52 protein-coding genes and 4 tRNA genes (2 of these 56 only partly in view) are annotated in these 56543 nt (G+C 59.6%); 19 read left to right on the top strand and 37 right to left on the bottom strand.

Annotated elements, in window-relative coordinates:
• Positions 1–381, top strand: partial view of an MFS transporter gene (locus tag ACZZ0B_RS07610; RefSeq protein ID WP_008082075.1) — the 3' end only. 822 nt of this gene lie to the left of the window's left edge; only the last 381 of its 1203 coding nucleotides appear in the window; its start codon lies off the left edge, out of view; its stop codon occupies positions 379–381.
• Positions 382–432: 51 nt separating this feature from the next.
• Here the strand turns inward: ACZZ0B_RS07610 and ACZZ0B_RS07605 are convergent, their stop codons facing one another.
• The 5 genes from ACZZ0B_RS07605 to ACZZ0B_RS07585 form a co-directional block, all read right to left on the bottom strand.
• Positions 433–978 carry a cytochrome b gene (locus tag ACZZ0B_RS07605; protein ID WP_008082072.1) on the bottom strand — a complete coding sequence of 182 codons (546 nt, stop codon included), beginning with the start codon at positions 976–978 and terminating at the stop codon, positions 433–435.
• Positions 975–2081 carry a catalase family peroxidase gene (locus tag ACZZ0B_RS07600; RefSeq protein WP_158835106.1) on the bottom strand — a complete coding sequence of 369 codons (1107 nt, stop codon included), beginning with the start codon at positions 2079–2081 and terminating at the stop codon, positions 975–977. The genes ACZZ0B_RS07605 and ACZZ0B_RS07600 overlap by 4 nt, the downstream gene beginning before the upstream one ends.
• Positions 2082–2202: 121 nt before the next feature.
• The gene (locus ACZZ0B_RS07595) at positions 2203–2967 is read right to left on the bottom strand and encodes an enoyl-CoA hydratase-related protein (protein ID WP_463544762.1); all 765 of its coding nucleotides are present in this window, start codon (positions 2965–2967) and stop codon (positions 2203–2205) included.
• Between the two features lie 52 nt (positions 2968–3019).
• A complete protein-coding gene (locus ACZZ0B_RS07590; protein ID WP_463544761.1) occupies positions 3020–4354 on the bottom strand; it encodes a hypothetical protein in 1335 nt (444 codons plus the stop codon).
• The gene (locus ACZZ0B_RS07585; RefSeq protein WP_463546916.1) at positions 4351–5931 is read right to left on the bottom strand and encodes an amino acid adenylation domain-containing protein; all 1581 of its coding nucleotides are present in this window, start codon (positions 5929–5931) and stop codon (positions 4351–4353) included. Before ACZZ0B_RS07585 ends, ACZZ0B_RS07590 begins: the two co-directional genes overlap by 4 nt.
• Positions 5932–6212: 281 nt before the next feature.
• On the opposite strand from ACZZ0B_RS07585, the gene ACZZ0B_RS07580 reads away from it, so the two are divergent.
• Together ACZZ0B_RS07580 and ACZZ0B_RS07575 are read left to right on the top strand one after the other, a co-directional pair.
• Positions 6213–6719: a sigma-70 family RNA polymerase sigma factor gene (locus ACZZ0B_RS07580; RefSeq protein ID WP_463544760.1), complete on the top strand. Its 507-nt coding sequence runs from the start codon at positions 6213–6215 to the stop codon at positions 6717–6719.
• Positions 6716–7459 carry an anti-sigma factor family protein gene (locus ACZZ0B_RS07575; RefSeq protein ID WP_463544759.1) on the top strand — a complete coding sequence of 248 codons (744 nt, stop codon included), beginning with the start codon at positions 6716–6718 and terminating at the stop codon, positions 7457–7459. The genes ACZZ0B_RS07580 and ACZZ0B_RS07575 overlap by 4 nt, the downstream gene beginning before the upstream one ends.
• A 138-nt stretch (positions 7460–7597) precedes the next feature.
• Here the strand turns inward: ACZZ0B_RS07575 and ACZZ0B_RS07570 are convergent, their stop codons facing one another.
• The 7 genes from ACZZ0B_RS07570 to ACZZ0B_RS07540 all read right to left on the bottom strand — a co-directional run bounded on the left by ACZZ0B_RS07570 (position 7598) and on the right by ACZZ0B_RS07540 (position 14185).
• A complete protein-coding gene (locus ACZZ0B_RS07570) occupies positions 7598–8569 on the bottom strand; it encodes a Csu type fimbrial protein (protein WP_008082057.1) in 972 nt (323 codons plus the stop codon).
• Entirely contained in the window at positions 8566–10923 is a 2358-nt protein-coding gene (locus tag ACZZ0B_RS07565) for a fimbria/pilus outer membrane usher protein (protein ID WP_463544758.1), read from the bottom strand. Before ACZZ0B_RS07565 ends, ACZZ0B_RS07570 begins: the two co-directional genes overlap by 4 nt.
• A gap of 233 nt (positions 10924–11156) precedes the next feature.
• Complete coding sequence (locus ACZZ0B_RS07560; protein WP_440095393.1) at positions 11157–11930, bottom strand: fimbrial biogenesis chaperone; 774 nt, start codon at positions 11928–11930, stop codon at positions 11157–11159.
• Between the two features lie 33 nt (positions 11931–11963).
• On the bottom strand, positions 11964–12464 hold the full coding sequence (locus ACZZ0B_RS07555; RefSeq protein ID WP_158835071.1) for a Csu type fimbrial protein: 501 nt from the start codon (positions 12462–12464) through the stop codon (positions 11964–11966).
• 4 nt (positions 12465–12468) lie between these two features.
• Positions 12469–13005, bottom strand: a complete 537-nt coding sequence (locus tag ACZZ0B_RS07550) for a Csu type fimbrial protein (RefSeq protein WP_158835057.1) — start codon at positions 13003–13005, stop codon at positions 12469–12471.
• A 20-nt stretch (positions 13006–13025) separates the two neighbouring features.
• Positions 13026–13559, bottom strand: a complete 534-nt coding sequence (locus tag ACZZ0B_RS07545) for a Csu type fimbrial protein (protein WP_463544757.1) — start codon at positions 13557–13559, stop codon at positions 13026–13028.
• Between the two features lie 104 nt (positions 13560–13663).
• Positions 13664–14185, bottom strand: coding sequence for a Csu type fimbrial protein (locus ACZZ0B_RS07540; protein WP_463544756.1), 522 nt, complete (start codon positions 14183–14185; stop codon positions 13664–13666).
• A gap of 286 nt (positions 14186–14471) precedes the next feature.
• On the opposite strand from ACZZ0B_RS07540, the gene zapE reads away from it, so the two are divergent.
• Both zapE and ACZZ0B_RS07530 read left to right on the top strand, forming a co-directional pair.
• Entirely contained in the window at positions 14472–15602 is a 1131-nt protein-coding gene (zapE, locus tag ACZZ0B_RS07535; protein ID WP_463544755.1) for a cell division protein ZapE, read from the top strand.
• Between the two features lie 222 nt (positions 15603–15824).
• Positions 15825–17138, top strand: a complete 1314-nt coding sequence (locus ACZZ0B_RS07530) for a leucine-rich repeat-containing protein kinase family protein (RefSeq protein ID WP_463544754.1) — start codon at positions 15825–15827, stop codon at positions 17136–17138.
• 127 nt (positions 17139–17265) lie between these two features.
• On the opposite strand, the gene ACZZ0B_RS07525 is transcribed toward ACZZ0B_RS07530, so the two are convergent.
• Positions 17266–17970 (bottom strand): YebC/PmpR family DNA-binding transcriptional regulator, encoded by a 705-nt coding sequence (locus ACZZ0B_RS07525; RefSeq protein WP_008077979.1) that lies wholly within the window; start codon positions 17968–17970, stop codon positions 17266–17268.
• Between the two features lie 221 nt (positions 17971–18191).
• Here ACZZ0B_RS07525 and ACZZ0B_RS07520 point away from each other — a divergent pair, with 221 nt between their 5' ends.
• Positions 18192–19574 carry a type VI secretion system Vgr family protein gene (locus ACZZ0B_RS07520; protein WP_463544753.1) on the top strand — a complete coding sequence of 461 codons (1383 nt, stop codon included), beginning with the start codon at positions 18192–18194 and terminating at the stop codon, positions 19572–19574.
• Between the two features lie 107 nt (positions 19575–19681).
• On the opposite strand, the gene ACZZ0B_RS07515 is transcribed toward ACZZ0B_RS07520, so the two are convergent.
• Entirely contained in the window at positions 19682–21073 is a 1392-nt protein-coding gene (locus tag ACZZ0B_RS07515) for an FAD-dependent oxidoreductase (RefSeq protein ID WP_463544752.1), read from the bottom strand.
• 73 nt (positions 21074–21146) lie between these two features.
• Positions 21147–22472 (bottom strand): MFS transporter, encoded by a 1326-nt coding sequence (locus ACZZ0B_RS07510; RefSeq protein WP_463544751.1) that lies wholly within the window; start codon positions 22470–22472, stop codon positions 21147–21149.
• A 286-nt stretch (positions 22473–22758) separates the two neighbouring features.
• On the opposite strand from ACZZ0B_RS07510, the gene ACZZ0B_RS07505 reads away from it, so the two are divergent.
• Both ACZZ0B_RS07505 and ACZZ0B_RS07500 read left to right on the top strand, forming a co-directional pair.
• Positions 22759–23631, top strand: a complete 873-nt coding sequence (locus ACZZ0B_RS07505; protein WP_008087873.1) for a LysR family transcriptional regulator — start codon at positions 22759–22761, stop codon at positions 23629–23631.
• Between the two features lie 120 nt (positions 23632–23751).
• Positions 23752–24480 (top strand): CatB-related O-acetyltransferase, encoded by a 729-nt coding sequence (locus tag ACZZ0B_RS07500; RefSeq protein ID WP_045123333.1) that lies wholly within the window; start codon positions 23752–23754, stop codon positions 24478–24480.
• A 1-nt stretch (position 24481) separates the two neighbouring features.
• On the opposite strand, the gene ACZZ0B_RS07495 is transcribed toward ACZZ0B_RS07500, so the two are convergent.
• Positions 24482–25342 (bottom strand): LysR substrate-binding domain-containing protein, encoded by an 861-nt coding sequence (locus ACZZ0B_RS07495; protein ID WP_463544750.1) that lies wholly within the window; start codon positions 25340–25342, stop codon positions 24482–24484.
• A 112-nt stretch (positions 25343–25454) separates the two neighbouring features.
• Here ACZZ0B_RS07495 and ACZZ0B_RS07490 point away from each other — a divergent pair, with 112 nt between their 5' ends.
• Both ACZZ0B_RS07490 and phnX read left to right on the top strand, forming a co-directional pair.
• Positions 25455–26564, top strand: coding sequence for a 2-aminoethylphosphonate--pyruvate transaminase (locus ACZZ0B_RS07490; protein WP_463544749.1), 1110 nt, complete (start codon positions 25455–25457; stop codon positions 26562–26564).
• A gap of 144 nt (positions 26565–26708) precedes the next feature.
• The gene (gene phnX, locus ACZZ0B_RS07485; RefSeq protein WP_463544748.1) at positions 26709–27536 is read left to right on the top strand and encodes a phosphonoacetaldehyde hydrolase; all 828 of its coding nucleotides are present in this window, start codon (positions 26709–26711) and stop codon (positions 27534–27536) included.
• Positions 27537–27658: 122 nt separating this feature from the next.
• Here the strand turns inward: phnX and ACZZ0B_RS07480 are convergent, their stop codons facing one another.
• Positions 27659–28312 (bottom strand): hypothetical protein, encoded by a 654-nt coding sequence (locus tag ACZZ0B_RS07480; protein ID WP_463544747.1) that lies wholly within the window; start codon positions 28310–28312, stop codon positions 27659–27661.
• Between the two features lie 307 nt (positions 28313–28619).
• On the opposite strand from ACZZ0B_RS07480, the gene ACZZ0B_RS07475 reads away from it, so the two are divergent.
• On the top strand, positions 28620–29168 hold the full coding sequence (locus tag ACZZ0B_RS07475) for a cytochrome b (RefSeq protein WP_463544746.1): 549 nt from the start codon (positions 28620–28622) through the stop codon (positions 29166–29168).
• A gap of 282 nt (positions 29169–29450) precedes the next feature.
• Here ACZZ0B_RS07475 and ACZZ0B_RS07470 read toward each other — a convergent pair whose 3' ends face one another.
• Together ACZZ0B_RS07470 and ACZZ0B_RS07465 are read right to left on the bottom strand one after the other, a co-directional pair.
• Positions 29451–30356 carry a 1-aminocyclopropane-1-carboxylate deaminase/D-cysteine desulfhydrase gene (locus ACZZ0B_RS07470; RefSeq protein ID WP_463544745.1) on the bottom strand — a complete coding sequence of 302 codons (906 nt, stop codon included), beginning with the start codon at positions 30354–30356 and terminating at the stop codon, positions 29451–29453.
• A gap of 124 nt (positions 30357–30480) precedes the next feature.
• Positions 30481–32520 (bottom strand): 2,4-dienoyl-CoA reductase FMN-binding domain-containing protein, encoded by a 2040-nt coding sequence (locus tag ACZZ0B_RS07465; RefSeq protein ID WP_463544744.1) that lies wholly within the window; start codon positions 32518–32520, stop codon positions 30481–30483.
• 208 nt (positions 32521–32728) lie between these two features.
• On the opposite strand from ACZZ0B_RS07465, the gene ACZZ0B_RS07460 reads away from it, so the two are divergent.
• Entirely contained in the window at positions 32729–33859 is a 1131-nt protein-coding gene (locus tag ACZZ0B_RS07460; RefSeq protein ID WP_463544743.1) for a nitrilase-related carbon-nitrogen hydrolase, read from the top strand.
• 3 nt (positions 33860–33862) lie between these two features.
• Positions 33863–34903, top strand: coding sequence for an AraC family transcriptional regulator (locus ACZZ0B_RS07455; RefSeq protein ID WP_008077698.1), 1041 nt, complete (start codon positions 33863–33865; stop codon positions 34901–34903).
• Between the two features lie 392 nt (positions 34904–35295).
• On the opposite strand, the gene ACZZ0B_RS07450 is transcribed toward ACZZ0B_RS07455, so the two are convergent.
• Entirely contained in the window at positions 35296–36168 is an 873-nt protein-coding gene (locus ACZZ0B_RS07450; protein WP_158830108.1) for a DUF2242 domain-containing protein, read from the bottom strand.
• 92 nt (positions 36169–36260) lie between these two features.
• A complete protein-coding gene (locus tag ACZZ0B_RS07445) occupies positions 36261–37160 on the bottom strand; it encodes a LysR family transcriptional regulator (RefSeq protein WP_463544742.1) in 900 nt (299 codons plus the stop codon).
• A 119-nt stretch (positions 37161–37279) separates the two neighbouring features.
• Here ACZZ0B_RS07445 and ACZZ0B_RS07440 point away from each other — a divergent pair, with 119 nt between their 5' ends.
• Positions 37280–38485, top strand: coding sequence for an MFS transporter (locus ACZZ0B_RS07440; RefSeq protein ID WP_463544741.1), 1206 nt, complete (start codon positions 37280–37282; stop codon positions 38483–38485).
• A 558-nt stretch (positions 38486–39043) separates the two neighbouring features.
• Here the strand turns inward: ACZZ0B_RS07440 and ACZZ0B_RS07435 are convergent.
• The 10 genes from ACZZ0B_RS07435 to ACZZ0B_RS07390 all read right to left on the bottom strand — a co-directional run bounded on the left by ACZZ0B_RS07435 (position 39044) and on the right by ACZZ0B_RS07390 (position 48445).
• Positions 39044–40915: a SurA N-terminal domain-containing protein gene (locus tag ACZZ0B_RS07435; protein ID WP_008077712.1), complete on the bottom strand. Its 1872-nt coding sequence runs from the start codon at positions 40913–40915 to the stop codon at positions 39044–39046.
• A 231-nt stretch (positions 40916–41146) separates the two neighbouring features.
• Positions 41147–41419, bottom strand: a complete 273-nt coding sequence (locus ACZZ0B_RS07430; protein WP_008077714.1) for an HU family DNA-binding protein — start codon at positions 41417–41419, stop codon at positions 41147–41149.
• A gap of 148 nt (positions 41420–41567) precedes the next feature.
• Positions 41568–43964, bottom strand: coding sequence for an endopeptidase La (gene lon, locus ACZZ0B_RS07425; RefSeq protein ID WP_008077715.1), 2397 nt, complete (start codon positions 43962–43964; stop codon positions 41568–41570).
• A gap of 162 nt (positions 43965–44126) precedes the next feature.
• Positions 44127–45410: an ATP-dependent Clp protease ATP-binding subunit ClpX gene (gene clpX / locus ACZZ0B_RS07420; protein ID WP_003223632.1), complete on the bottom strand. Its 1284-nt coding sequence runs from the start codon at positions 45408–45410 to the stop codon at positions 44127–44129.
• Between the two features lie 112 nt (positions 45411–45522).
• Positions 45523–46158 carry an ATP-dependent Clp endopeptidase proteolytic subunit ClpP gene (gene clpP / locus ACZZ0B_RS07415; protein ID WP_007951559.1) on the bottom strand — a complete coding sequence of 212 codons (636 nt, stop codon included), beginning with the start codon at positions 46156–46158 and terminating at the stop codon, positions 45523–45525.
• Between the two features lie 92 nt (positions 46159–46250).
• A complete protein-coding gene (tig, locus tag ACZZ0B_RS07410) occupies positions 46251–47561 on the bottom strand; it encodes a trigger factor (RefSeq protein ID WP_463544740.1) in 1311 nt (436 codons plus the stop codon).
• A 403-nt stretch (positions 47562–47964) separates the two neighbouring features.
• A tRNA-His gene (locus ACZZ0B_RS07405) sits at positions 47965–48040 on the bottom strand.
• Positions 48041–48117: 77 nt separating this feature from the next.
• Positions 48118–48202 (bottom strand) — tRNA-Leu (locus tag ACZZ0B_RS07400).
• Between the two features lie 58 nt (positions 48203–48260).
• Positions 48261–48336, bottom strand: a tRNA-His gene (locus ACZZ0B_RS07395).
• Between the two features lie 32 nt (positions 48337–48368).
• A tRNA-Arg gene (locus ACZZ0B_RS07390) sits at positions 48369–48445 on the bottom strand.
• A gap of 275 nt (positions 48446–48720) precedes the next feature.
• On the opposite strand from ACZZ0B_RS07390, the gene folD reads away from it, so the two are divergent.
• Both folD and pbpG read left to right on the top strand, forming a co-directional pair.
• A complete protein-coding gene (gene folD / locus ACZZ0B_RS07385) occupies positions 48721–49575 on the top strand; it encodes a bifunctional methylenetetrahydrofolate dehydrogenase/methenyltetrahydrofolate cyclohydrolase FolD (protein ID WP_008077717.1) in 855 nt (284 codons plus the stop codon).
• 230 nt (positions 49576–49805) lie between these two features.
• A complete protein-coding gene (pbpG, locus tag ACZZ0B_RS07380; protein WP_463544739.1) occupies positions 49806–50744 on the top strand; it encodes a D-alanyl-D-alanine endopeptidase in 939 nt (312 codons plus the stop codon).
• A 157-nt stretch (positions 50745–50901) separates the two neighbouring features.
• Here the strand turns inward: pbpG and ACZZ0B_RS07375 are convergent, their stop codons facing one another.
• The 3 genes from ACZZ0B_RS07375 to ACZZ0B_RS07365 all read right to left on the bottom strand — a co-directional run bounded on the left by ACZZ0B_RS07375 (position 50902) and on the right by ACZZ0B_RS07365 (position 52089).
• Positions 50902–51108 carry a hypothetical protein gene (locus ACZZ0B_RS07375; protein ID WP_463544738.1) on the bottom strand — a complete coding sequence of 69 codons (207 nt, stop codon included), beginning with the start codon at positions 51106–51108 and terminating at the stop codon, positions 50902–50904.
• A gap of 12 nt (positions 51109–51120) precedes the next feature.
• Positions 51121–51327, bottom strand: coding sequence for a DUF6021 family protein (locus ACZZ0B_RS07370; protein WP_463544737.1), 207 nt, complete (start codon positions 51325–51327; stop codon positions 51121–51123).
• Between the two features lie 90 nt (positions 51328–51417).
• Entirely contained in the window at positions 51418–52089 is a 672-nt protein-coding gene (locus ACZZ0B_RS07365) for a peptidase C39 family protein (protein WP_463544736.1), read from the bottom strand.
• Between the two features lie 176 nt (positions 52090–52265).
• Between ACZZ0B_RS07365 and ACZZ0B_RS07360 the strand changes: the two genes are divergently transcribed.
• Entirely contained in the window at positions 52266–52493 is a 228-nt protein-coding gene (locus ACZZ0B_RS07360; protein ID WP_463546980.1) for a hypothetical protein, read from the top strand.
• A gap of 201 nt (positions 52494–52694) precedes the next feature.
• On the opposite strand, the gene ACZZ0B_RS07355 is transcribed toward ACZZ0B_RS07360, so the two are convergent.
• Complete coding sequence (locus tag ACZZ0B_RS07355) at positions 52695–53444, bottom strand: TerC family protein (RefSeq protein ID WP_008077731.1); 750 nt, start codon at positions 53442–53444, stop codon at positions 52695–52697.
• Between the two features lie 28 nt (positions 53445–53472).
• Complete coding sequence (locus tag ACZZ0B_RS07350; RefSeq protein ID WP_008077733.1) at positions 53473–53718, bottom strand: hypothetical protein; 246 nt, start codon at positions 53716–53718, stop codon at positions 53473–53475.
• Positions 53719–53949: 231 nt separating this feature from the next.
• On the opposite strand from ACZZ0B_RS07350, the gene nhaR reads away from it, so the two are divergent.
• Positions 53950–54849, top strand: coding sequence for a transcriptional activator NhaR (nhaR, locus tag ACZZ0B_RS07345; protein WP_463544735.1), 900 nt, complete (start codon positions 53950–53952; stop codon positions 54847–54849).
• Here the strand turns inward: nhaR and ACZZ0B_RS07340 are convergent.
• A complete protein-coding gene (locus ACZZ0B_RS07340) occupies positions 54844–56007 on the bottom strand; it encodes an MFS transporter (RefSeq protein WP_158835233.1) in 1164 nt (387 codons plus the stop codon). The genes nhaR and ACZZ0B_RS07340 overlap by 6 nt on opposite strands.
• Positions 56008–56342: 335 nt before the next feature.
• Between ACZZ0B_RS07340 and sstT the strand changes: the two genes are divergently transcribed.
• Positions 56343–56543: the 5' portion of a serine/threonine transporter SstT gene (gene sstT, locus ACZZ0B_RS07335; protein WP_440095367.1), read on the top strand. It continues 1032 nt past the right edge of the window; the window shows 201 of its 1233 coding nt (coding positions 1–201); it begins with the start codon at positions 56343–56345; its stop codon lies beyond the right edge, outside the window.

Raw genomic sequence — 56543 nt, 5'->3', positions numbered from 1 at the left:
TGGGTCAGTGGCCTTTCATTGTTATTGATGCTGGCTTCGTGGCTGCCCATCGCCCTCACGCAATCCTCGCTGTGGGCGCTGCTGCTCGGCGTGATCACCCTCGACCTGGGCTTGCAAGCCATCCACGTCACCAGCCAAAGCATGATCTACAGCGTGCGCCCGGAAGCGCAAAGCCGCCTCACCGCCGGTTACATGTTGTTTTACTCGATCGGCAGCGCGTTGGGTTCGATCGGCTCAACCGCGATGTATGCGTGGGCCGGGTGGCTGGGCGTGTGTCTGCTCGGCGCCGGCATCAATGCCATTGCCCTCTTTTATTGGTGGCTAACACTGTCACACCGTGGCGAGGGAGCTGGCTCCCGCTCGGTGGCGCAGCAGTCGTAAGATCCTGAGGACTGCTTCGCACTCCAGCGCAAGCAAGCTCCCTCGCCACCGTTAATTGCGATTGCGGCCGCGCAACATGCTGTCGAGCACTTCGTCGCGGCGCACCCAACCATGAAACAGCGCCGCCGCCAAGTGCAGCAGCACGGTGAGAAACAGCAGATACGCCAGATAACCATGGGCCTTGCGCAGCAACGCAAACAGCTGCGCATCGGCCGGCACAATCGACGGCAACTGCAACGTGGCGCTGAGCATGACCGGTTCACCCGAAGCGCTGATCATCGCCCAACCGAGCAACGGCAGCACCAGCATCAACGCGTACAGCAACAGGTGCGAAGCCTTGGCCGCCAGTACCTGCCAATCCGGCAGATCCGCCGGCAATGGTGGCTGGCGGGTGCACAAACGCACCAGGAGACGCACGATCACCAGCGCCAGAATCGCGATCCCCAACGGTTTGTGCAGATGAATCAGCCACTCATGCCGCGCGGAAACGGAGGTCACCATCCCTGCGCCAATAAACAGCATGGCGATGATCATCACGGCCATCAGCCAATGCAGCAGCCGCGCCAGCAAAGCGAAATGCGTCGGTTGAGTGCTCATGGGCGAGCCTCCTGTTTGGCGGCGGGCAACTGGCTGACTTCGCTGGTGCGACGCAGGTAGGAATCGGCGTAACCGGCGGAACGTGCCGCGAGCAACGGATCGTCGGTGCCTTGAATCCCGGCCGGCAACACCAGCGGGTCGTAGTTGATGTCGCGGCATTCACCGCTCAGTTGCGGCTGGGTTTTCTCCAGCACCAAGGTGCCAGCGTTGACGACCTTGCGCCCGGCAGGCCAGGTTTTACTGGCGTCATTGACGGGGTCATCGGGGTTGGCCAAGGTGATGTTCAACTGAAAGCGCAGCGGTGCGGCGGCCAGGCGCTGCACCAGATCCTTCTCCAGAAAATCACCGCCCTCAGGTGCAGTGGCACCCGCTGCGTCTTGCGCCAACGGCGCCATGCTCCAGCGCACCGCCTGCTTTTTGCCGCTGGCGTCCACCAGATAAAAGGCATTGATGCTGTTATAGGTTTCCGTGGCGTAACTGGCGGACGGTTTGGCGGTCTTCACCCACGTCAGAAACGGCACCGCTTCCGGGTGCGAAGCAAAGAATGCCGGCACCTTGCTCGGGTCAGGCTTGCCCGTGGTCGGATCCGGCGACTGCGCCTGCTGCAACTGATAAAACGCCTCAGGTGTCCCGACCGGGAACACCGGCATGCTGTTCATCCCGGTACGCCACTGCTGCCCGTTGGCCTGAGTAAAACGCAACGCCAGACTGCGAATCGGCACGCTGCTGTCCGGTGCATAAGGATTGCCCGCCGGCAACGCAAAGCGCCCGACCACCGCTGTGCGCGGATCATTGAACACCTGCGCGGTGGAGAACACCCGCGCCTCGCCACTGCTCTCGAAATGGCCAATCACGCAGACACCTTTGGCGTGATTGCGACGAAACCCAGGATGCACGCCGTTGTTTTTCTCCAGCACATCGACCAGCGCTTTTGGCGTCAGACGTTGTGGGTCGAAGTTGCCATGCACGTAGGCAAACGCCCCGGCCACAGCAGCGATGACCACGGCGATGCCGCTCAGACGCAACATCAGGCTGGCGGCGCTCAATGGCGGGCGCTGTGGCCCGCCCGGCGGTGAAGTGGGCGGTGAGCTGCGATCAACCATGAAAAGACTCCAGGGCCATCGGCCGTAGGGAAAGGTGCTATGAGACGCACGCCTCGTAGGATTATTCCCTTTGAACTGTAGTTTCTTTCACCTCGATGCGTACGACGCCCCGCTGAAGAGATTAAATCTGCTGAAACCGTGGCGGACGTTTCTGTAAAAAAGCCTGCATGCCTTCCTTTTGGTCCGGTGTCGCGAACAAGCCATGAAACACCCGTCGCTCGAACAGAATGCCTTCACGCATTCCGGGTTCCTCCGCGCGATTCACCGCTTCGCGGGCCGCCAATGTCGCCGTTCGCGCAAATCCTGCGATCTGCTGTGCGACGGCCAATGCTTGCTCAAGCAATTCACCGGTGGCGGTCACCCGCGAGACCAGTCCGGCCTGTTCGGCTTCGCGGGCACCGATCGAACGCCCGGTCAAAATCATGTCCATGGCTTTGGCTCGGCCTACCAGCCGGGTCAGGCGTTGGGTTCCGCCCATCCCCGGCATAACGCCCAAGGTGATTTCCGGCAAGGCAAACTGCGCCGACTCGGCAGCGATGATCACGTCACACATCATTGCCAACTCACAGCCACCGCCAAAAGCATACCCCGCCACTGCAGCGACTTTTGGCGTGCGGAAGGCGGTGAAAGCATCCCACCCGGCGAAATAGTCCTCCTCGATCATCTCCTGGTACGACTTTGCGTACATTTCCTTGATATCGGCGCCAGCCGCGAAGTACTCCTTCGTACCGGTAATAAGGAAACAACCGACTCCCGGATCGTTATCGAGCCCGCGCAGCGTTTCCAGCAACTGCGTCATCAACTGCGTACTCAGCGCATTGCGCGCCTGCGGGCGATCAAGCCGGATCAGCACCACGCGTCCCAGTCGTTCAATCAACAGGTTCATGTTCATCTCATTCCTTGAATAATGTATGTGTAGGGAAAATTTCAGCGTGGCGTCAGGAATCCCAAATGGCGCCGTAGGCCGGAATCCCTCGGGCCTCCATTTCCTCGACCACTCGCTGCGTCAGCGTCTGATTGGATATGCAGATCACCGCTTCGGCGCCGAATGACTGCACGGCGGCATAGGCCAGCTTCACCAGATCGGGTTTGCCCGACACATCGGTGTCCCAGATCAGGGCGTCGGGCTGGGCTTCGAGGATTTCATCCACCAGCGAATCGCCATAAGTGGCTCGCGGACTGCGGGTCGACCAGATCAGGCGAATAGGCACCTGTCTGGCCAACAGGTGTGGCAACACCGGGCCGATGCCGCTACCGGTGGCGACATACACCACCGATTTGAACAGCGTTTCAATGTGCGCCACGCCCGCCGTGGTGATGCCTTTTACCCAGACATGCGTGGGCGCCTGCTCGATGAACGCGCCCGTCCAGTCGCCCGCCCGGGAAATGATCAGGCGGAAACCATCCTCTCCGGGTGTAGGAATATTGGCGAAGGAATGCCACTCCCACAGCGGGTGGCGACTGATCGCCGTGGCTGAACCGGCAAACGGTGTGTGATGATCGAAGCGCGCGATCACCGCATGTGCAGACGGCTTGAGCAGACTGATCGGGACTTTGCGTAAACGCAGCCATGGCAAGGCAATGCTCAGCGTCAGCAACAGCAGCATCCAGAACGAGACCGAGCGCAGCAGGACGTCCATCAACGCCAGCGTGGGATTCTGCTCTTGAGCAGACACCAGCGTCATCGCCCAGAACAGCGCCAGCGCCGCCCACCCACCGAAACGATGCGTGCGTTCGAACGCGTTGTGAAAGCGTCCGCGTATGCCCGGCAACGCCATGATTGCAATCAGCAACAACAACCCGAACAGCCCGCCGCTGAGGCCGATCAGCGTCAACGAAACCCCGCCAGGCCCTGCAAACCGCTGCCAGATCATCGAACCCGACAACGCCGCGAACCAGGCAATGGCGGCTGTCGCCCCACCACTGTGCAATCCGCCAAAGTGATAGACCTTGGCCAGCGAGCGACGAATGGCCAGCGGCCAGGTCGTTGGTGCTCGCGTTGCCAGCCAGAACAGCGCATTGATCAGGTACTGCTGACGAATCAATATCGCCATGGACAGGTTCGCCACCACCAAGCCCGAGAGCGCAGGCAAATCCACGCCTGCGGCCGACCACCACTGGCCGCCGCTCAGGCCAAACACCAGCGCGGCGACATTGCAGGCGAATACCAGCGCGACCAGACGATTGTAGTGCGAAAACATCGGCAGCGTTCCGAGGCGCCGCCAACGTGCCGGTTTGGCGGGTAAATCGACGTTTGCATCCACTGCGTTCATGCCGGCACCTGCTGTTCGGTGCAGGTATTTTCCGCTTGATGTGCGAGTGCTCTCGCCAGCAACAGACGCTTGTCGACCTTGCCCCGGGAGGTCAGCGGAATGTCATCGACCGCGAGAATCAAAGAAGGCACGCAGTAATAAGCGAGTCGTTCTTCGCAATACAAACGCGCCACATCGACGTTCGTGGAAGCCGGATAAACGAACGCCACCAGTTGACGACTGTCGAGCTTCAGCGTGACCGCGCGCTCGCAATTCGGTGCAGCCTCCAGCGCCGCTGACACCGAGTCGAGTTCCACCCGAAAACCTCTGACCTTGACCTGATCATCGACACGCCCCAAGTGCTCCAACTCGCCGTTTTCGGTCCAACGTCCCAGATCACGGGTGCGAAACATCATCCGCCCGTCACCCAGAAACGGATCAGGCTGATACCGCTCGGCGGTCAGCTCAGGATTGCCCAGGTATCCCGCCGTGACGCAATCGCCCCCCGCCCACATTTCGCCTTGCTCACCGGGGGCGCAGAGTTGCCCCGCCTCATCGAGCACATAAACGGTATTGTTCGGCGTCGGTTTACCGATCGTCAGCGGTCCCGATCCCTGATAGTGCTGCAGGGTGTTGACGATGGTCGTTTCGGTCGGTCCGCACGCGTTGTTAAAACTGCAAAATGCGGCCCAGCGGTCTGCCAATGGTTGTGGGCACGGTTCGCCTGCCAAGGCGACGACCTTCACCTGGCGGCAACGTGCGGGGTCAAGCGTGGCGAGAATCGACGGCGTTGCAATCAGCACGTCGCACTGCTCGGCGGTCTGCGCGATGTCTTTGCCACGGATCAACAGCGTGGCGCCGTGGGCCAGGCAACCCAACACCTCCCACGCCGCCATATCAAAGGCGATGTTGAGGATCTGGCCGACCTTCCAGCCAGGGCGCATACCGAGATTGCCCGGCGCCGTCAGCAAGATGTTGCACACGTTGCGCTGGGTCACGCGTACCCCATTGGGCAGGCCGGTAGTGCCTGAGGTAAACAGCACAAAACACAGTGAGTCCGGCGATGCCGTTTCGCCACAGATATTCAACTCATCGCTGGCAACACTTTCTTCGCGGATGAATTCATCCAGGTGGATGCATTGCTCGGCCGCCGTCAGCGGAATCGCCGGCGCCAGCGCCGACAACGTCAGAACAACGCGTACCCGGGCAACGGTCATGATGTGGCGCAACTGGGAGGCAGGAGTGATGCCCACATGCTGAGGGATGTAGGCCGCGCCGACTTTCAACACTGCCAACATGCCCACCAGCATCGGAATCGAACGCTCGACAAACAGCGCCACGTGATCGCCTGCCACCACGCCGCGCTGGATCAAATTGACCGCGAGCCGATTGGCCTGACGGTTCAACTCGCCGTAAGTAATCGATTGCCCCTGACATTGCGCCGCGATGGCCTGAGGCCGGGCACTGGCTTGCGCTTCGATGGCGCGGTGAATCAATGCCGCGCTCGGCTCGACCAGAGGGCCGCAACCGAAGCGCTGCCATGGATCGGATTCAACAATGACCTTCGGCTCGATGCTCGATACCGAGCGGTTTTTCATCACTAACGCTTGCATTGGACTTCCCTTATTTCCCGACAATATGTCCAGTCACTTCTGGCCGGTTGAGCTGGGCTGCACCGGTCGCCAAACGCGTCTGTCAAAAGGGTTGAGCAGGGAAATCTGAATCCATTACACGGACTACAAAACGCAGCGACATCTCCTACAAAAGCAGGGATGAACATTTTCATAACACCGGAGGGAATAATTTACGGCGGGAGACGTCTTTCTGTTCAACACTGCTTATCCGGCCCGTGAGATGTCCAGCCCATGATCACCTCTCCATGAACGACCTTGACGAGCCACTGCGGGAATTGATCCCCCGATTGCGCCGCTTCGCCGTGTCATTGACGCGCAACAGCAGCAGCGCCGACGATCTGGTGCAGGCGAGCCTGGAGCGGGCGCTGTCGAGTTGGGGCGCCAAACGCGCCGATGGCGACTTGCGGGCCTGGCTGTTCGCGATCCTGTATCGGCAGTTTCTCGATGCCCATCGCCGCTCGCGACGGTATGCGCGCATGCTCGAATTTTTCACCGGGCGTGACGATGCCGAACCGTCGGTGGAACGCACGGTGATTGCCCAATCGACCCTGCAAGCCTTCGACCGCTTGCCCACCGAACAGCGCGCCCTGCTGCTGATGGTGTCGGTGGAAGGCCTGACCTATAAAGAGGTCGCCGAGATCCTCGGCGCCCCGATCGGCACCGTGATGTCGCGCCTGTCCCGCGCCCGCCAGGCCTTGCGCCAACTCTGCGACGGTGAAATCACCAGCCCTTCTCTGCGGAGACTCAAATGATCAGCCTGCCCCCCAGCGAGCGTGATTTGCACGCTTATGTCGACCACCAACTCAGCGACGCCGACCGGCGTGTGCTGGACACCTGGCTGACCACTCACCCGGATGAAGCCGCGCAAGTGCGCGCCTGGCAACAGGACGCCCAGCAACTGCGCGCAGCCCTTGGCGGTGCCCTGCAGCAACCGGCGAACCCAGCGCTTGATCCGACGATGATTCGGCAGCAGCGCCAGCGTCAGTCACGTCGTCATCTGGCCAGTGCAGCGGTGTTGCTGATTGCCGTCAGCGTCGGCGGTTTCAGTGGCTGGCAGGCGCGCGAAATGACCCTCGTGCGTTCCTCGATGTTGCCGATGACCGATGCCTTGCAGGCTTATCGATTGATCGCCCAGCAAGGCATGTTGCCGGCGGATTACAAGGTTGAGAATGACGGCGACATGCAGCGCTGGCTCGACCGTTATTTCTCCCGTGCCAGCCGTTTGCCGGACCTGACAGCGGCCGGGTTTCAAGCGGTCAGCGGCCGTCTGCTGAGCACCGATGAGGGGCCGGCGGCAATGGTGATGTATGAGGATGGCAGCGGCCACAAAGTCAGTTTTTATGTACGCCCGCCGGGGCCGAAAAACACCTTTTTGCCACGCGGCAAACGCAGCGACGGGGATTTGCAGGCCGAGTACTGGTCGGGTGAAGGCTACAACTACGCAATGGTCAGCCCTACCGATTCCCCGGCAGCGCGATCACTGCAATTTTGAGTACTCCGCAAACCCTGTGGGAGCGGGCTCGCCCGCGATGAGGCCGGCACATTCAACATTTATTTTGCATGATCCACCGCTATCGCGGGCAAGCCCGCTCCCACAGGGATTGTGGTTATCAGGCAATATCGCGAAGGTTCAAAAACCGACATCGAGCACCACATTGTCCAAATAGGTGCCCGCCGGTGGCGTGGTCTGGTCGGTATAGATTTTCGCGTTGTAGTTGAAGATCTGGCTGCCGGTGCCCTGGCCGTTGCCGGGATTGACCTCGGCGTCGGTACTCGCCCGCCGCGCCGCGCCGACGCTGCCCCAGCGCGTGGTGCCGGCGCTTTTGAAAATGTCGTAGGCCAGATAATTGCTCCCGGAGATCATTCGCCGGCGCCCGCCGACGCTGGCCGCGTTTTGCCCGTCGCTCAAGCCCACGGTGTAGGCGCTGCCCTTGGTGCACGCCAGATTGATGGTTTGCCCGGTCACCGGGGTGAAGGCGCTGATCACCGGCGCGCTGCCGAAGGCGATGTTCGGCGCGGTAATCGTGCAATCGTTGGAAACGGTCAGGTTGACCGTCAGCGTCGTGGTGCCGTTATTGATATCGCGCCCGACGCAGATGGCACCGATGCCGATCCCCGAGCAGTAGTTCCAGTTCCAGAAGATGCTCAGGGTCTCGGTGTATACGCCGGCGGCAACATTGCTGCCAATGGTTGTCCTCAGGTACAGCGGCACGGTTTTCGGCGTGGTGCCGTTGAGCAGGCCCAAGGCATCGATGATGCCGTTGCGGGCGAAGTCATAAGCGGTGCCACGGGTCAGCGGGTAGCTGGTGCTGTTGTTGGCGTAGAGCGTGTAATTGATGACGTCGCCCGTCGGCCCGACCAGGCCACTTTGAGTCGAGGACACGGTGCCCCAGAAGTGGTCGCTACTGGTCAGCAACGACAGCAGTGAACCGGTGCAGCTCAACCCGCCATTGAGCGTCGAACTGGGCTGCGAAGTCGTGCGTACGGCGATCGAACTGATCGTGCCGAAGGCCGCCGGCGTGGTACTCACCACCGAACACAGGGCCTGAGCGGCCCCCGGCAGCATCAGCGCCAGCCACAGGCAAAACCGCGCACTGATCATTGGCACACCAACGGGCCAATCAACGGCACCTGGTTCTGGTTCATGTCGACGTTGAATTGCACCTGGCAGGTCTTGCCGTCGGCCAGGGTCACCTGCAATGAGTTCTGCGCCTGAAGGTTTTCCAGATAGACCAGGCCGTCCCAACCGACCACGGTCCGCGTGCCGCTCTGCTCATGCACGACCCCGGCGCCCAGCGGCAACTCGCGTTGCTGGGCGTCGACAAGGACGATGCTCGCCGCGACGATCCGGCTCAGTGGAAACTCCAGCAGATAGCCACTGCCTCGGCGCACGGCAATGCGTTGCTCAACGTTGGGACTGCGCACATTCGGCGGCAGGTTCAGCGGATCGATTTCGTATTTGCCGCGGTAATAGGCACTGCTCCACGGCACCAGCAAGTGACCGTTCTTGTCGGTCTGGCCGACCTGCTGGTTTTCGTAGCGCACCGGAATGTCGGCAAAACCATCAGTGCTGACCACCACAAACGCATCATCGATGCGATTGGCGGCGAACACCTGGCGGTCCATCCACACCAGCGAACCACTGGCATCCGCCCACCGGGTTTCAGCGTCCGAGGTGCCGTAGACACCGGCCTGCAATTGCACCGATTGCAAACGCCAGGTGACGTCGGCCTGACGGTAATCGGCGCCATCACCCTTGGCATAACCCAGATTGAAGCCTACCCCGCCCTCGCTCGGCACCGCGCGACTGTAATTGACCCGTTGCTGGCTTTGACCGGTCTTGCTGCGTTCGCTGCTGATCGCCAGGCTGCCGCGCAGGTCGAACGGAATCACCAGTTGCGCCTGCACCGCCCAGTTGCTGTCGCCGATCTCGCGATTGGCCGACAGATAAAAGCTGCTGTTGCGCCACAGCGGTTTGCTCCAGCTCAGGTTGAGCAGGCGTGTGCGCGAATCATCGGCTGCGCGGACATCGAAATAACCGGCGCCGAGGCTGCCCCAGCGGTCGAGATTGAGGCTCAGTGTCGCCTGTTCGCTGCGCCGGCTGAGGCTGATATAGGGGCTGTCGACCACCGTCAGGTCGGCGTATTGGTCGTGGCGTTGCAGGCGCTGATAGGAAAAGCTGAAACGCTGGTTGCTGTACTGATAACCCAGGCTTAATTGCTGACCGCCCTCGCCGTCGAAACGGCTTTGACTCATGGCGCTGTTGAGTACGCCGAAATTGCCCAGGCGCAGGTTGCCACCGAGGCCGCCGAGGGTCAGCGAATCGGAGGCTTCGGCATGGCTTTCGAGGGTGAAACTGTCGCTGACGCCATAGCGCAGGCTGCCGGACGTGACGCCCGGCCCATAACTGAAATCCTTCAGGGCATAGTCGCGCCGCAAGCTGCCGGCGGCCACCGAAAAATCGCTCAAGCCCTTTTGCAGCAGACTGCTGGTGACATAGAACGGCACGGTGGTCGAGACCTGCCGACCGAGCGCATCGGTGGTCACCACGACGGCTTCGCCCGCGCCATTGATGAACGGAATGTTGGTCAGAGTGTAGGGGCCCGGCTGCAACTCGGCGCTGCTGGACTTGTAGCCATTGATGAACAGATCCACCGAGGACGGCACCGCCGCTTCACCGGCGAATTGCGGCAACGGGTACGTGACCAGGTCCGGCCGCACCGCGAAGTCCCGCGAGAACTGCACGCCGCCCAAGCGCACCGAACTGCTCCACGGCAAGGCGCCACTGATCACGTCGCCCGCTTCATAGGTGAGCATTCGCTCGTCATCGGAGTAACGCCAGGTGGTGTCGTAACGCAGGTAGCCGTTGTTCAGCGTGCTGAGCGAATCACCCGCTAACGTGCGCCGGTATTGCCCGGTATTGGACAGCGTGCCCCAACTGTCAAACACCCGCACTTCGTTCCACGCGGCGAGGTAGGTGCCAGCGTCGTCGGTGTCGTTGAGGTACAGGTCATAGTTGAACAGCGCGCCGAAACTGCTCAGGGCCGGGGTTCGTGGATAGGCCTGGCGATTGCCGATGAACTGCTCCGGCAACCAGTCCGGCGGCACGTCCAGCAGCAGGCGCTGACCGACGCTGTCGTAATCGCTGTGCAGCCCCGGCAGGCTGTCGAGGTCGACTTCGGCGCCGACATTTTCAGGCAGGGCCATCCCGGTTTCACGTAACGCCGTGGTCGGCAGAAACAGGCGTCCGCCGCGTTGCTGCACCGCCACCACGCGCCCGGTGTTCATCTGATTGACCACCAGTTCGAGAAACAACTGAGCATCACTGACGGCCTCCATGCCGCTGGGTGGCGGCGGCAGTTCGCCGGCCTCCAGTGGTGAAATGAGCACCAGGCAACACGCGCCGGTCATGAGCCACAACGGACGCTGAAGACGGCGAGCCAATCCTCGGCTCATACACGTATTACGTCCGTCAATGGACTGAATCCTCCTGATACTGCGGTGGCCGAGCCCGTGTCTATCGGGCCCGACGCAATATCTGTGGCCAGCGCTTGCTCCCGCCGGGCTGCGCAGTGGCCCCATCCGGTCTATCCAGAGACAGCGCGCAGGCTGAATTTACGACTGCTTGGCGCCTGAGCGGGAGCAAGCTCCCTCGCCACAAAACCTCTCCATGAAGCCGAGACCGTTGCTTACTTTGCCGGGGTGATGCTTTGCACCTGCGGCGCGCCGTTGACCCGCACCTGCAACGCCGCATCCGCCGCTGGTGCCGGCGCCGGCCAGCGCATTACCGCGCCCGGCAGCACATAACCCAGCAGCCCTTCCGCCAGCGGTTTGCTCTGCCCGCCCTGTTTGATCGCGACATCGGTCAATCGCGCATGCACCGCGCCTTGATTGCGCACTTCCACATAAGGCTTGCCGTCCACCGCCACGGTGCGCCAGCTCAATTGCGGCAGGCCAATGCCTTTGGGGTCGCGCGGGCGGGTGCTGTCCTCTTTGCTCCACAGCCCGGCGCCGTAGGCGAACAGCGGCACCGAATAACGCATCTGGAAGCGGATCGCAGCAGCTGTCTTGCTGCCGTCTGCCGAGGGCGGTTGCGCCGAGGGGATTTCGTCGATGATGATCCGGTAGGCCAGTTCCTGCCCCGGCGGCACTTCTTTGGTACGGGTCAGGCGCACCAGCTGCTTCTGCCCCGGCTCGATCTTCGCCACCGGCGGGCTGCCGATCACGTCACGTTGATTCTGGTATTGCTCCTCGAAACCGCTCTGGCTCCAGCCGAACACGCGGATCTGCAGATTGGCGGTCTCGTTGCCGCGATTCTCCAGCCACAACGCGCTGGCCTGTTGATCGGCCTCCAGCACCGGATCGATCGGCCAGATCAGCACCGAACTGGCAGCGTGCGCATAGCCTGCCCCGAGGACGAGCAGCGCAAAAAACGCACGCCCAATGAATGTAACTGCCCCCATACACCTGCTCCTCGTCAGCCATTCAAACGGCGCTTACCACGACAGCTGCACCTGCAGCACGTCGCTGTATGTCCCCCCGGGCTGGTTGCCCGGCAATTGCACCTGACCGTAAATCGGCAGGCTGATGTTGTTCGCATCGCTGTAGGCCACCGCCACACTCTGGCCGATGCCCAGGCTCTGGCTGTATGCCGCATCGCGAAACAGCGCATACGCCACCCGCGCCGTGCCACTGTTGACCTGCATGTGCCGGCCACTGCTGTTGTACTGGCCGCCATCGACGCTCATGTTCAACGTCACCCCCGGCGTGCATTGCAGCTGCACCCCGCCCGTCAGCGCGACCTGCACCGTGCCGGTGGCCAAGGCTGAGCGCGAGCCGAAATTCAGCCCGCCGTAGTTGGACACCCCGCCCACCACCAGACATCCAGCGGTGACCGTGGCGCTGACCTGAAAGCTCTGGCTCGTCGCCGCGTCCAGCGTCAGCGGCGCACTGCCCGCACAGAGCAGGAGCAGCGCGGCGCATCCCTGCCGGCGCATGGCATCAGAACGTCAGTTCGACAGCGACGGTGTCGGTGTAGGTACCCGCCGGCAGACCGGCCTTGCCCACCGCCTGACCGTAGATGTTCACCGTTTGCGCGACACCGCTGCTGGCGGCAAGGTTGATCGTGCCGTCAATCGCCAGCAGCTGCGAGTGCCCGGCGTCGGTGTACAAGTCGTACGGCACATAGTTGGCGACGCCGTCGTACAACGCCCGTGTACCGCCCGGTGATTTGCCGTCGTTGGCCCCGGCGCGCACCTTGACCGTCGGCGTGGTGCCGCTCGAACACAGGATCGACAGCGCCCCGCCACCGCCGCCCAGCACTTGCCCGGTGGCCGTGGTGAACAGGCTATTGGCGGTGCCGAAGTTCAATGCACCGAAGTTCAGCCCGGTGGAGCCGCCAGCGCCGTTGACCTGGCAGCTGCTGATCAGGATCAGGCTGGAGGTGATCTGGCCGGTGACCGTGGTGGCGGCATTGGCACTGGAAACCAGCGTCAGGCCGAGCAGCGACAAACCTATCCTTGATGCAAACGTACGCATGGTGTCCGTCCTCTACGGGGTTACCAGTCGAGCGTCACCGTCAGGGTGTCGGTATAGACCCCTGCCGGTACCGCGCGGGTATTCGCCACCACCGAGCCAAATACCGGAATGGGTATCTGCGCACCGCTGGTAACAGCGAAATTGTGTTGCTGGCCGATGCTGTAGCTCCGGACGCCGGAGGGATCGACGAACAGCTGATAGGGAATGGTCTGGCGGCCGTTGCTCAGGCGCCGGGTATTGCCGTCACCGTGGGTGCCGCCGTCAATGGTGACGGTGAAACCGGTGACCGAAGGATTGCAGGCAACATTGAGTTTGCCGCTGCTGTCGCCATCGAAGCTGGCCTTGATCGGCGCGTTCCAGGTGGGGCCCTGAAGACCAAAATCGAGGGTGCCCAGCTCACCGATCGGGCTGGACGGGTTGCTGCTATTGGTCACCTCGCAGCCGGCAATCAGGGTCAGCCGCGCATGAATCTGCCCGCTGACCGCTGCCTGCGCAGCGTCCGCGAGTAATGCCAGCGTACCTGCCGCCATGACCATCCAGTACTTGCCTGTCATGCGCCCGTCCCTACTCCTTCAGGTGACTCCAACCCCTGCGTTCATCATTGAACGCCATTGCTGCACAACCCGAATCCTCAGGGTTGCCCGTTAAAATGCGCTGATCACCAAGTGACTGTGACCTTGATCAGATCCGAATAGCGGCTGACCCGTGGCACCTGCGCCAGACGCTCGATCCGCGCGTACAGCGGCAATTCCACCGTGCCAGTGTCCGGCACTCGGCCGCTGACCGGTACATCCACCACCAGCGGTATCCGCCGCGCGGCGTCCTGATACAAGCGGTACGGAATCGGCTGGCTGTCCGCCCCGCCGAGCATGTAGCGCACCTCACCGACACCGCCATGCAGACCGCCATCGACGCGCATTTGATACGGCGTGTCCGGGTTGCACTCCAGCCGTGGCAGGCGTTGATTGGTCAACGCCGCGCCCAGCGGCCCGGCCGGATCATCAAGACGCGCGGTGCTGCCGAAATCCAGCACACCGAGTTGCTCGATTCCCGCTTCACGTTGCTGGCCGATCAACTGGCAGCCACGTTGCACATCGACGCGCACTTCGACTTGAAGATCCGCCGCGTAGACCGGTGCGCCCAGCACACCCAGCAGGCCCATGACCACCCGTGCATTCACTGCTCCATTCCTTGTCAGCGATCGCTTGCGTTGTCGTTACTGTGTTTCAGGTTAGCAACACACGGCGATTGCGCCAGTCGATTGGATCCATGCAACCGGCGGGATATGTTTCGAAAGGTTGATCACACCGCGCAATGGCCACTGCCAATAGCTGTACAACCGGCAAAATACTGTTCAGTGATCGCCCACTCCCGTGCAGAGCTGCTGGAAGCATCACTTTGCGTCTGGTTACACTAGGCCGCCGCGCTCCGTGGAGCCGGTTCGACCAATACGGAGTCAGCCCAGCGTGCCCGCCCGACCGCCAAAATCCACTCGACTGAAGCAACGCTGGTCGACGTTGCGCCGCCTGTTCGGCCGAAACATGCCCGCCAGCGCCGGGCATGACGCCAGCGCCGAGTCGATCCGCGATTACTTTCGGCACAAGGCACACAATCAGGGCTATACCCTCAGCCACAGCCAGCAACAGGTGATCGATTGCATGGCGCAGCAGGCCAGCCTGCTGTTCGGCGCCACGCCGCGCACGCCGCCGAGTCTTTACCTGTACGGCGCGGTCGGGCGCGGCAAGAGCTGGCTGCTCGACGGTTTTTTCCAGGCATTGCCGATCACCGAGAAACGCCGTCTGCACTTCCATCAATTCTTCGCGCAATTGCATCAGGGCATGTTCAGCCATCGCGAGCAGGACGATGCCCTCGCCACCACGCTCGATGAATTGCTGGCGGACTGTCGGGTACTGTGTTTCGACGAATTTCATGTGCATGACATCGGCGATGCGATGCTCATCACCCGGCTGTTCAAGGCACTGTTCCAGCGCGGCATTCTGTTGTTGGTGACCTCCAACTATCCGCCCGAAGGTTTACTGCCCAATCCGCTCTATCACGCGCGTTTCAAACCGGTGATCGAGCTGATCAATACGCGCATGCAGGTGATGGAAGTCGGCGGCCCGCATGATTACCGCAGTCTCGCGCGCAACCATGAACACCAGGTGTTTACCCACGGCCATTATGTGTGGCCGGGCACAGCGGCCCAGCGCCAGGCTCTGGATCTGCCGACGCAAGATGCGCCACCGCTGTCGCTGACCGTCGGCGCCCGACTGTTTCGCGCACGTTTGAGTGAAGGCCGACGCGTGGCGTTTACGTTCGCTGATCTGTGTGAGCAGCCGACCGCAGTGATGGACTATCTGGAGTTGTGCCGGCGTTTCGACCACTGGGTGATTGACGATTTACCACTGCTGGGCGACTGCTCGATTGCCGCGCAACAACGCTTCATCAACCTGATTGACGTGCTCTACGACCAGGACAAGCACCTGACGCTGATAGGGCGACAGTCGCTGTGCGAAAGCCTTGGCGGCGATGCGATCGACCTGGGGCGCACGCGTAGCCGGTTAGGGCAGCTACAGGTTATCCACGACCCCGCCTGACACCCCAAAACCCTTGTAGGAGCTAGCCTGCTGGCGATTGCGGTGGTTCAGTTGGCTTGAGTTATCTGACCCACCGCGATCGCCAGCAAGCTAGCTCCTACAAAGGATTTGTGTCGCCCACAAAATCCGACCCGGGCGCAAATCAAGGCTTTGCCGTTATCATGGCGCCCATTCCCCAGCGCCTCGCGCCACTGGCCTTTTTTCAAAAAGTGAACACCTACAATGCACACCCTTGCTCAATTACGCGCCGGCGAGTTGTCGGGCATCACGCGGCTGGATCTGTCTTGCGGGCTGACCGAGTTTCCGCGCGAGATCTTCGAGCTGGCCGACACCCTCGAAATCCTCAACCTCAGCGGCAATAAACTCAGCCGCCTGCCGGATGATCTGCATCGCCTGACCCGCCTGCGCGTGCTGTTTTGCTCGGACAATCCTTTCACCGCACTGCCCGCCTGCCTCGGCCAATGTGCGGCGCTGACGATGGTCGGCTTCAAGGCCAATCGCATCGTCGAAGTCCCCGGGGCCGCGCTGCCACCGCTGCTGCGCTGGTTGATCCTGACCGACAACTGCATAGAAACCCTGCCGACTGAATTGGGCGAGCGCCCTTATCTGCAAAAACTCATGCTCTCGGGCAATCGTCTGCAAGCGCTGCCTGAATCGCTGCGCAACTGCCATCGATTGGAGCTGCTGCGCATCTCGGTCAACCAGTTCAGTGAACTGCCGCAGTGGCTGCTGAGCTTGCCGAGCCTGACATGGCTGGCCTACGCCGGCAATCCGCTGGAAACCGAAGCCGATGCCGCCGCACTGGAAGCCACGCCGCTGATTCATTGGTCGGCATTGCGCCTGGAGCAGAAACTCGGCGAAGGCGCCTCCGGGGTGATTTCCCGGGCGAACTGGCAGCAAGCCGATGGCTCGCTGAAACCGGTCGCGGTGAAGTTGTACAAAGGTGCAATGACCAGCGACGGCTCACCGTTGCACGAAATAAACGCGTGCATTACCGCTGGCTTGCACCCGAACCTGATCCGCGTTGAAGGACGTATCAACGGTCACCCCGAGGGTCAGCAAGGGCTGGTGATGCAACTGATTGACCCAAGTTTTCGCAATCTTGCCGGATTGCCAAGCCTGGCCTCGTGCTCGCGGGATGTGTACGCCGATGACCTGCGCTTCACGGCCGAGGTTGCCTTACACATTGCCAAGGGCATTGCTTCGGCAGCGGAACATCTGCATGAGCAAGGCATTACCCACGGTGACCTGTACGGGCACAACATTTTGTTGAACGACCGGGGCGATTGTCTTCTGGGGGATTTTGGCGGGGCGTCGTTCCATGCCACCACCGATAACGCACAGACACGTGCGCTGCAACGCATTGAGGTGCGCGCATTCGGGATCTTGTTGGGGGAATTGCTGGCGCGTATCGATTCGGGGCTGAGTGCCGAACAGCGTTTACATTGGGAGGAGCTGGAACGGCGTTGTTGCCAGGCGCAGGTGCTGGCGCGGCCGGGGTTCAGTGAAGTGTTGCGCGATCTTGAAAATCTGTGACCGCTGCGCGGTCAATCGCGGGCAAGCCCGCTCCCACAGTGTCCGTGTCGTGCACAAAATATGTGAACTGCGCAAAAACCTGTGGGAGCGGGCTTGCCCGCGATGAGGCCATCACTGGCGAAACAAATCAGCCCGCCAGACCGACAAACATATCCTGCACGTCATCATGGTTATCGAGGCCTTCGAGGAACGCCTCGACTTCAGCCATCTGCTCATCGCTCAACCCGGTCACCGGGTTTTTCGGCTGGTAGCCAAGCTTGGCCGACAATACGGTGAAGCCCTGTTCCGGCAGCGCTTTCTGCACGGCATCAAGGTCAGTCGGGTCGGTGATGAACAGGGTCGCGCCGTCTTCGCCCGGCTCGAAATCCTGGGCACCGGCTTCGATCGCGGCCATTTCCGGATCGGCGTCCGGGGTGTCCGGCGAGGCTTCGATCATGCCGACATGGTTGAAATCCCACGCGACCGAACCGGAAGCACCCAGCTGGCCCTTACGGAACGCGACACGGATTTCTGCCACGGTGCGGTTGACGTTGTCGGTCACGCACTCGACGATCAGCGGCACCTGGTGCGGGGCGAAACCTTCGTAGGTCACGCGATGGTATTGCACCGCTTCACCCAGCAGACCGGCGCCTTTCTTGATGGCGCGGTCGAGGGTCTCTTTCGGCATCGAGGCTTTCTTGGCCTGTTCAACCACCAGACGCAAGTGTGCGTTGGTGGCGGTATCGGCACCGTTGCGCGCAGCAATGGTGATTTCTTTCACCAGTTTGCCGAAGATTTTGCCCCTGGCGTTGGCTGCCGCTTCTTTGTGTTTAACCTTCCACTGTGCGCCCATTACTCACTCTCTTGATCTGTGGCGCCGAGACATCTATTGGCCGACGCGTGGCGCCAAGTTTATACGGCCTAAAGTCGGCAATCGACCAAAAATATTGATTGGCGAATCGACATCTTCACCACACGTTGTAGGGCGATTCTGAAAAGGCCTCTTGCGATGACTATTCAGCGCTGCGGTTTCGTACCCTCTGCCGTCCGTATTGCCTGACAGAACCTGTGCGAATGCTCAATGACAAGGAAAGTCCGTTCACCCTGACCCTGACCGATGGCGAGTTACGCCTGCCGGTGCTGCGTTTCAGTGGCGAGGAAGCACTGAATCAGCCTTTCCGGTTTGACGTCGAAGTCATTGGCCTGGCGCCGGCGATACCGCCGGACGCGTTGCTGCATCAGCCTGCTTTTCTGCGCATGGGTGAACAGCAAGGCGTTCATGGCGTGATCCATTGCGTCACTTGCGACCATCGCGGCAGCCATCGCGTCGGCTATCGCCTGGTCCTGGTGCCACATTTGCAACGTCTGGCGCAGTCGCCGGTGCGTCGAGTATTTGTGCAGTCGAGTGTGCCGGCGATCCTCGCGCAGTTACTCGCGGAGCATGACCTGCCGGCCGACAGTTTCCGCATCGAATTGACCGTCGGCCACTATCCACCGCGCGACTTCTGCATCCAGTACGAAGAAAGCGACCTGGCGTTGCTGCAGCGGTTGTGCGAAGAAGAAGGCATCCACTATCACTTCGAACACGGTCCTGAGGGACATGTCGTGGTGTTTGCCGACGACAGTTTGAGCCTGCCACAGACGCCGGTACTGATTCCGTTCAACACCGACGACGGGGAAACGCCACGGGTAAACAGTCTGTTTCAACGACACGATGCCGCGCCCTCAGTGCCTCAGCACGATGTCCGAAACCGTGGGCAACAGGCTGGCGGCGAAGACGCTGCCAATCAAACCGTCGCCGCCCCGAGTGTGAGCGCGATGTCCGCGCAACAGCGCCATGCCGAACAGCGCAGTCGCCGCCATCTGGAGCGCCAGCGCTGCCTATATCGTTCGGTCCATGGCCGCAGCGACAGCCGTCAACTGCGCAGTGGCCATCTGCTGCAAGTGACTCAGCACCCTGTCAGTGGTTTCAACGAGCAGTGGTTGATCACTGAACTGCGCCATCACGGGCAACAGCCATCGATTCTTGACCCTGCGCCTGTCGAGTACCGCTATCACAACGACTTCAGTGCCCTGCCCTGGTCGACCGACTTTCGTCCGCCGCTCAAACAAGCCCGACCGCGAATTCCCGGCTATCATCTGGCCCGCGTGCTCGGCCCCGCCGGTCTGCCGACCGTTCTTGATGAGCAGGGGCGGATCAACGTGAGCGTGTGGCCGACGTCAGCCGTCGGCGACGATGAGGGCATATGGCTGCCAATCGCCTTGACTCACGCCCACGGCCGCCTCGCGGCCCACGACCTGCCCCGCACGGGCAGCGAGGTGTGGGTAAGTTTTCTCGACAGCGATCCGGATCGACCGATTTTGTGTCTGGGTACGCAACGCGATTCCGCGCAGGTAGAGGTACCGTCAGCCCGCGACAGCAGCCTGTTACTAGATTGGCTGATCAACCGATCCTGACCTGTAGGAGCTGCCGAAGGCTGCGATCTTTTGATCTTGATTCTAAAAAAACAAAATCAAAAGATCGCAGCCTTCGGCAGCTCCTACAGGGGGTTGTTTTCAACCTTTCAGGCTTTGTCGGCTTTGCCGGCGGCAGCGGCGAATTTTGCCAGGCGCACGTCCAGATGCCGAGGCCGGTGGCCATGATCTTCGGCGCGTTCCTTGCGGCGGATGGCGTTGCGCACCATCAGCGAGCCGAGGTAACGAATCGGCTCCGGCGGAAAATACCCCAGCGGTCCATTAACAATCGGCGAACGCGTCCACGAATTGTCCAGGCCCTGCACCAGCGACGCCAGAATCTGCCCGCCCATGTGACAAGGCCCTACCCCGCTGCCGGAATAACCAAAGCCGTAAAACACATTGCCGCTGCTGCTCATCTGGCCGAAGAACGGCAACCCGGTGACCGAGCGATCTGACGGCCCGTTCCACGTCGCATCGACCTTCACATCACTGAACGCCGGGAAGAAGTCATCGAGGCTGCGCTTGAGCAATCCGGCATACGGCGACGGCTGATCAAACACGGGCAACATCCGTCCACCAAACGCGAAGGTATTGCCGCCCTTGCCGAGCATGATCCGGCCGTCCGGGGTGTTGTGGTAGTAGTGCACGAAAATCCGTGAATCAAGCACGCTGACGCCGCTGGTCAAACCAATCTCCTGCAACAGATCCGGACGCGGTTCGGTGATCAGCATGTCGCTGGAAACAATCGCCACGCTGCGCTCGAACTGCGCAAAGGCGCGGGCCATCCAGGCGTTCATCGCCAGCACCACGCGGTCGGCGACGATGTTGCCCTGCGGCGTCTGCAGACGCGCCGGGCGCCCCTCTTCGAGCCCGGTCATCGCCGTGTTTTCGTGGATTTTCACCCCCAATTGCAGCGCCACTCGGCGCAAGCCGCGCACCAGTTTGCCCGGTTGCACACTGGCGGCGGCCGGCGAGAACCAGCCCTCCAGATGTTTGGCAGAACCGGCCATGCGCTGCACATCGGCGACCGGCCGCTGGGTGAACGAGTTGATGCCGTTACGCTCCAGAGCGGCGATCACTGCATCCGTCGAACCGACCTGCGCGCGGTTGGTCGCGGTGTACAGCGTGCCGTCGAGACGGTAATCGGCATCAACGCCGTACTGTTCACAGAACTCGCCAATGGCGTGGATGCTGCGCTCCGACTCCGTGACCAGACGCACCGCTTCTTCGACGCCAAACAGGCGCTCAAGGGTGAAATATTTCGCCGACCACGACAACGCACAGCCGCCATTACGGCCACTGGCGCCGGCGCCGCAGATGTCGGCTTCGATCAGCAGTACATCGAGTTCAGGGTTCTGCTGCTTGAGCATGATCGCTGTCCACAACCCGGTGTAACCACCGCCGACGATGCACACGTCGGTGCGTACTTCGCCTTGCAGCGACGGGCATGTCGGCGACGTGTCAGCCTGCAAGGCCTGCTCCAGCCAAAACGGTCTCATGGGTTTTCTCCAGTCAGTGGGCCACGTCACAGCCTGCCGCGAATGCCGCAGCAGGCCGCGAGGCAAAGGGGTTTCAGGAACGCAGGGGTTTGATCGTCAACCGGCAATTGGGAATGGACGCGCGCGGCTCCATCACGCCGACCGGGCGGCTGTTCCAGTGCGGGATCAGCACCAGCGCCGAGAACAGTGCGCAACCGGCGAAGACGATAAACACCGTCACCGAGTCGAAGTAACCCGGCAGCAAACCACCCAGCACCGCGCCGACCGAGCCGCAGCCGTTGACGAAACCGGCCGCCGTGGCGCCGGCCTTGGCTTTGCCGAAGTCGATAGCGGCCGCACCGCTGATCATCGAATCCGGACCGTACAAAGTCAGGCCCATGACAAACAACAGCGCGACCACCAGCAACACGCTGCCGGTGTGCAGCGCGCCCATAAACAGCGCCAGCGTCACGGTCAGCGCCAGCAGGCTCAGCACGCAGGCGGGCATGCGCCGGGCGCCGAACAGTTTGTCCGAGGCCAGACCGATCAGGATCGGCCCGAGCAACCCGGCCAGTTCAAACGAGGTGGGAATGATCGCCGCGCCGACCTTGCCGACACTTGGCATCTGTTCAAACACGATCACCGGGCCCCACAACAGAATCGCGTAACGCGCCGGTTTCAACATGAAATACGCCAGGCCCAGGACCAGCACCGTGCGGTTGCGCAGGATTTCCTTCAATGGTTCCCAGACGCTGAGCTTGCTGTTGGCTTCGATTTCCGCGGCGCTGAGTATCGGCTCTGGATCCACTTCCGGCAGGCCGACGTCCTCCGGTTTGTTGCGCTGGAAGATAAAGAACAACACCGCAACCACGGCGACCACCACCGCACTGGAAATGAACGCGGCGTGCCAACTGCCGACCAGCGTGTACGCCCACCAGCCGGCAAACGGCGAGGCCACCAGACCACCAAACGCGTAGCAGGAACTCCACAAACCCAGCACCCGTCCGCGTTCCTTTGCAGGAAAGAAACTGCCAAGGTTTTTACACAACCCCGACCATCCGGTGGACTGCGCCAACCCCTGGATCAGCATGCAAGTGGCGAAGATCGGCAGCGTGGCAAAACTGCCCATCACCACCGCCGCCGCGGCGGAAATCAGCAAACCACCGAGCACCACGACCCTTGGGCCAAAGCGGTCGGCGAGCATGCCCCAGGTGAATTGGCCTATGGCGTACGCCGCCAGATAGATGGCGTCGAGGTTGGCCATGGCCATTTTGTCGAGCATGAAGGAGGGGTCTTCGGCGATGCCCAGTTTGGCCACCGAAAAAGCTTTGCGGGTGAAGTAGAAAGCGGCGTACGCCAGCCAGGTAATCGCGAAAATCTGCACGCGCCAACGTGCGAGGGTGCCGATGTGCTTGTTCATTGTGGTTCTGACCTCAGGGTGTGAGTGTGCCGGCAGAATCGTTAAGCAAAACGCCTGTGTTTTTATTGTTGAGCACTGCGATATCGCCCCATCCCTATGGCGGTATCGGTCAGATGAGTCCTGCTGTTGCACGCACAGGCTCATGGCCAATCTTGCTGCTCGACCGAGCAGTCAGCGATGGCGTGAGCCGATCAAAGCAATTACTGTTTAATAAATAAAATCGATTTATCGTATTTCACACATAAGCTCAGCTTGTTACTGAGCCTTCCCCGCACCAGGAGTCGCCATGGCAGTCTCCCACGCCCAACTCAAAGCCTTCCACGCGGTGGCCGTGCATGGCAGCTTCACCAAAGCCGCCGAGCGCCTTTTTCTCACGCAGCCAGCGATATCCGACCAGGTGCGCAAATTGGAGGAGCGTTTCGGTGTCTTGCTGTTTCACCGCAATAAACGTTCCGTGCGCCTGACCGATTTGGGCGAGCGCTTGCTGGCGATCACGCAACGGCTGTTTGTAATTGAAGCCGAAGCGCAGGAATTGCTGCAGGAATCCCAGGCCTTGCAGACCGGCAGCCTGATTCTCGCGGTAGACGCGCCGGTGCACGTGCTGCCGCAGATCGCGCGCTTCTGCGAGCGCTATCCGGGGATCAGCGTGAAGATCGAGACCGGCAACACCGACGAATCGCTGTTTCGCCTGTTCAACTATCAGGCCGATCTGGCGCTGCTCGGGCGTGACGTCAGCGATGAACGCCTGCTCTGTGTTCCGTTGCGTAACGATCCGATGGTCGCGTTTGTGTCGCGCAATCATCCGTGGGCCGAGCGCGAGTCGATCTGCCTGGCGGATCTCGATGACACGCCGCTGGTGCTGCGCGAACACGGTTCGGTAACGCGGCAGACACTGGAAGAGGAAATGGCCCGGGCCGGGTTTCGCATCCGCCCGGCGATTCAGGTCGAGGGGCGTGAAGCGGCGCGTGAAGCCGTGGTGGTGGGGATTGGCGTCGGCGTAGTGTCGGCGGCGGAATTCGGCGCGGACTCGCGGGTCTGTGCGTTGCCGATCATCGACTGCACGCGACGGCTGACGGAAACGCTGGTGTGCCTGCGCGAACAGAGTTCGCGGCGAGTGGTGGCGACATTTCTGGAAATGGTGCGCGAAAGTCTGAGCTGATTCGGCGTTTTCCGGTTAAGGCGAATCGAGATCGTCGGCTACACTGGCGCCAAGGCACCTGTGACAGGATATTTCTCAGTACCACTCGCTGATAAGCGCCACGGAATCCAAGTACCCATCGTGAAAAAAATAATAAATCTGCTTCGTGATCACCTCTGGAAGAAATGGATTCGCCAGCACGACTGCAAAGTCGCCGGCGGCATGTCTTCGTTGCACAAACGCTCGATCCTGACACTCGAAGAACACGTCAGCATCGGCCATGTCGTAATCGAGTCGAAACACCTGGCGATAGGCGCGCACACTTACATCCGCAGTGATTGCGTGCTGTCTGCCGTTTCCTCCATCGGCCGCTTCTGCTCGATCAGCACGCGCTGCTTCATCGGTCAGCAAAAGAGTTCGCATCCCACCGACTGGCTGAGCTCCCATCCCTTTCAGTACACCGACACGGCCCTGACGTTCGACCCGGTGGTGGCCGACGTGACGATTGGCCACGACGTGTGGATCGGTCACAGCGCGATGATTCTGGAAGGCGTACAGATCGGTACCGGTGCAATTATCGCGACGCGCGCGCTGGTGACCCAGGATGTGCCGCCCTACGCGATCGTTGCCGGCACCCCGGCGAAAATCATCAAGTACCGGCATGACCCGCAGACCATCGAAAGGCTGCTCAAGAGTCAGTGGTGGAATCTGGATGTAAAGCTGCTGCAAACGCTGCCGTTGAATAATCCCGACGCCGCGTTGACTCAGCTTGAAGCCATGCAATTGCGCCAGGCGGATTACCCGAGAATCGAAATCAGCCGAACACGTACAGCGACCCTGCCCGCGCAGCCGCAATTGGCAATCGCCTGACTCAGCCCGGTGCCAGGCCGAAAAACGCCTGAATCAAACGCAACTCCCGGCGCCGCTCCATGCAGCCAATCATGTGGCGGTTGACCAACCCCTCCCCGACAATCGGAATCGCCACCACGCGCGGGTCATGGCTGACTTCCACCGATGACACCACGCCCACGCCCAGCTCCGCGGCCACGGCTTCCGTCACCGCCTCGCGGCTGTCCAGTTCCAGCAACACCCGTGGATGAATCGCAGCCTGCGTGCAGGCGTCGTCAAACGTACGCCGGGTGATCGAACTCGGCTCACGCAGCACCATGATCACTTGGTCCAGTTCCTTGAGTTTCACCTCACCGCTGCGCGTTGCCCATGGATGCGCGGCCGGCACCAACGCGCAAATTCGTGACTCGCTCAGCGCTTGCAGGTGCAGGCCTTTGCGCGGTTCAACCTCGGTCAGCACTGCGACGTCCGCGTGTTCCGACAACAACGCCGCCAACGTTTCCTGGGCATTGCCCAAACGCAAATTCACGGTGATGCCCGGGTAGCGCGCGCGCAGGCTGGCGAGCATCGGCATGACCATGTGCGGGCCGTCCGCGGCCACTTCCAGCCGACCGGTGAGCAGTTGCCGGTTGGCTTCGAGCATCGCCTGCGCCTCTTCTGCCAGACCGAACATCGCACGGGTGATCGCCGCGAGTTTGGTGCCCTCCTCCGTCAGTTCCACCCGTCGTGCTGTTCGCCGCAGGAGGGTGATCTGGTAATGCTCCTCCAGCGCCTTGATGTGCCCGGTGACCGCCGGCTGACTGATAAACAACCGCGCAGCGGCGCGGGTGAAGCTGCCTTCGCGGGCCACGGCGTCGAAGGCGCGCAGTTGAAACAGGTTCATGAATAACTCTCACTGATGGCTGGCATAACAATAAACAATTTGATTGATGCAACGGCGAATTGCAACGTATGCCCCGTAGCTTCATCCCACAGCGCTATCCGAGGACACACGAATGAGTATTGCCGAACCCATCCTGCTCACTCCCGGCCCGTTGACCACTTCGGCCCGCACCCGCCAGGCGATGATGGTCGACTGGGGGTCATGGGATGACCGCTTCAATCAACTGACCGCCAGCCTGTGCGAACAATTGCTGGCGATCCTCAACGGCGCCGCCACTCACCACTGCGTGCCGTTACAGGGCAGCGGCACCTTTGCCGTCGAGGCGGCGATCGGCACATTGGTGCCGCGTGACGGCAAAGTGCTGGTGCTGATCAACGGTGCCTACGGCAAGCGCCTGGCGAAAATCTGCGAAGTACTTGGCCGCTCGTTCAGCACCTTCGAAACCGCTGAAGACGAACCGACCACCGCCGCCGACGTCGATCGTCTGCTGCGCGCCGATGCTGACATCACTCACGTCGCGCTGATTCATTGCGAAACCAGTACCGGGATTCTTAATCCGCTGCCGGAAATCGCCCAGGTTGTTGCGCAACACGGCAAACGCCTGATCATTGACGCCATGAGCTCCTTCGGCGCGCTGCCGGTGGACGCGCAGAAGGTGCCGTTCGACGCGCTGATCGCCGCGTCTGGCAAGTGTCTGGAAGGCGTGCCGGGGATGGGCTTTGTCTTCGCCCGCAAAGAGGCGCTGGCCGCTGCGGCCGGGAATTCTCACTCGCTGGCGATGGATTTGTTCGACCAGCACGCTTATATGCAGAAGACCGGTCAATGGCGCTTCACCCCGCCGACCCACGTGGTCGCGGCGCTGCATGAAGCGCTGCTGCAATACAACGAGGAAGGTGGGTTGCCGGCACGGCATGCGCGTTACGCCGCCAACTGCCAGGCGTTGATGGAAGAGATAGGCAAGCTGGGTTTGCGCAGCTTTCTGCCGGCAGCGATTCAGGCGCCGATTATTGCCACGTTCCATGCGCCGAGTGACCCGCGCTATCAGTTCAAGGATTTCTACGAACGGGTCAAGGCCAAGGGTTACATCCTTTATCCGGGCAAGCTCACTCAAGTCGAAACGTTCCGCGTCGGCTGCATCGGCCACGTCAGCCCGGAGGAAATGCGCCAGGCCGTGGCGGCGGTTGGCGAAGTACTGCGCGAGATGGAAGTCCTCGACATCTAAGCCCCACACAAATCCCCTGTAGGAGTGAGCCTGCTCGCGATGAGGCCGTGTCAGTCGACGAAGATGTTGAATGATCAACCGCTATCGCGAGCAGGCTCACTCCTACAGTTTGAATTGCATTGCCAACATAGGAATTTGATAAACATGAACTACGTCAATCCAAGCAAGCTGCAAGCCGCCATCCTCGACTGGGCCGGCACCGTGGTCGACTTCGGCTCTTTCGCGCCGACGCAAATCTTCGTCGAAGCCTTCGCCGAATTCGACGTGCAAGTCTCCATCGAAGAAGCCCGTGGCCCGATGGGCATGGGCAAGTGGGACCACATCCGCACCCTCTGCGATCAGCCGCAAGTCGCCGAGCGTTATCGCAAGGTTTTCGGCCGTACGCCGACCGATGACGACGTCACCGCGATCTACAACCGCTTCATGCCGTTGCAGATCGAGAAGATCGCCGAGCACTCGGCGCTGATTCCCGGCGCGCTGGAAACCATCGCCAACCTGCGTCAGCAAGGGATCAAGATCGGCTCCTGCTCCGGCTACCCGAAACAGGTCATGGACAAAGTCGTCGAACTGGCCGCCACCAACGGTTACGTCGCCGACCACGTGGTCGCCACCGACGAGGTGCCGAACGGTCGCCCATGGCCGGCTCAGGCGCTGGCCAACGTGATTGCACTGGGCATCGACGACGTCGGCGCCTGCGTGAAGATCGACGACACCGTGCCGGGCATCCTCGAAGGCCGGCGTGCCGGGATGTGGACGGTCGCGCTGATCTGTTCGGGCAATGCGCTGGGCCTCGATTACGAGGGCTTCCGCGCACTGGGCAGTGATGAACTGGCCAGCGAGCGCAAGCGCATCCACGCGCTGTTCGAAAGCTCGCGTCCGCACTACATGATCGACACCATCACTGATTTGCCGGAAGTGATTGCTGACATCAACCAGCGCCTGGCCAAGGGTGAGATGCCGCAAAACGATTAAGGTAGATTGAAAAAAACCGCCAACTGATAAAAAGTTGGCGGTTTTTTTATTGATCACCTTAAACACCTGATCGGTTTCAAGCTGTTAAACCGAAACAGTCTTTCAAATCAAAACAGTAACATTCAATCAACAACAAGATTGCCATCTGCATCATATTTCAATCCATCGGGATAACGAATCGAACCGTCCGCTAGTTGCTCGGTGCCGTCAGCCCAGACGATACGACCGTCTGGATATTCCACGGTGTCATCCGGCCACACGATGCGGCCATCAGGATGCTCGACCCGGCCGTCAGCATGCTGAATGATCCCGTCGGGGCGGGTAACTTTGTTTTTTCCGGCATCGACGATGCTGCCATCGCTCAGTGTGGTCGATCCATCCGGCTGGCGAATACTGCCGAGGGCGTTGATCAGGTTAATCAGTGCCACCGGATCGATGTTGATGTTCAAGGTAGGCCACGGCATTGGCGGACGGGCATTCACGGGTGGTTTGGTGCCCGGTGGCGCTGGCTTGACCGGTGGTTTGGTGCCAGGCGTCCCCGGAGTGACAGGTGGCTTCACGGGTGATTTGACCGGCGGCTTCACAGGCGGTTTGACCGGTGCAGGTTTGACTGGCGGCTTGACCGGAACCACGGGTGGCTTGACCGGAGGTGTGGTGGGTCGGGTTACTGGCGGTTTGCTGCCCACGGGCTTCGGTCGAGATATCGGTGGCTTGGCCATCGCTTTTTTTACAATGTTTTTACTATGCTTGCGATTCAGAAGAATACAAAAAGTCATCTTTAATTCCTTTTAAGTAAGTTATCAGCAGCATCACTTATTGAATCAAGCGATTTGAAAGCAACAACTGCCCGCAACATTAGCGGATCAAACAACGCCAATCAAACTCTCTGCAGATTCAAGATATAAACAACAACCGGTTACACCCGCAGCACTAAAGCCCGCAAACCGCAAACACTAATAACTTTGTAAAAACAGCACATTAAAACTTCTGTTTCGTTCAGCAGAAATGCTCAGGGGGGTTTACAGTTAAGGCATGCCGTCAGAGAAACGGTGCGATGAAACCCTGAACCGAGAGGAACACTGTATGCCGTGGACAAGTTCCGAATCGCGTTACAGCACCGTGTCGGTCATGCTGCATTGGCTGATGTTGGTGCTGCTGGTGCTGGTGTACGCCAGCATGGAATTGCGCGGCCTCTTCCCCAAAGGCAGCGGCGGGCGCACGCTGATCCGTGAAGTGCATTACATGCTGGGCCTGACCGTATTCGTGCTGGTGTGGTTTCGCCTGCTCGCGCGCAGCCTCGGCCCGGCGCCGCAAATTTTCCCGGCGTCACCGCAATGGCAAACGCTGCTGGCGCGACTGATGCACTGGGCGTTGTACCTGTTCATGATCAGCATGCCGATACTTGGCTGGGTGATCACCAGCGCCGAGGGGCATCAGGTGATGTTCTATGGTTTTGATCTGCCGTTGCTGGTCGCGGAAAACAAAGACTTCGCCAAACAAATTGAGTACTGGCATGTGCTGATCGCTACCGTCGGGTACTGGCTGATCGGCCTGCATGCGCTGGCGGGGATCTATCACCATTATGTGGTGAGGGATAACACGTTGCTGCGGATGATGCCGAAGCGCGGGTAAACCTACCGGGATCTATCTGGGGCAATACAAACCATTGTGCCTGGCAATGGAATCCATCTGGGGCAATGCAAACCACTGTGCCTGGCAATGGAATCTATCTGGGGCAATGCAAACCATTGTGGCGAGGGGATTTATCCCCGTTGGGCTGCGAAGCAGCCCCAAAACCTCAAAACGCAGTGTGTCAGGCTGAACAGTGTGGGCTGAATTGGGGCTGCTTCGCAGCCCAGCGGGGATAAATCCCCTCGCCACAATAGATCTCCATATGACAGAAATAGGGTGCGGTCAGGGATCAGTGCTGAAACCGCGTCTGCCCTGCAGACCGCCGGTGTGGACGAAGACCAGTCGTGTGCCGCTGGCAAATCTGCCTGCTGCTATCTGTTCCTTGAGGGCCAGCAACGCTTTGCCGGTATACAGCGGTTCCAACGGCACACCGCTGGCCTGTTCGGTCTGTTCAATAAACGCCAGCAACCCCGAATCAACCTTGGCAAAACCACCACGGCTCGCCTCAATCAACGCATACCCCGCATTGGCCACCCCGGCTTCGCGCAAAATCGCCTCGACCTGGGGTGCCACACCATGATCTTCCGGCACCGCCAGCGCGCCGAACACCGGATGCGCCCCCGCCTCCGCCAGCACCAACCCGGCCAATGTCGTGCCGGTGCCGCACGCCAGCCACCAGGCCTGATAATCGCGCCAGTCCAACGCGCTCAACTGCGCATCAACCTGCGCCTTCAGCGCAACACAACCGAGCGCACCACTCAAACCACCGCCGCCCTCGGGCACCGCGTGCAGCGTCGGATATTGCGCCAGCCAAGGTTCCCAGAACCCAGGCTCGTGCCGCGCCCGATAGCCGCCGTAACCCAGCCAGTGCAGTTGCATGCCGAACGCTTGCAGATCCTCCACCGTCGGCGTTTCCAGCGCATGCCCGCGCAACAGCCCCACGGTTTTAAACCCCAGCCGTTTCCCCGCCGCTGCCAACGCATGCAGATGATTGGAGTGCGCACCACCAAGGCTGATGATGCCTTCGGCCCCGTTGCGCTCGGCAGCCTTGAGGTGTTCGACGAGTTTGAACCACTTGTTGCCGCTGATCAGCGGGTCGATCTGGTCGAGACGCAGGATGGCCACTTCAATACCGGCGGCGCTCAGCCAGTCCAGATGAAGGTGTTCGAGGGGGGCGTGGGGAAACATGGGCGCTGCGTAATCTGAAAAAAACACATACTAGTAGGAGCTGCCGCAGGCTGCGATCTTTTGATCTTGTCTTTTAAAAACAGAATCAAAAGATCGCAGCCTGCGGCAGCTCCTACATAGGTGCTTACAGTTCAGCGGCGAGGCGCGAGCCTTGGTTGATGGCGCGCTTGGCATCCAGCTCTGCCGCGACATCGGCGCCGCCGATCAGGTGCACATTCTGCCCCGCCGCGACCAGGCCGTCGTGCAGCTCACGCAGCGGATCCTGGCCGGCGCAAATCACGATGTTGTCCACCGCCAGCAGTTGCGGCTCGCCGGTTTCGCCAATGCGAATATGCAGACCGTCATCATCAATGCCCAGGTATTCAACGCTGTTGAGCATCTGCACCTGCTTGTTCTTCAAACCGGTACGGTGAATCCAGCCCGTGGTTTTGCCCAGGCCATCGCCCACCTTGGTTTTCTTGCGCTGCAACAGGAACACTTCACGGGCCGGTGCATGCGGTGCGGCTTTGATCCCGGCGACGCCACCACGGGCTTCCAGTTGCGTATCGATGCCCCACTCTTTCCAGAACGCGGCACGATCCTGACTGGTGGCCACGCCTTCGTGAACGAGGAATTCCGAGACGTCAAAACCGATACCGCCCGCACCGATCACCGCGACACGCTTGCCAACCGGTTTGCGCTCAAGAATCACATCGATGTAGCTCAACACCTTGGCGTTGTCGACGCCGGGAATCGCCGGCACACGCGGCGCAATGCCGGTGGCAAGGATGATTTCGTCATAACCGCCTTCAACCAGTTTCGTCACGTCGACGCGGGTATTCAGGCACACCTCGACATTGCTGGTCTGCAGCTTGCGCTTGAAGTAGCGCAGGGTTTCGAAGAACTCTTCCTTGCCCGGCACGCGCTTGGCGATGTTGAACTGGCCGCCGATTTCGCTGGACGAATCAAACAGGGTCACCTGATGGCCACGCTCGGCGGCCACGGTGGCGGCGGACAAACCGGCAGGGCCGGCGCCGACTACGGCAATCTTCTTGATCTGCTGCACCGGCAGATAATTGAGTTCGGTCTCATGGCAGGCACGCGGGTTGACCAGGCAACTGGTCAGCTTGCCGCCAAAGGTGTGATCGAGGCACGCCTGGTTGCAGCCGATGCAGGTGTTGATCTCGTCGGCGCGACCTTCAGCAGCCTTGTTGACGAAGTCCGGATCGGCGAGGAACGGCCGCGCCATCGAGACCATGTCGGCATCGCCTTCAGCGAGAATCTGCTCGGCGATTTCCGGGGTGTTGATGCGGTTGGTGGTGATCAACGGAATGTTCACCGATCCGCGCAGCTTGGCCGTGACCTTGCTGAACGCCGCACGCGGGACTTTGGTAGCGATGGTCGGAATGCGCGCTTCGTGCCAGCCAATGCCGGTATTGATGATGGTCGCGCCGGCTTGCTCAATGGCTTTGGCCAGGGTGACGATCTCATCCCACGTGCTGCCGCCCTCGACCAGGTCGAGCATCGACAGACGGAAAATGATGATGAAGTTCGGGCCTACGGCTTCGCGCACACGGCGAACGATTTCCACCGGCAGACGCATACGGTTTTCGTAGCTGCCACCCCAACGGTCGGTACGGTGGTTGGTGTGCGCGGCAAGGAACTGGTTAATGAAATAACCTTCCGAGCCCATGATTTCGACGCCGTCGTACTCGGCGGTTTGCGCCAGCACCGAGCAAGTGACGAAATCACTGATCTGCTTCTCGATGCCTTCCTCGTCCAGCTCTTTCGGTTTGAACGGGTTGATCGGCGCCTGAATCGCACTCGGTGCCACTTGTTTCGGGCTGTAAGCATAACGGCCGGCGTGGAGAATCTGCATGCAGATCTTGCCGCCCGCGTCGTGCACCGCGCGGGTGACGATGCGGTGCTTGAGCGCTTCTTCTTCGGTGGTCAGCTTGGCCGCACCAGAATAAACGCCGCCCTCGTCGTTCGGACCAATGCCGCCGGTGACCATCAGGCCAACACCGCCGCGCGCACGTTCCGCGAAGTACGCGGCCATGCGTTCAAAGCCGCCCGGTTTCTCTTCCAGGCCGGTGTGCATCGAACCCATCAGAGTGCGGTTGCGCAGCGTGGTGAATCCCAGGTCCAGCGGGGCCAACAGGTGCGGGTAATGAGCGGCGGTCATCGGTAACTCCACAACGAGCAATCACGGAAAAGTTGCGGGAGCTCTGCGTCCCCCGTCAGTCATGTGGCACAGACTAAGAGTCGCACTGCTGTCACTCAATGACCGTAACTGACAACTTATTGATCCAAATGCGCAGCGCCCCTTGGCAACCGGCGCCATGCGCCCTACCCTAGTCGCCACACCCTGTACCCGGCTGTTGTTGGTTTTCATGCGCAAACTTTTGTATCTGACGTTTTCCATGGCCCTCGTGGCCGTCCTTGCTTCCTACGCCATGTGGGCGGCGGACCGCCCGGCGGGACATTACTTGTCCGACCTGCGCATCAAACTCGCGGTCGATCAAGGCACACCCGCCGACCGTGGCAATCTCTTGGGCATCCAGCCCGAACTCTTCCCCACCGACTATCAAAGCCCGGAGCGCCTGCACCGCAAGCTCGCCGCTTATTTGCAGCAAGCGCAGGATCAGGGTTTGTTGAACGACAAAACCGTGGTCGTGTTGCCCGAGCACGTCGGCACCTGGCTGATGATCAGCGGCGAAAAAGATGAGCTGTATCAGGCGCCGACACTCGCCGAAGCGATGAACTGGCTGGCCGCGAGCAATCCGCTGCTGTTTGCCCGCGCCTGGCTGAGCGCCAAGGGCAGCAGTCGCCTGGATGATGCGCACCTGCGCATGAAGTCCAAAGACATGGCCAAGGACTATCAGGTGCTGTTCGGTGGCTTGGCCAAGGAATTTCACGTAACGCTGGTGGCCGGCTCCATCGTGCTGCCCGAGCCGAGTATCCGCGATGGCCAGCTCAAGCCGGGTAGCGGCGCCTTGTTCAACAGCAGCGTGGTGTTTGGCCGCGACGGCGTGCCGCTCGGACAACCGCAGCGGCAGATGCACCCGATCTTCGATCAGCGCGACGTGATCGAGGCTGAAGACAAGCACGCCATCAACGTGGTCGACACCCCCGCCGGACGCCTTGGCATCCTGATCGGCAGCGACAGCTGGTACCCGGACAATTACCGCAAACTCGACGAGCAAGGCGCGCAACTGATCGCCGTGCCGGCGTTTGTCGTCGGTCATAACGTGTGGGATCAACCGTGGGGCGGCTACAAGGGTTCCAGCACGCCGGGCTCGGTCAGCCTCAAGCCCGGCGAAGTCAGCGAAGGCCAGGCCTGGCATCGTCTGACCTTGACCGCGCAACCGCCGAGCAGCCGGGCGATCGCCGGCATCAGCGTGTTCCTGCGCGGGCAGTTCTGGGACAAGTTGAGTTCAGGGCAAAGTTTCCTCAGCAGCAACGGCCAACAGTTCGCCGATGGCGAAGCGCGTGGCGCGCGTTTGCTGAATATCTGGTTGTAAACCATGAAGCCGCTGCCGATGCGCCTTGGGGATTTGTCGGTGGGCTTTGTCCATAGCCTCGCCGATGCGGTGCGCAGCCACGACGCCGACCCTCTGCCGCTGCTGGAGCAATACGGTCTGGATACCGCGCGACTGGCGGAAGCTGGCGCGCGGTTGTCTATTCCGCGCTACATGCGTTTGGGACACGCGGCGATTCAGTTGACCGGCGATCCTGCGTTGGGGCTGCGCATGGGCCAGCTCAGTCGCCTGAGTCAGGCCGGGCTGGCCGGGGTGACCGCCGCGCAAGCCCCGACCGTGCGCGAGGCGGCACGCTGCCTGATCCGTTTCGAACCGTTGTACGGCTCCAACTATCGCGGCCAGTCGAGTTTTCACGAAGACGCGAATGGCGCGTGGCTGCGTTTCTATTCGATCAGCCCATACAACGCCTATAACCGCTTCGTGGTGGATTCGATTATTGCTGGCTGGCTGCATCAGTTGTCGAGCGTCAGCGGCGAATCGCTGCGAGCCGAGCGCATCGACATTGAATTCGACGAACCGGATTACCGCGACGCCTACACCGCACTGGGCGATTGCCCGCTGCAGTTCGGCGCCGAGCGCAATCAATTGCGCCTGAGCCTGAGCAGCCTCGCCCAACGCAACCCGCAACATTGCCCAAGCACCTGGCGGCACCTGCTGCAATTGTGTGAACGCGAACTGGAACAACTGACCCGCACTCGCAGCCTGCGCGAACGCATCACGCAGTTGTTGGGGCCATTGTTGAATGGTGGCCGGGAACCCGACCTGGAAGAAGTGGCGGCTCGCCTGAAGTTACCCACCTGGACGTTGCGGCGCAAACTGGCCGAGGAAGGCACGCAGTTTCGCGCGATCCTCAATGACACTCGCCGTGACCTGGCGATGACCTACATCCGCGACACGGAACTGGCGTTCGGTGAGATCGCCTACCTGCTGGGGTTTGCCTCAGCCGAAGCGTTCCAGCGCGCATTCAAACGCTGGAGCGGTCAGACCCCGGGCGAATTCCGCCGCAGTCACCGCAAAACGGCATAAAGGCAGCTACAAGCCGACAGCCACAAGCGGCAAGCAAGCGCTTACAGCTCGGTAGCGTCTTCTGCTGGCTCCGGTGGGTCCAGTTCAAAAGCCTGGTACTCGAGCAGTTCTTCTTGATAGTCGTCCATCGTGTAATCCCCCTGCTGCTCGCTGAAAATGGCCTGATCAATCGACCCGTGCCCCGAGCATAAAGTGCCCGTGTGAAGGAAAAATGAAACGTGGCCTTCATCAATAAAACGTAGCAGACGGACAGGAATTTATCGCGAGAATTTTGTCAGGGGAATGTCACGAATCCCTCGTAGGAGCTGCGGCACGCTGCGATCTGTTGATCTTGCCTTTAAAAACAACATCAAAAGATCGCAGCGTACCGCAGCTCCTACGAGGCGATCGGGTTATTGGCCGGAGGACGGCATCGCCGGGATCGGCTCGGACGGCGGCGGGATGTCCGGATTGGCCGGCGGCGTGATGACCTCGGTCTGGGCTGCCGGCGCGGGTTCTGCGGCGGGTGCCGGGGTGATCGGCGCAGTTTCGGCGGGCGGCACAACGGGCTCAGAACTCACAGGGGCTACTTCAGCCGGGGCCGGAGCCGGTTCGGCCGCCGGAGCGGGTGTCGCTGCGGGGGTTGCTGCTGGCTCGGCCGCAGGTGTCGGCACCAACGCAGCGGGCGCTGGCGCAGGTTTCGGCTCAGGCACACCAAGGTCGGTTTTCGGTTTTTCTTCGATATGCGCCGCTTTCTTCGCATCGGCCGGCAGGAACAGCTCGACCAGGGTGAAGAATCGTTCATAGAACTTCTGCGAGGTCACCGTTTCGCTGGCAACCTTGACCATCGAGTCGTCCGACGAGCCGATCGGCATCGACACCGAGCCCAGCACACCGACACCGAGGCTGGCGGAGTTGTTGGTTTTCTTCAGCGCATAGCGATCCTGCAGGGCGTTGGCGAACATGGTCGCGTGATGCTTGCCGCTGCTGTCTTCGGCACAGACCACATTGAAGCTGATCTCCATGTGCGTATCGCCGGTTTGCTGAAAGCTCTTGTGGCCACTGATCAGCTTCGGGTCGCTGCTGGTGATGATATAGCCCTGACTGAGCAAGGCGCGGCGCGCCGCTTCACAACTGGTAGCGTCGGTCACCGGATAGTTGCGCGAGAACGTGCCGGAGTCATCGAAGTTCTCATGCTCGTACATCGGTTTGTCTTTCGAACAGCCGGCCACTGCAGCCACCAACAACGCCAACCCGACAACACGCAAGGGAGTGGAAATCAACATTAAACATCCTGAGGGAAAACAGTCCGGGGCGTATTGTGCAACAGATCGCAGCCCCGCGGCGTATGGATTAGTGTCTTGAAACGCTTACAACTCTATCGACCTTCATGGGCGGGAAAAAGTCGCGCGGATAAATGATCGATAAAAACCCGCAATTTTGCCGTGGCATGGCGACTCGATGGCCACAGCAGCCAGAATTGCCCGACGTGCTCGACATCAGCCTCCAACACCCGCTGCAAGCGTCCCTGGGTCACGTCATCGTGCGTCATGAAATCAGGTAGACAGGCAATGCCCATACCGGCCAGTGCCGCGTGGTTGACCGCCTCGATGGAGGTACTGACCAGCCGCGTCGGCAACATCGGCTCGGCGCTGCCCTCCTCGCGCCGCAGTGGCCAGGGCTCCAACTTGCCGGTGGCGTGAAAGGTGTGCCGCAAACAGGCGTGATCGGCCAGATCGGCGGGACTTTGCGGTGTGCCGCGCTGCTGCAGATAAACCGGGCTGGCCACAAGCACCATATGAAATTCACCCAGTGGCCGCGCCATCAAGCGCGAATCACGCGGCTTGCCGGTGCGAATCACCGCGTCAAAGCCCTCTTCGACCACATCGACCATGCGATCGGTCAAATCCAGATCCAGTTCGATCTGTGGGTAGAGCGTCATGAACTCGTTCATGACCGGCATCACCAGACCGTGCACCTGCGGCAGGCTGATGCGTAACTTGCCGTGAGGCTGCGCGGCGGCATCGCACAGCTCGAACTCCGCCGCCTCGACTTCCGCCAGAATCTTGCGACAGCGCTCAAGAAACAGCGCGCCCTCGCTGGTCAGCGTGATGCTGCGGGTGGTGCGATGGAACAAACGCACACCCAGCCGCGCCTCCAGCCGCGCGATGCTTTTGCCCACGGCCGAAGATGAAACCCCTTGCAGCCTACCGGCCTCGGTAAAGCTGCGCGTCTCGGCGACCTGCACAAACACCGAAATACTGCCCAGGCTATCCATCCCTCACCTCCATTGAAGACATCCGTGTCCGATATGTTCGGAACCTTAACCTGTTTTTCGCCGCTGCGCAGCGCCCTACCCTGTGGCCTTCGTCCCCTTCTGCACATGGATGCCGGCTCATGAACGACGCCCCACTGACCTGTACCGCACTGGATGACTCGCTCCAGACCCGCGAACGTTTACCCCTCGGCGCATTGCTCGCGCTGGCAACCGCCGGATTCATCACAGTGATGACCGAAGCCATGCCGGCCGGCCTGCTGCCGCAAATGAGCGAGGGCTTGAACGTCTCACAAGCATTGATCGGGCAATTGGTCACCCTGTACGCCATCGGCTCGATCCTGGCGGCAATTCCGCTGACGATCGCCACCCGCGGCTGGCGACGCAGGCCTCTGCTACTGACAGCGATCGGCGGCTTCGCTATCGCCAACGTCATCACTGCCGTATCAGACCTGTATTGGCTGACCCTGATCGCCCGCCTGATCGCCGGCGTCTTCGCCGGACTGCTCTGGGCGCTGCTGGCAGGCTACGCCAGCCGCATGGTTGCACCGCACCTGCAGGGCCGCGCCATCACAGTGGCGATGCTCGGCGCGCCCCTTGCGCTGTCGCTGGGCATCCCGGCCGGCACGTTGCTCGGCACCGCGGTGGGCTGGCGCCTCAGCTTTGCGATCATGACCGGGCTGACCGTGCTGCTGGTCATCTGGGTACGCTGGCAAGTGCCGGATTTCGCCGGTGAACGCGCCAGCCAACGCCTGCCCTTGCGTCAGGTCTTTACCCTGCCGGGCGTGCGATCCGTGCTGTTCGTTACCCTGTCCTACGTCGTCGCACACAACTTGCTGTACACCTACATCGCGCCGTTTTTGCAACCGTCCGGGCTTGCTTCGAGCGTCGACCGGGTGTTGCTGGTGTTCGGCCTCGCGTCAGTACTGAGCCTGTGGATCGTCGGCAGCCTGATCGACCGCTGGCTACGCGAACTGGTGCTGATCAGTGCAGGGCTGTTCATGCTGGCCTCGATTGCGCTCGGCGTATGGCGTGAGTTGCCCGGCGTGATTTACTTCGCCACCGCTGTCTGGGGACTGGCATTCGGCGCAATGCCCTCACTGCTGCAAACCGCTTCTGCGAAAACCGCAAAAGAGGCCGCTGATACCGCGCAATCGATGCTGGTGACATTGTGGAATGTCGGGATAGCCGGCGGTGGGCTGTTGGGTGGCTTACTGCTGGAGAATCCAGGCGTCGGGGCGTTTCCGTGGATCGTCACAGCGCTGTTGGTGCTTAGTCTGTGGGCGACGCTCAGGGCCAAAGTCCATGGATTTCCGAGCGCTAGTTAGGGCGAGGCATGTTGGGGAATGGTGGGCAGTGAGGACGCCATCGCGAGCAGGCTCACTCCTACAGTTGGATCGGGTACACCAGTAGGAAATGGGTCGGCGCTCAGGCCGCCATCGCTGGCAAGCCAGCTCCCACAGAAGAGCGAAAGCATAATGCGCACCACCCCTGCCCCTCACCACTCAACACGATGAGCGCAAGCTCGGGTGCAGCTTTTGATCTGAAGGCCCGTCGGCAGGCTGAGTGGAGGGATTGATCCGGGGTGGGAGCGCAGCGACCGTTTGGCGCAGCTAAACACATCGAGAGGAGGTGCAGCGCAGCAAACCGGAGGCGATGCCCCCCGGATCGATCCCGGAGCGAAGGAACCCCGAGCCCCAGCGAGCGGGCCGAACGTCAGGGCATAGACCTTTGGTTACTTTGGGGCGTTTGCCAAAGTGACCCGCCGTAAGGGCGGAACCCTAAGCAGCCATAACCGCAGCAACGGATATACCCCCCAATCCAAACCCAAAAAAAAAACCCCGACTCACGAGCCGGGGCTTTTTATCTGAACACTCACTCAGCGATCAATACCGCTTGATCTCTGCCTGAGCTTCCAACTGCTTGCGGAACGCCGCGAAGTCCTGCTGACCTTCACGCGAAGCCAGGAAGCGACGGTACTGAACCTTCTCTTCCTCAGTCGGTGCAGCCGCTTCGTTAACGCCGTTCAAACGCACAATCATCAAACTACCGTCTGGCAGCGTGACGTTGCTGAACGTCGGTTTGTCCTTGGCAGCCGGTTTCGGCATGCGGAACAGCGCTTGCAGCACCGCCGGATCAACACCTTCCTGAGCACGGGTGGCCGCTGCGGTAGTTTTCCAGGTCTGGCCTTCAATCGCCTTGTCCAGCGGCGCCTTGCCATCGCGCAGATCAGCAATCAGCTTCTCGGCTTTGGTCTTGGCTGCAGCGCTGGCGTGCTCTTTGGTCAACTGCGTGCGAATGGCCGCACTTACGCTTTCCAGAGGCAGTTGCGCAGGCTTCAGGTGTTCCTTGGCGCGCAGCACGATCACGGTATCCGGATCCAGCTCGATGGCGGTGCTGTTGGCACCCTCATCAATCACTTCAGTGCTGAATGCAGCAGTGACTACAGCGCGGTTGGCCGCAACACCTTCGCCACCTTCACGGCCGAACGGCTTGGAGGTGTGTACGGTCAGCTTCAGATCAGCCGCTGGCTGGGCCAGGTCGGACGATTCGAACGCGGAGTCTTCCAGTTGCTTGGTCGCCTCGACGAAGCGCTGCTCGACCTGTGCCGCTTTCAGATCGCGGGTCAGTTTGTCTTTCAGGCTGGCCAGGGTCGGCACTTCAGGGGCTTCAACGCCCAGCAGCTTGATCAGGTGGAAACCGAAGTCGGTACGCACCGGCTCGGACACCTGGTCTTTGTTCAGCGAGTACAGGGCTTTTTCGAAGGCCGGGTCGTAAACGCCAGGACCGGCATAACCGAGGTCACCGCCATTGTTGGCCGAACCCGGGTCCTGCGAGAACTCTTTGGCCAGCGCTTCGAATTTCTCGCCCTTGGCCAGACGCGCCTGGACGTCTTCGATCTTCGCCTTGGCCTGAGCTTCGGTGGTCTTGTCGTTCACTTCGATCAGAATGTGCGCCGCACGACGCTGTTCCGACAGGTTGGCGATCTCTTTCTGATACGCCGCCTGCAGGTCTTCGTCCTTGACGGTGACCTGATCGAAGAACGAAGCCTTCTTCAGCTCCAGATAATCGATGACCACTTGATCAGGGGTCATGAATTCCTTGGCGTGTTCGTCGTAGTAAGCCTTGACCTCATCATCGGTCAGCTTGACCGCAGCCGGATCGGCCTTGATGTTGAGGGTGGCGAAATCGCGGGTCTGCTTCTCCAGACGGGCGAATGCCAGGACTTCGGCGTCAGTGACGAAACCGCTGCCACCGATACCGGCACGCAGTTGGCCGATCAGCATTTCCTGAGCCAGCATCTGGCGGAATTGCATACGGCTGTAGCCCAGCGAACGGATGACCTGATCGAAACGCTCGGAACTGAACTTGCCGTCCACCTGGAATTCAGGCGTCTGCAGGATCACTTGATCCAGTGCGCCTTCAGAGAAGGCGAATTTCGATTGTTCCGCGCCTTGCAGCAGCAGCTTGCGATCGATCAAACCCTTGAGGGCCGATTCGCGGAGCATTTTTTCATCGAGCAATGAGGCGTCGAAGTCTTTGCCCAGCTGTTGCATCAGCTGGCGGCGTTGCATATCAACGGCCTGGCTCAGCTCGTTCTGGCTGATTTCTTCACCATTGACCTTGGCCACCTCATTCTTGTGAGTGGCGGCCTGGAAAATGGCGTCGAAACCGGTCAAAGCCATCAACAAAATGATGGCCCCGATAATGGTCTTGGCAATCCAGCCTTGTGAATTGTCCCTGATATTCTGCAGCATGCGTCCCCCAGAAACGGTTGAACTTCAAAATTTGGCAACCGTGGAGCGTGGGTAGAATCCGGATAGAAGAAAGGCGCATCCGAGGATGCGCCTTCTCGTAACTGGCGGAGCGGACAGGGCTCGAACCCTCGATCCCGGCGTTACAGGCGCCTGTTTCAGCGACCTGCTCTACCGCTCCGCTGCCAAGTCAGGGATAACCCCGACCCGGATGGGTAAAAACTTGTAACGAACTTAGTTAACCGCTTCTTTCAGTGCTTTACCGGCTTTGAAACCTGGTTTTTTAGCAGCAGCGATTTGCAGCGTCTTGCCGGTCTGTGGGTTACGACCAACGCGAGCTGGACGATCAGTCACGGAGAAAGTACCGAAACCAACCAGGACAACGGAGTCGCCAGCCTTGAGAGCGCCAGTGACGGATTCGATTACAGCGTCCAGCGCACGGCCAGCAGCAGCTTTCGGGATATCAGCGGATGCAGCGATAGCATCAATCAGTTCCGACTTGTTCACTCTAAGTCCCCTTATATCTATTTTGAGATGATTCTAAGTTTTTTGGTGAAAGCAAAAACGAGTGCTGAATGGCCTACAGACACTTAAGAGCCGCTTTATAACAAGGGCTCTAAAAAGCTGTCAAGGAAGCCACCCAGGCAAAAGCATACTAATGCGTGCTAATTCTTTCCTTAGCATCAGACTCACGTTTTTCATCCTTGGCAACTATCTCCGGAGCCACATCCGGCAAGGGCTCCGGCGCGTATTGCAGCGCAATTTGCAGGACCTCGTCAATCCATTTAACCGGTTTAATCTGCAGATCCTGCTTGATGTTGTCCGGAATCTCCTTGAGATCACGCACGTTCTCTTCAGGAATAATCACAATCTTGATTCCGCCACGGTGTGCCGCGAGCAGTTTTTCCTTCAGACCACCAATCGCCAGCACTTGACCACGCAAAGTGATTTCACCGGTCATGGCAACATCGGCGCGCACTGGAATGCCGGTCAATGCCGACACCAGGGCCGTGCACATGCCGACACCAGCGCTAGGGCCGTCTTTCGGCGTCGCCCCTTCCGGCATGTGAATGTGCGTGTCGCGCTTCTCGTGGAAGTCCACCGGAATGCCCAGGCTTTTCGCGCGGCTGCGCACCACGGTCAAGGCTGCAGTGATCGATTCGACCATTACATCACCCAGCGAGCCGGTTTTGATCAGTTGACCTTTACCCGGCACGACAGCGGCTTCGATGGTCAGCAATTCACCGCCGACCTGAGTCCAGGCGAGGCCTGTGACCTGACCGATCTGATCTTGCTGTTCAGCCAGACCGTAGCGGAATTTACGCACGCCGAGGAAATGTTCCAGCGCATCAGCTGTCACTTTCACCGAGAAGCGTTTTTCCAGCGCGTGTTCTTTCACAGCCTTGCGGCAGACCTTGGCGATCTGACGTTCAAGACCACGCACACCGGCTTCACGGGTGTAATAACGGATGATGTCGCGGATCGCTTCTGCGTCGAATTCCAGCTCGCCTTTCTTCAGGCCGTTGGCGGCGATCTGTTTTGGCGAGAGGTATTTGACGGCGATGTTGATCTTTTCGTCTTCGGTATAGCCCGGCAGACGGATCACTTCCATCCGGTCGAGCAGCGCCGGCGGAATGTTCATCGAGTTCGAGGTGCACAGGAACATCACATCCGAGAGGTCGTAATCGACTTCCAGATAGTGATCGTTGAAGTTGTGGTTTTGCTCTGGATCGAGCACTTCCAGCAACGCCGAGGCCGGATCGCCACGCATGTCGCTGCCCATTTTGTCGATTTCATCGAGCAGGAACAGCGGGTTGCGCACGCCGACCTTTGTCATCTTTTGAATCAATCTTCCCGGCATCGAACCGATGTAAGTCCGGCGGTGACCACGAATTTCCGCTTCATCACGCACGCCACCGAGGGCCATGCGCACGAATTTACGGTTGGTGGCGTGAGCGATCGACTCGGCCAGCGAGGTTTTACCCACGCCCGGAGGACCGACCAGGCACAACACCGGGCCACGGATTTTCTTCACGCGCTTTTGCACGGCGAGGTATTCAAGGATGCGCTCCTTGACCTCTTCGAGGCCGTAGTGATCGGCGTCGAGAATGTCTTCAGCCCGCGCCAGGTCCAGGCGCACCTTGCTCTGGGCCTTCCACGGCACTTGCACCAGCCAGTCGATGTAGGAGCGCACCACGGTGGCTTCTGCGGACATCGGCGACATTTGCTTGAGCTTGTTCAGCTCGGCCGTGGCTTTGGCCAGTGCGTCTTTTGGCAGACCGGCAGCGTCGATGCGCTTTTTCAGGTCTTCGATCTCGTTGTGGCCTTCGTCGCTGTCGCCGAGTTCTTTCTGAATGGCCTTCATCTGCTCATTCAGGTAGTACTCGCGCTGACTGCGCTCCATTTGCTTTTTGACGCGGCCGCGAATGCGCTTTTCGACTTGCAGCAGATCAATCTCGGCATCCAGCAGCGCCAGGACGTGCTCGACCCGGGCCGAAAGATCGATGATTTCGAGGATTTCCTGCTTTTGCTCGATTTTCAGCGCCATGTGCGCCGCCATGGTGTCAACCAGGCGACCCGGCTCATCAATGCTGTTGAGCGACGACAGAACCTCAGCCGGGACTTTCTTGCCCAACTGTACATATTGTTCGAACTGCGACAGCAGCGTGCGCACGAACACTTCGGATTCGCGCTCGGCAGCGTCGACTTCTTCAATCAGCGAGACTTCGGCGCGGCAGTGGCCGTCGACTTCGCTGAAACGCTCGACGGTACCGCGCTGCTCACCTTCGACCAGCACCTTGACGGTGCCGTCAGGCAGCTTGAGCAGTTGCAGAACGGTAGCGATGGTACCTACGCGATAGAGAGCGTCTTCGCCGGGATCGTCGTCAGCCGGGTTTCTCTGGGCCAGCAGAAGAATCTGCTTGTCGCCCGTCATCGCGGCCTCGAGGGCTTCGATGGATTTCTCGCGCCCCACGAACAGCGGGATAACCATGTGCGGATAAACCACGACATCACGCAATGGCAGGAGAGGCAATTCGATGGTGGTCTTCATGATTTCGCCTCTACGGCGGCCATATGGCCGTAATCAGATGGAATTGAGCTTGGAACCAAGATGGGGGCAGCTCTGGAAAAAAACAAGCGCAAAGCGGATGTAAAAAACGACATAAAAAAAAGAGGCCCGAAGGCCCCTTCTTTATTCCAGCAGACTGGACACTTACGCGTCCGGCGCTGCCTTGGCCGTCGGCTCACTGTTTTCGTAGATATACAGTGGCTTGGACTTGCCTTCGATCACGCTTTCATCGATCACGACTTTGCTCACCTCGGACTGCGAGGGGATTTCATACATCGTGTCGAGCAATACACCTTCAAGAATCGAGCGCAGGCCGCGGGCACCGGTTTTACGTTCCAGGGCACGCTTGGCGACCGATTTGAGAGCGTCGGTGCGGAATTCCAGATCCACGCCTTCCATCTCGAACAGCTTGGCATACTGCTTGGTCAGAGCATTTTTCGGCTCGGTGAGGATCTGCATCAACGCAGCCTCGTCGAGCTCGTCCAGCGTCGCGAGGACCGGCAGACGACCGACGAATTCCGGGATCAGACCGAACTTGACCAGATCGTCAGGCTCGACTTCACGCAGGGATTCACCGACTTTCTTGCCCTCTTCCTTGCTGCGAACTTCGGCGTTGAAACCGATGCCGCCCTTGGTGGAACGGTTTTGAATAACCTTTTCCAGACCAGAGAACGCACCACCGCAGATGAACAGGATGTTACGGGTGTCGACCTGCAGGAATTCCTGCTGCGGATGCTTGCGGCCACCTTGCGGCGGAACCGAAGCGACCGTGCCTTCGATCAACTTGAGCAAGGCCTGCTGCACGCCTTCACCGGAAACGTCCCGGGTGATCGACGGGTTGTCGGACTTGCGCGAAATCTTGTCGATTTCATCGATGTAGACAATACCCATCTGGGCTTTCTCTACGTCGTAATCGCACTTCTGCAGCAGCTTCTGAATGATGTTCTCGACGTCTTCACCCACGTAACCCGCCTCGGTGAGGGTGGTTGCGTCAGCGATGGTGAACGGAACGTTCAGCAAGCGGGCCAGTGTTTCGGCCAGCAGGGTTTTACCGGAGCCTGTCGGGCCGATCAGCAGGATGTTGCTCTTGCCGAGTTCGACGTCGTCAGCCTTTTTATCACGCTGGTTCAGACGCTTGTAGTGGTTGTACACCGCTACGGCCAGAACCTTCTTCGCACGCTCCTGACCAATGACGTACTGGTCAAGGATGCCGCTGATTTCTTTAGGCGAAGGCAATTTATGCGCGCTGCTTTCGGCCTGGGCTTCCTGCACCTCCTCGCGGATGATGTCGTTGCACAGGTCGACGCACTCGTCGCAGATAAAGACCGAGGGGCCGGCAATCAATTTGCGCACTTCATGCTGGCTTTTGCCACAGAAGGAGCAATAGAGCAGCTTGCCGTTGTCCTCGCCGTTGCGGGTGTCAGTCATTCGTTCGATCCAAATCCGATAGGCTTGCAACACAAGATGAAGGCTATTGCGGGCTTTTTCAAGCCCGCTGGCGAACAGACTCGCCGACCAAGCCTATTTTGAGCTGCTTATTTTAAGCGGGGCGCTGGTTGATCACTTCATCGATCAAGCCGTATTCCTTCGCAGCTTCTGCACTCATGAAGTTGTCGCGATTGGTATCGCGCTCGATTTCTTCAAGGGTGCGGCCGCTGTGCTTGGCCATCAGCGTGTTCAGACGCTCGCGAATGAAGAGGATTTCCTTGGCGTGGATTTCGATATCCGACGCCTGGCCCTGGAAACCGCCCAGTGGCTGGTGAATCATCACACGCGAGTTCGGCAGGCAGAAACGTTTGCCTGGAGCGCCTGCGGTCAGCAGGAACGCGCCCATGCTGCAGGCCTGACCGATGCAAGTGGTGGATACGTTGGGTTTGATGAACTGCATGGTGTCGTAGATCGACATGCCTGCTGTCACCGAACCGCCCGGGGAGTTGATATAAAGATGGATGTCCTTGTCCGGGTTTTCCGCTTCAAGGAACAGCAGTTGCGCACAGATCAGGTTGGCCATGTAGTCCTCTACCGGACCAACCAGAAAGATCACTCGCTCCTTGAGCAGGCGCGAATAGATGTCATAGGCGCGTTCGCCACGAGCAGATTGCTCGACAACCATCGGGACCAGGCCGCCTGCGGCCTGGATATCAGAGTTCTGCTGAATATACGAATTACGGAACATGCTCTGCAGTCACTCCCAAATAGTTATGTCTTGAATACGCATAAGCCAGCTCGAAGGCTGGCTTATGTGTGTACTTCTTAACGCAAAAACAATCAGTCGGCTTTTGGAGCTTCTACCGGCTTGACCGCTTCTTCGTAAGAGACCGATTTGTCGGTCACGCTAGCTTTCTGCAGAACAGTATCCACAACTTGTTCTTCCAGCACAACCGAACGCACTTCGTTCAGTTGCTGCTCGTTCTTGTAGTACCACGACACAACCTGCTCAGGCTCCTGGTAAGCCGAAGCCATTTCCTGAATCATTTCGCGAACGCGAGCTTCGTCAGGCTTCAGGTCGAATTGCTTGACCACTTCAGCCACGATCAGACCCAGCACAACGCGGCGCTTGGCTTGCTCTTCGAACAGCTCGGCCGGCAGTTGATCAGGCTTGATGTTGCCACCGAACTGCTGAACAGCCTGCACGCGCAGACGGTCAACTTCGTTGGACAGCAGAGCCTTAGGCACTTCGATCGGGTTGGTGGCCAGCAGACCGTCCATTACCTGATTCTTGACCTTGGATTTGATCGCCTGACGCAGTTCACGCTCCATGTTCTTGCGAACTTCGGTGCGGAAACCGTCGATGCCGCTTTCCTTGATGCCGAATTGAGCGAAGAACTCTTCGTTCAGCTCAGGCAGCTTAGGCTCGGAGACAGTGTTGACAGTCACGGTGAACTCGGCGGCTTTGCCAGCCAGGTCGAGGTTCTGATAGTCCTCTGGGAAGGTCAGGTTCAGAACGCGCTCTTCGCCAGCTTTTGCACCTACCAGACCTTCTTCGAAGCCCGGGATCATGCGGCCGGAACCCAGTACCAGCTGGGTGCCTTTGGCGGAGCCGCCAGCGAAGACTTCGCCGTCAACCTTGCCAATGAAATCGATGTTCAGTTGGTCTTCGTTCTGGGCAGCGCGATCGGCCACTTCAAAACGGGTGTTCTGCTTGCGCAGGATGTCGAGCATTTTGTCCAGGTCAGCGTCAGCCACGTCAGCGCTCAGGCGCTCAACGGTGATGCCGTCGAAGCCAGCAACGGTGAACTCTGGGAACACTTCGAACACTGCAACGTATTCCAGGTCCTTGCCAGCTTCGAGCGACTTAGGCTCGATCGAAGGCGAACCCGCCGGGTTCAGCTTCTGCTCAACCACAGCTTCGTAGAAGGAGGACTGGATCACGTCGCCTACAGCTTCCTGACGCGCATCAGCACCGAAACGGCGCTTGATTTCGCTCATTGGCACTTTGCCTGGACGGAAGCCAGCAATCTTGGCCTTTTGGGCAGTCTGCTGCAGACGCTTGTTGACCTGGCTCTCAATGCGCTCAGCCGGCACGGTGACGCTCATGCGGCGCTCAAGAGCAGTAGTATTTTCAACAGAAACTTGCATGGATATTCCTCGTTGCACAGACGTTAGCCGGCCGTTTCCGACCCCAGAATCAAGGGCATGCATTCTAGTGGGTCAAACTCAAGAAGTCACCCTACTGAAAACGGGTAAAAAAACAGCAGGCAATTTATAGGGACCGATGCACGATTGCAGCGCGCCCCACAGGCGAATACAACTAATCACGCCAGGGCTCTGCGGCGACCTCTTCTATATATAGAGGGGACTGCCAATCGCTCCCTGACGGCCGACCTTGCAAGCAAGCCCGGCGAACAGCGCAGTATCATCGAGCAACATAAATACGACGAAGCGCCCTGCTCCCTGCGACTCAAAGCCAGCAAACGCCAACTTTTGAAACCGCAAAAACAAAAAAGGCGCCAGACTGTTAAATCTGGCGCCTTTCGAAATATGGGGTGGACGATGGGGATCGAACCCACGACAACGGGAGTCACAATCCCGTGCTCTACCAACTGAGCTACGCCCACCATATTGCGTAACAAAAAAGCCAAATAACTTCTTTGTTGAAACCTCACCAGCCCAAAGGCACGAATGAAGCTTTAATTGGTGCGGATGAAGAGACTCGAACTCTTACGCCTCGCGGCGCTGGAACCTAAATCCAGTGTGTCTACCAATTCCACCACATCCGCAGATGAAGCTCTTTAAAGCAAAAACGCCAGACCGTTAAATCTGGCGCTTTTCGAAATATGGGGTGGACGATGGGGATCGAACCCACGACAACGGGAGTCACAATCCCGTGCTCTACCAACTGAGCTACGCCCACCATATCGCGTTACTTGTGCCAAAGCTGCCTAATGGCGCACCCGGCAGGACTCGAACCTGCGACCATCCGCTTAGAAGGCGGATGCTCTATCCAGCTGAGCTACGGGCGCCTTATTAATCTGTACTCTTAAAGGACTACAAACTAAGTGCTTTCCAGTCTTCGCAGAATCGTAATCCCGCTCGACCTTCTTAACCAGTGCTAGGCTGTGCCCGACAAGTGCGACGAATAGTATAGAGCGCTCCAAAGGTCGTCAAATCTTTTTTGAAAAAAATTCATTTAATTAAAGGAGTTAGGGGAATTTGCTGACCAAGCGCCTTTGCCCTCACCGCCCGACATGCGAGAATGCGTTCTCTTTTTTCCCCTCTCGATGGTTAATCACGCGCAATGACTGCACAACTAATCGACGGCAAATCGATCGCCGCCAGCCTGCGCCAGCAGATCGCCCAACGAGTTGCCGAGCGTCGCCAGCAAGGCCTGCGCACTCCCGGCCTCGCGGTGATCCTGGTCGGCAGCGATCCTGCCTCTCAGGTTTATGTCTCGCACAAGCGTAAAGACTGTGAAGAGGTCGGCTTCCTCTCTCAAGCCTACGACCTGCCCTCTGAAACCACGCAAGACGCGCTGACCGATCTGATCGATCGTCTCAACGACGACCCTGCAATCGACGGCATCCTGCTGCAACTGCCGCTGCCCGAGCACCTGGACGCCTCCAAACTGCTGGAACGCATCCGCCCGGACAAAGATGTCGACGGTTTCCATCCTTATAACGTCGGCCGCCTGGCCCAGCGCATTCCGCTGCTGCGACCGTGCACCCCGAAAGGCATCATGACCCTGCTGGAAAGCACGGGTGTTGATCTTTACGGGCTGGACGCCGTGGTTGTCGGTGCTTCCAACATCGTCGGTCGCCCGATGGCGATGGAACTGCTGCTGGCCGGCTGCACTGTCACCGTGACCCACCGCTTCACCAAGGATTTGGCTGGCCACGTCGGCCGTGCCGATCTGGTGGTGGTGGCCGCCGGCAAGCCTGGCCTGGTCAAGGGTGAATGGATCAAGGAAGGCGCGATCGTTGTCGACGTCGGCATCAACCGTCAGGACGACGGCAAACTGGTCGGTGACGTTGTCTACGAAACCGCCCTGCCCCGTGCTGGCTGGATCACTCCAGTACCCGGCGGCGTCGGTCCGATGACCCGTGCCTGCCTGCTGGAAAATACGCTTTATGCAGCGGAAACCCTGCACGCTTAAGACGTAATTTTTGCAGCACCAAAACCCCGCCCTGTGCGGGGTTTTTCATGCCTGAGAAAAAACTGTAACCGTTCGCCGGAAACCCCTATTTTTACAGGTCTTTTCACGAGATTTTCAGGTCGTTCAAACAACCATCGACAGTTCTTCAGCCATACTCCTAAAATGCGCCGCTTTTAAGAAATAACCCGTTACAAACTAACGGAATATCCAACCTTTATGAGTTCGCCCGCGTGAAAATTCGTCTTTCGATTCTGAGCCTGTTTTTTGCATTTGCAGGCACATGCATCACGCCAACGATCAACGCTGCGGAAACCACCGCTGCCCCACGTGACGCTTCATCTTTGAAGATCGCCTCTGGCAGCGCCCTGCTTATGGATATGCAGACCAACAAAGTCATCTACTCCAGCAACCCTGACGTGATCGTGCCGATCGCTTCCGTCAGCAAGCTGATGACTGGTTTGGTTGTGGTTGAAGCCCGACAGAACATGGACGAATGGATCGATGTCGATATCAGCCACACGCCGGAAATGAAAGGCGTGTTCTCCCGAGTCAAACTGAGAAGTGAACTGCCGCGCCGCGAGATGCTGCTGATTGCTCTGATGTCCTCGGAAAACCGTGCCGCCGCCAGCCTCGCACACCACTACCCTGGTGGCTACGCAGCCTTTATCGCGGCGATGAACGCCAAGGCCAAGGCGCTGGGCATGACCAACACTCACTACGTCGAGCCGACGGGTTTGTCTGAGCGCAACGTGTCGACTGCACGCGACTTGGGCAAGTTGCTGGTGGCGGCGAGCAAGCACCCGATCTTGAGCGAACTGACCACTACCAAGGAAAAGACCGTGTCTTTCCGCAAACCCAACTACACCCTGGGTTTTCGCAACACCGATCACTTGGTGAATAAAGCCGATTGGGACATCAAGATCACCAAAACCGGATTCACCAACCCTGCCGGTCATTGCCTGGTATTGGTGACGAAAATGGGTAACCGCCCGGTCGCCCTGGTGATTCTCGATGCGTTTGGCAAATACACTCATTTTGCCGATGCCAGCCGCATCCGCAGCTGGGTAGAAACCGGTCGTAGTGCCGCCGTTCCAGCCGTGGCGCAGCAGTACAAAGCCGAGAAAAACCTGAAATCGCGCCAGAGCGGCGTGGTTGAAGCCTCGAAGTAAACCTGCGATCTAAGGGATTCACCTTCACCGGTGAATTCACCTACACCTGTGGCGAGGGGATTTATCCCAGATGGGCTGCGCAGCGGCCCCAAAAAACGGGTCTGCTGCGCAGCCCATCGGGGATAAATCCCCTCGCTACAAGTAAGGCTGAGATATCTCAATCATTGGGCAACGGCATCTGCTCATCATCAGGAATGCCATCCCCTTTGCTCGGATCCCGCCCAGGCTCCGGCGTCAGCACATTCGGCCGCGCCATCGGATCACGCAGCGGACTGCCCGGATCCAGCACGGGATCAACCTCAGGCTCCGGGGTTGTCGGCACACTGTCGGGTTTTTGATCGTCAAAACTTGAATCGGTACTCATACGCACCTCACATCAAGGTTTCAGATTGGCTAACGGGTCATAAGGCTTGGACGGCTTCTTGACGTCCTCCCCCGGCTCTACGTCTTTGGGGGCTTTGGCCGGGCCGACGGGATCGACCTGCGGATCATCAAGATCCGGCGAGTCCGGATCGAACCCCAGATCGTGGTCCGTCGCGTGTTCGGACGAATGTGGGCCTTTCGGGGATGGGGAATCTGCCATGCTCGCCTCCTTATTCACCCGGAAAATCGGGTTATAGAGGTAAGAGGCCTGCCGGGCGCGGACGTGCCCGGCAGATGACGAACGGGAAACTCAGTGCGCAGCCAATGCCTTCTTCGCCTGCGCCGCTTCATTTTCCTGGCCGGCCTGTCCCAGTTCATCGGCCGCCTTCAACCAGCGCTGACGATCAACCGCAGCAGGAATCTGCGTTGGCTTCTGAATCAGAATGGCCCAGCCGCCGGACTTTTCGAATGCCGACTCAAACGCACTGAAGCTCATCAGTTCGCGACGATTCATGCCGGCACGCAGCAGCACGTTCTGCTTGTTACGGTCATAGCCGGACAGAATCGCGTAACGCGGCTCGGCCCAGAATGCCGAGCCCTCACTGAAACGCACCATCACCGGATACCCTGCCGCAACCTGCGTCAACAGTGCAGGCAGATTGCTGTCCAGCGGGTAAACCAGCATGCCGTACTCGCGGGCCAGGTTCTGAATATTCTGCTGCAATTTGTCTTCAGCGCCCGGCAGGTGCAGCGGTTTTTCCAGCAATCCCGGCGTGATCACGATGCCCTGCTGCGATAGCAGACTGGCCAATACCTGAGGGCCGCTCTGGTTGGCCTGACCTCGGTAAAATGTGCCACTGAGTTCGACTCGCTCGGGCAGTCGCTTGACCTCGGGTGCCACACTGCCCGCACAACCAGCCAATGCCGCCGCGCAACCGGCGACCAGCAACGCCGCACGAATTCGAGAAAATACCTGCACCATCGTCACTCTCTGTTCAGACGCCGGTCATCGTGTTCCGGCAACGCCTGCGATCATAGGGCGCAGCAAAGCTGCGGTATAGCCTTAAACCGCAGACACGTCGATTGCATAGAGCGAACTGATTGGTCATCAGCGACCTTTGGTCAATAGTCTGAAACACCCCATTGTCTAGACTGTCATTGAAACAGAGCGAATTGAAAAGTGTGCGCCCGATGCAGGGCAAAGAGGAGGCACTGATGAGCCTGACCATGACCATCGTAATGTTGATTGCCGGCTGGCTGGCCGTTGCCACCGCCATGCTGTGGGGTGTACTGCGCGTATCGCGGCGCCACCATCACCACCCGATCCAGCCAGCACCTGTAGCGAAACCCGAAAAGCACCGTGTCCGTCCCGCTACCGCGCACTGAGCCACGGCATCTTTCAAAAAACACCGAAAGACGCCTGAAATAAAATCCCGGTAGGAGCTGCCGAAGGCTGCGATCTTTTGATCTTAAACATCAAAAGATCGCAGCCTTCGGCAGCTCCTACAGAGGTGGAAAGGCAGGAAGAAGATGGCAAAAAGGCCGCCTGAACTTCGTGAGTTCAGGCGGCCTTTTGTCCTTCAGCGTTTACGCCTGCGCAGCCAGCTTCTTCTGCTTCGCTCGACGCGACATCATGTTCAACACCTCAATACCCGCCGAGAACGCCATGGCCGCGTACACATACCCTTTCGGTACGTGGGCGCCAAAACCTTCGGCGATCAGGGTCATGCCGATCATGATCAGGAAGCCCAGTGCCAGCATCACCACCGTCGGGTTGTCGTTGATGAACTTGGCCAGCGGCTCAGCTGCAAACAGCATCACCAGAACCGACACCACCACCGCGATAACCATGATCGGCAAGTGCTCGGTCATGCCGACAGCAGTAATGATGCTGTCGATCGAGAACACCATGTCGAGCATCAGGATCTGCCCGATCGCAGCGGCAAAGCCCAGGGTCACGGTCGACGTCGCGGACTTGGGATCTTCCGGCGCCGGGTCCATGCTGTGATGGATCTCGGTGGTGGCTTTCCACACCAGGAACAGACCACCGGCGATCAGGATCATATCCTTCCACGAGAACGCCTGGCCGAGAACTTCGAACACTGGCTCGGTCAACTGCACGATGAAGGCAATGGTGCTCAACAGCGCCAGTCGCAGGATCAGCGCCATGCCGATACCGATGCGTCGCGCTTTCTGCCGGTGCTGCTCGGGCAGCTTGTTGGTCAGGATCGAGATAAAGATCAGGTTATCGATGCCAAGCACGATTTCCATCACCACCAATGTGGCCAAAGCTACCCAGGCAGCGGGGCTGGCGGCGAGTTCTAACAGATATTCCATGGGTCAGTCCTGACTCTGTGTACGAAAATTAAATGGTCTTGGACGAAGATTCGGATTGTTCCGCGTCTTTTTCCGCTGTTTCTTTTTTCTCGATCAACCCGCCAGTGGCATCGCTCAGGGCTTGCTCGGCGGCCTTGTGGGTATCGTCAATCGCCTGTTTTGCGCTTTCGGCGGCTTTGCCCATCAGCTGTTGGGCGCTTTTTTCGGCCTGATCGCAACCCGTCAGAACCAGTAAAGACGTAAACAACAACAGTGCCGCAGTTTTAAGTTTCATGATGCTTCCTTGATAAAACAGACAGGGTCACCGGACCGGCCGTCGATGGCTGGGCATTCTAGAGAGGCAAACACTTCAGGAAAATTCGTATTTTTACCGGCTATACTTCGGTTTTTACGAACCCAGAAATAAACAATGTAGGAGCTGCCGAAGGCTGCGATCTTTTGATCTTTTCTTTTAGAAGCAACATCAAAAGATCGCAGCCTTCGGCAGCTCCTACAGGGGAGGCGGATGCTCAATTATCGACAGTTGCATTATTTCTGGGTGGTGGCGAAGACCGGCAGCATCGTGCGTGCCTGCGAGCAACTGAACCTGACGCCACAGACCATCAGCGGGCAGATTTCCTTGCTCGAACAGACGTATGGCATCGAGCTGTTTCGCCGAGTCGGTCGGCAACTGGAACTCACTGAAGCCGGGCGCCAGGCCTTGCCGTATGCCGAACAGATGTTCCAGCTCGGCGGCGAGCTGGAGCTGATGCTGCGCGCGGAGCCCAATGAGCAGCAGATCCTGTTTCGCGTTGGCGTGGCTGACGTGGTACCGAAATCGATTGTTTATCGCCTGATTGCGCCGACCATGGAGTTGAACGAACCGCTGCGCATCACATGTCGCGAGGACAAACTCGAACGGTTGCTGGCGGATCTGGCGATTCAGCGCCTGGACCTGGTGATTTCCGACAGCCCGATGCCCTCGCACCTCGACATCAAGGGCTACAGCCAAAAGCTCGGGGAATGCGGCATCAGCTTTTTCGCCACCGCTGCATTGGCCGCCAGGTATGGAGAGGATTTCCCGCGCAGCCTGCACGGTGCGCCGCTGTTGATTCCCGGCCCGGAAACCGTGGTGCGCAGCCGCTTGCAACGCTGGTTTGCCGAGCAGCAGATCCAGCCGAAAATTGTCGGCGAATTCGACGACAGCGCCTTGATGCAGGCCTTCGGACAGTCTGGAAGCGGGATTTTTATCGGCCCCAGCGTGATTGCCGAGGAAGTGAAGCGCCAATGCGGCGTCGAACTGATTGGCCAGACCGATGCGGTGACCGAGTCGTTCTATGCCATTTCGGTGGAGCGCAAGGTCAAGCACCCCGGCATCGTTGCGATTACCGAAGGTGCCCGACGCGAGTTGTTTACGGCGTTATGAAGGCTCGGCGCACAGGTCGCGCGGCTTGAGTGTCATCAGCACCATGGCGAGGAACACTGACAGCAGAATGAAACCGGCGGCGGCAAAGCCGAGGAAACCCAGACCTGCACTGTCGATGACCCGGCCACCGACCATCGCGCCCAGGCCGATCCCCAGGTTAGCCCCGGCGATGTTCAACGAGGCCGCGAAGGCCGGCGCTTCCGGCGCGGCTTTCATCAGGCGTACGTGACTGACCAGAAACAACGCGGCCTGAGTAATGCCCCAGATCCCCATCGCCACCGCCAGCCCCAGCGGCGAATGAATGTTCGGCACCAGCGACACCATGCCGGCGATCATGAATGCACAAAACAACACCGACGCCCCCAGCGGATGGCGGTCCACCGCACGACCGCCCAGCGAGTTGCCGATCAGTCCGACGGCGCCGAAGCCCATCAGACACCAGCCGACCACGGTGCCGTTGAAACCGGCCAGACGCTCAAGAATGTCGGCCAGATAGGTGTAAGCGGTAAACATGCCGCTGAACACCAGGATCGACAGCACGATGTGGCCGATCATCAACGGGCTGCGCAGAATCTTGAATTGCGAGCGGAAGCTGACCTGGTGCTGGTGCAAACTGGTTTTCGGCAAGTAGACAAACAGCAGCAAAGCCTTGGCAAAGGCGATCACCGCCAGAATGCCGAAGGCACTGCGCCAGCCGAATGCATCGGAAATCAGCGTGCCGACCGGAATGCCGAACACCGTGGCGCAGACAATACCGAAACCGATCTTGGCGATCGCACGACCGGCGAAATCCGGGCCAACGATGTCCACCGCCGTCTCACTGGCCAGCGCCCAGAACACCGGCAAACCGAGCGCGGGGATCAAGCGGGCAAACGCCATCACCCAGATATTCGGCGCCAGCGCCGCGACGGTATTGGCCAGGCCAAACATGATCAGGATGCTGATAAACAGCTTGCGCCGCTCGAAGCGAGCGAAATACGCGGTCAGGAAAGGCCCGAACAGCGCCACGGTAAAGGCGAACAGCGTCACCAGCAAACCGGCCTGGGGGATGGTCACTTCGAGGTCTCGGGCTATCGCCGGCAGCAGGCCGACGATAACGAATTCCGTAGTCAGCACGGTAAAACCGGCGGCGGACAACAGAAGAATGGGCAACAGCATGGCAACTCCAGCAAAACGACGACACCAGCGTTGACCCGAGGGCCCGCTGGCAGAACTTGAAAATAAGGATGCGCAATCTTAACAGAGTGTGTCCGGGCTGACTTGCACAAACCTGCCGACTTTGTTGCCTGATCCGGTGGCAGATCGTCACACGCCTGAAGGATGGGACTTACGCTGTGATAAAGTCCGCGCCCTGAAAAACGTACAGCTTGTTCAACGATCAGTTTATTGACGTTGAAAGCGCTTCAATCCTTTCGGTTCGTGACGCTGGTCTGCCCCCGATTCGCCGGCGCTTTCATGCAACCTGCAGCCTATAAAAAATCAGAGATGCCGCTATGACTGCTTCATCCCCTTCTGTCTTGCAACGTCTGAAGAACCTGAGCCTGGTCGCACAGATCCTCATCGGCCTGATTGCCGGTATCGCTTTGGCGATGTTTGCCCCGCAAGTGGCGAAAGACACCGCGTTCATCGGCAAGGTATTTGTTTCGGCGTTGAAAGCCGTGGCACCGATTCTGGTGTTCGTGCTGGTGATGGCT

Source organism: Pseudomonas sp. AC247, from assembly GCF_979258015.1.
This window is presented reverse-complemented; position numbering and strand designations above follow the sequence as displayed.

What these genes read in the sequence shown, in the direction of transcription:
- ACZZ0B_RS07580 (WP_463544760.1), top strand. Translation starts at nt 6,213, where the DNA reads ATGAACGACCTTGACGAGCCACTGCGGGAATTGATCCCCCGATTGCGC.
- ACZZ0B_RS07520 (WP_463544753.1), top strand. Translation starts at nt 18,192, where the DNA reads ATGCTCAATGACAAGGAAAGTCCGTTCACCCTGACCCTGACCGATGGC.
- ACZZ0B_RS07435 (WP_008077712.1), bottom strand. Translation starts at nt 40,915, where the DNA reads ATGCTGCAGAATATCAGGGACAATTCACAAGGCTGGATTGCCAAGACC.
- ACZZ0B_RS07350 (WP_008077733.1), bottom strand. Translation starts at nt 53,718, where the DNA reads ATGAAACTTAAAACTGCGGCACTGTTGTTGTTTACGTCTTTACTGGTT.
- ACZZ0B_RS07570 (WP_008082057.1), bottom strand. Translation starts at nt 8,569, where the DNA reads ATGATCAGTGCGCGGTTTTGCCTGTGGCTGGCGCTGATGCTGCCGGGG.
- ACZZ0B_RS07600 (WP_158835106.1), bottom strand. Translation starts at nt 2,081, where the DNA reads ATGGTTGATCGCAGCTCACCGCCCACTTCACCGCCGGGCGGGCCACAG.
- ACZZ0B_RS07470 (WP_463544745.1), bottom strand. Translation starts at nt 30,356, where the DNA reads ATGTTTCCCCACGCCCCCCTCGAACACCTTCATCTGGACTGGCTGAGC.
- ACZZ0B_RS07355 (WP_008077731.1), bottom strand. Translation starts at nt 53,444, where the DNA reads ATGGAATATCTGTTAGAACTCGCCGCCAGCCCCGCTGCCTGGGTAGCT.
- ACZZ0B_RS07595 (WP_463544762.1), bottom strand. Translation starts at nt 2,967, where the DNA reads ATGAACCTGTTGATTGAACGACTGGGACGCGTGGTGCTGATCCGGCTT.
- ACZZ0B_RS07495 (WP_463544750.1), bottom strand. Translation starts at nt 25,342, where the DNA reads ATGAACCTGTTTCAACTGCGCGCCTTCGACGCCGTGGCCCGCGAAGGC.
- nhaR (WP_463544735.1), top strand. Translation starts at nt 53,950, where the DNA reads ATGCTCAATTATCGACAGTTGCATTATTTCTGGGTGGTGGCGAAGACC.
- ACZZ0B_RS07560 (WP_440095393.1), bottom strand. Translation starts at nt 11,930, where the DNA reads ATGGGGGCAGTTACATTCATTGGGCGTGCGTTTTTTGCGCTGCTCGTC.
- ACZZ0B_RS07575 (WP_463544759.1), top strand. Translation starts at nt 6,716, where the DNA reads ATGATCAGCCTGCCCCCCAGCGAGCGTGATTTGCACGCTTATGTCGAC.
- ACZZ0B_RS07455 (WP_008077698.1), top strand. Translation starts at nt 33,863, where the DNA reads ATGAAGCCGCTGCCGATGCGCCTTGGGGATTTGTCGGTGGGCTTTGTC.
- ACZZ0B_RS07590 (WP_463544761.1), bottom strand. Translation starts at nt 4,354, where the DNA reads ATGAACGCAGTGGATGCAAACGTCGATTTACCCGCCAAACCGGCACGT.
- ACZZ0B_RS07510 (WP_463544751.1), bottom strand. Translation starts at nt 22,472, where the DNA reads ATGAACAAGCACATCGGCACCCTCGCACGTTGGCGCGTGCAGATTTTC.
- ACZZ0B_RS07525 (WP_008077979.1), bottom strand. Translation starts at nt 17,970, where the DNA reads ATGGGCGCACAGTGGAAGGTTAAACACAAAGAAGCGGCAGCCAACGCC.
- ACZZ0B_RS07365 (WP_463544736.1), bottom strand. Translation starts at nt 52,089, where the DNA reads ATGGTGCAGGTATTTTCTCGAATTCGTGCGGCGTTGCTGGTCGCCGGT.
- ACZZ0B_RS07545 (WP_463544757.1), bottom strand. Translation starts at nt 13,559, where the DNA reads ATGACAGGCAAGTACTGGATGGTCATGGCGGCAGGTACGCTGGCATTA.
- ACZZ0B_RS07375 (WP_463544738.1), bottom strand. Translation starts at nt 51,108, where the DNA reads ATGAGTACCGATTCAAGTTTTGACGATCAAAAACCCGACAGTGTGCCG.
- ACZZ0B_RS07370 (WP_463544737.1), bottom strand. Translation starts at nt 51,327, where the DNA reads ATGGCAGATTCCCCATCCCCGAAAGGCCCACATTCGTCCGAACACGCG.
- ACZZ0B_RS07475 (WP_463544746.1), top strand. Translation starts at nt 28,620, where the DNA reads ATGCCGTGGACAAGTTCCGAATCGCGTTACAGCACCGTGTCGGTCATG.
- ACZZ0B_RS07450 (WP_158830108.1), bottom strand. Translation starts at nt 36,168, where the DNA reads ATGTTGATTTCCACTCCCTTGCGTGTTGTCGGGTTGGCGTTGTTGGTG.
- ACZZ0B_RS07550 (WP_158835057.1), bottom strand. Translation starts at nt 13,005, where the DNA reads ATGCGTACGTTTGCATCAAGGATAGGTTTGTCGCTGCTCGGCCTGACG.
- ACZZ0B_RS07565 (WP_463544758.1), bottom strand. Translation starts at nt 10,923, where the DNA reads ATGAGCCGAGGATTGGCTCGCCGTCTTCAGCGTCCGTTGTGGCTCATG.
- ACZZ0B_RS07445 (WP_463544742.1), bottom strand. Translation starts at nt 37,160, where the DNA reads ATGGATAGCCTGGGCAGTATTTCGGTGTTTGTGCAGGTCGCCGAGACG.
- tig (WP_463544740.1), bottom strand. Translation starts at nt 47,561, where the DNA reads ATGCAAGTTTCTGTTGAAAATACTACTGCTCTTGAGCGCCGCATGAGC.
- ACZZ0B_RS07460 (WP_463544743.1), top strand. Translation starts at nt 32,729, where the DNA reads ATGCGCAAACTTTTGTATCTGACGTTTTCCATGGCCCTCGTGGCCGTC.
- ACZZ0B_RS07440 (WP_463544741.1), top strand. Translation starts at nt 37,280, where the DNA reads ATGAACGACGCCCCACTGACCTGTACCGCACTGGATGACTCGCTCCAG.
- ACZZ0B_RS07480 (WP_463544747.1), bottom strand. Translation starts at nt 28,312, where the DNA reads ATGACTTTTTGTATTCTTCTGAATCGCAAGCATAGTAAAAACATTGTA.
- clpX (WP_003223632.1), bottom strand. Translation starts at nt 45,410, where the DNA reads ATGACTGACACCCGCAACGGCGAGGACAACGGCAAGCTGCTCTATTGC.
- ACZZ0B_RS07515 (WP_463544752.1), bottom strand. Translation starts at nt 21,073, where the DNA reads ATGAGACCGTTTTGGCTGGAGCAGGCCTTGCAGGCTGACACGTCGCCG.
- phnX (WP_463544748.1), top strand. Translation starts at nt 26,709, where the DNA reads ATGAACTACGTCAATCCAAGCAAGCTGCAAGCCGCCATCCTCGACTGG.
- lon (WP_008077715.1), bottom strand. Translation starts at nt 43,964, where the DNA reads ATGAAGACCACCATCGAATTGCCTCTCCTGCCATTGCGTGATGTCGTG.
- folD (WP_008077717.1), top strand. Translation starts at nt 48,721, where the DNA reads ATGACTGCACAACTAATCGACGGCAAATCGATCGCCGCCAGCCTGCGC.
- clpP (WP_007951559.1), bottom strand. Translation starts at nt 46,158, where the DNA reads ATGTTCCGTAATTCGTATATTCAGCAGAACTCTGATATCCAGGCCGCA.
- ACZZ0B_RS07605 (WP_008082072.1), bottom strand. Translation starts at nt 978, where the DNA reads ATGAGCACTCAACCGACGCATTTCGCTTTGCTGGCGCGGCTGCTGCAT.
- ACZZ0B_RS07340 (WP_158835233.1), bottom strand. Translation starts at nt 56,007, where the DNA reads ATGCTGTTGCCCATTCTTCTGTTGTCCGCCGCCGGTTTTACCGTGCTG.
- ACZZ0B_RS07585 (WP_463546916.1), bottom strand. Translation starts at nt 5,931, where the DNA reads ATGAAAAACCGCTCGGTATCGAGCATCGAGCCGAAGGTCATTGTTGAA.
- ACZZ0B_RS07465 (WP_463544744.1), bottom strand. Translation starts at nt 32,520, where the DNA reads ATGACCGCCGCTCATTACCCGCACCTGTTGGCCCCGCTGGACCTGGGA.
- ACZZ0B_RS07530 (WP_463544754.1), top strand. Translation starts at nt 15,825, where the DNA reads ATGCACACCCTTGCTCAATTACGCGCCGGCGAGTTGTCGGGCATCACG.
- ACZZ0B_RS07490 (WP_463544749.1), top strand. Translation starts at nt 25,455, where the DNA reads ATGAGTATTGCCGAACCCATCCTGCTCACTCCCGGCCCGTTGACCACT.
- ACZZ0B_RS07555 (WP_158835071.1), bottom strand. Translation starts at nt 12,464, where the DNA reads ATGCGCCGGCAGGGATGCGCCGCGCTGCTCCTGCTCTGTGCGGGCAGT.
- ACZZ0B_RS07505 (WP_008087873.1), top strand. Translation starts at nt 22,759, where the DNA reads ATGGCAGTCTCCCACGCCCAACTCAAAGCCTTCCACGCGGTGGCCGTG.